57 protein-coding genes and 1 tRNA gene (2 of these 58 only partly in view) are annotated in these 56,570 nt (G+C 51.5%); 36 read left to right on the top strand and 22 right to left on the bottom strand.

Annotated elements, in window-relative coordinates:
• Nucleotides 1-145, bottom strand: the start of a protein-coding gene (ssuE, locus tag OGX83_RS09350; protein ID WP_032942900.1) for an NADPH-dependent FMN reductase. 431 nt of this gene lie to the left of the window's left edge; 145 of the gene's 576 nt are visible here — the first part of the coding sequence; it begins with the start codon at nt 143-145; its stop codon lies beyond the left edge, outside the window.
• Between the two features lie 243 nt (nt 146-388).
• Between ssuE and pyrD the strand changes: the two genes are divergently transcribed.
• Nucleotides 389-1,399 (top strand): quinone-dependent dihydroorotate dehydrogenase, encoded by a 1,011-nt coding sequence (pyrD, locus tag OGX83_RS09345; protein WP_286587857.1) that lies wholly within the window; start codon nt 389-391, stop codon nt 1,397-1,399.
• Between the two features lie 165 nt (nt 1,400-1,564).
• Nucleotides 1,565-2,107 (top strand): cell division protein ZapC, encoded by a 543-nt coding sequence (zapC, locus tag OGX83_RS09340; RefSeq protein ID WP_003035852.1) that lies wholly within the window; start codon nt 1,565-1,567, stop codon nt 2,105-2,107.
• Here zapC and OGX83_RS09335 read toward each other — a convergent pair.
• On the bottom strand, nt 2,104-3,210 hold the full coding sequence (locus OGX83_RS09335; RefSeq protein WP_060682459.1) for a YcbX family protein: 1,107 nt from the start codon (nt 3,208-3,210) through the stop codon (nt 2,104-2,106). The genes zapC and OGX83_RS09335 overlap by 4 nt on opposite strands.
• A 98-nt stretch (nt 3,211-3,308) precedes the next feature.
• On the opposite strand from OGX83_RS09335, the gene rlmKL reads away from it, so the two are divergent.
• From rlmKL to rmf, 6 genes are all read left to right on the top strand, one after another.
• Nucleotides 3,309-5,417 (top strand): bifunctional 23S rRNA (guanine(2069)-N(7))-methyltransferase RlmK/23S rRNA (guanine(2445)-N(2))-methyltransferase RlmL, encoded by a 2,109-nt coding sequence (gene rlmKL, locus OGX83_RS09330; protein ID WP_286587854.1) that lies wholly within the window; start codon nt 3,309-3,311, stop codon nt 5,415-5,417.
• Nucleotides 5,418-5,429: 12 nt separating this feature from the next.
• Complete coding sequence (locus OGX83_RS09325; RefSeq protein ID WP_008784281.1) at nt 5,430-7,337, top strand: ABC transporter ATP-binding protein; 1,908 nt, start codon at nt 5,430-5,432, stop codon at nt 7,335-7,337.
• Between the two features lie 15 nt (nt 7,338-7,352).
• Nucleotides 7,353-8,606 (top strand): membrane integrity-associated transporter subunit PqiA, encoded by a 1,254-nt coding sequence (gene pqiA / locus OGX83_RS09320; RefSeq protein WP_032942902.1) that lies wholly within the window; start codon nt 7,353-7,355, stop codon nt 8,604-8,606.
• 4 nt (nt 8,607-8,610) lie between these two features.
• Nucleotides 8,611-10,251, top strand: a complete 1,641-nt coding sequence (gene pqiB, locus OGX83_RS09315) for an intermembrane transport protein PqiB (RefSeq protein ID WP_137377299.1) — start codon at nt 8,611-8,613, stop codon at nt 10,249-10,251.
• Nucleotides 10,248-10,811, top strand: a complete 564-nt coding sequence (gene pqiC, locus OGX83_RS09310; protein WP_048214507.1) for a membrane integrity-associated transporter subunit PqiC — start codon at nt 10,248-10,250, stop codon at nt 10,809-10,811. Before pqiB ends, pqiC begins: the two co-directional genes overlap by 4 nt.
• 256 nt (nt 10,812-11,067) lie before the next feature.
• The gene (gene rmf, locus OGX83_RS09305; protein WP_003035871.1) at nt 11,068-11,235 is read left to right on the top strand and encodes a ribosome modulation factor; all 168 of its coding nucleotides are present in this window, start codon (nt 11,068-11,070) and stop codon (nt 11,233-11,235) included.
• 107 nt (nt 11,236-11,342) lie between these two features.
• Here the strand turns inward: rmf and fabA are convergent, their stop codons facing one another.
• Together fabA and OGX83_RS09295 are read right to left on the bottom strand one after the other, a co-directional pair.
• A complete protein-coding gene (gene fabA / locus OGX83_RS09300) occupies nt 11,343-11,861 on the bottom strand; it encodes a bifunctional 3-hydroxydecanoyl-ACP dehydratase/trans-2-decenoyl-ACP isomerase (RefSeq protein WP_003035875.1) in 519 nt (172 codons plus the stop codon).
• A 68-nt stretch (nt 11,862-11,929) separates the two neighbouring features.
• Complete coding sequence (locus OGX83_RS09295) at nt 11,930-13,690, bottom strand: AAA family ATPase (protein WP_048227018.1); 1,761 nt, start codon at nt 13,688-13,690, stop codon at nt 11,930-11,932.
• 185 nt (nt 13,691-13,875) lie between these two features.
• Here OGX83_RS09295 and matP point away from each other — a divergent pair, with 185 nt between their 5' ends.
• Nucleotides 13,876-14,328, top strand: a complete 453-nt coding sequence (gene matP, locus OGX83_RS09290; protein WP_032942905.1) for a macrodomain Ter protein MatP — start codon at nt 13,876-13,878, stop codon at nt 14,326-14,328.
• A gap of 88 nt (nt 14,329-14,416) precedes the next feature.
• Here matP and ompA read toward each other — a convergent pair whose 3' ends face one another.
• Nucleotides 14,417-15,475 (bottom strand): porin OmpA, encoded by a 1,059-nt coding sequence (ompA, locus tag OGX83_RS09285; protein ID WP_048235693.1) that lies wholly within the window; start codon nt 15,473-15,475, stop codon nt 14,417-14,419.
• Nucleotides 15,476-15,832: 357 nt separating this feature from the next.
• The gene (sulA, locus tag OGX83_RS09280) at nt 15,833-16,339 is read right to left on the bottom strand and encodes an SOS-induced cell division inhibitor SulA (RefSeq protein ID WP_153687008.1); all 507 of its coding nucleotides are present in this window, start codon (nt 16,337-16,339) and stop codon (nt 15,833-15,835) included.
• Nucleotides 16,340-16,556: 217 nt separating this feature from the next.
• On the opposite strand from sulA, the gene OGX83_RS09275 reads away from it, so the two are divergent.
• Nucleotides 16,557-17,171: a TfoX/Sxy family DNA transformation protein gene (locus OGX83_RS09275; protein WP_003831996.1), complete on the top strand. Its 615-nt coding sequence runs from the start codon at nt 16,557-16,559 to the stop codon at nt 17,169-17,171.
• Here the strand turns inward: OGX83_RS09275 and yccS are convergent.
• Both yccS and OGX83_RS09265 read right to left on the bottom strand, forming a co-directional pair.
• Complete coding sequence (gene yccS / locus OGX83_RS09270; RefSeq protein ID WP_048236463.1) at nt 17,149-19,302, bottom strand: YccS family putative transporter; 2,154 nt, start codon at nt 19,300-19,302, stop codon at nt 17,149-17,151. The two genes, OGX83_RS09275 and yccS, sit on opposite strands and share 23 nt — an antisense overlap.
• Before the next feature lie 18 nt (nt 19,303-19,320).
• Complete coding sequence (locus OGX83_RS09265; RefSeq protein ID WP_003831998.1) at nt 19,321-19,767, bottom strand: YccF domain-containing protein; 447 nt, start codon at nt 19,765-19,767, stop codon at nt 19,321-19,323.
• Nucleotides 19,768-19,892: 125 nt separating this feature from the next.
• On the opposite strand from OGX83_RS09265, the gene helD reads away from it, so the two are divergent.
• A complete protein-coding gene (helD, locus tag OGX83_RS09260; protein ID WP_286587852.1) occupies nt 19,893-21,947 on the top strand; it encodes a DNA helicase IV in 2,055 nt (684 codons plus the stop codon).
• Nucleotides 21,948-21,979: 32 nt separating this feature from the next.
• Here helD and mgsA read toward each other — a convergent pair whose 3' ends face one another.
• Both mgsA and csgI read right to left on the bottom strand, forming a co-directional pair.
• The gene (gene mgsA / locus OGX83_RS09255; protein WP_003035897.1) at nt 21,980-22,438 is read right to left on the bottom strand and encodes a methylglyoxal synthase; all 459 of its coding nucleotides are present in this window, start codon (nt 22,436-22,438) and stop codon (nt 21,980-21,982) included.
• A gap of 93 nt (nt 22,439-22,531) precedes the next feature.
• On the bottom strand, nt 22,532-23,194 hold the full coding sequence (gene csgI, locus OGX83_RS09250) for a curli synthesis inhibitor (RefSeq protein WP_071444981.1): 663 nt from the start codon (nt 23,192-23,194) through the stop codon (nt 22,532-22,534).
• 172 nt (nt 23,195-23,366) lie between these two features.
• Between csgI and OGX83_RS09245 the strand changes: the two genes are divergently transcribed.
• Nucleotides 23,367-23,780, top strand: coding sequence for a CoA-binding protein (locus OGX83_RS09245; protein ID WP_071444980.1), 414 nt, complete (start codon nt 23,367-23,369; stop codon nt 23,778-23,780).
• A gap of 67 nt (nt 23,781-23,847) precedes the next feature.
• Here OGX83_RS09245 and hspQ read toward each other — a convergent pair whose 3' ends face one another.
• Together hspQ and rlmI are read right to left on the bottom strand one after the other, a co-directional pair.
• Nucleotides 23,848-24,165 (bottom strand): heat shock protein HspQ, encoded by a 318-nt coding sequence (hspQ, locus tag OGX83_RS09240; RefSeq protein ID WP_003035905.1) that lies wholly within the window; start codon nt 24,163-24,165, stop codon nt 23,848-23,850.
• Nucleotides 24,166-24,222: 57 nt separating this feature from the next.
• Complete coding sequence (rlmI, locus tag OGX83_RS09235; protein WP_008784294.1) at nt 24,223-25,413, bottom strand: 23S rRNA (cytosine(1962)-C(5))-methyltransferase RlmI; 1,191 nt, start codon at nt 25,411-25,413, stop codon at nt 24,223-24,225.
• A gap of 94 nt (nt 25,414-25,507) precedes the next feature.
• Between rlmI and yccX the strand changes: the two genes are divergently transcribed.
• Nucleotides 25,508-25,789 carry an acylphosphatase gene (gene yccX / locus OGX83_RS09230; RefSeq protein ID WP_020996508.1) on the top strand — a complete coding sequence of 94 codons (282 nt, stop codon included), beginning with the start codon at nt 25,508-25,510 and terminating at the stop codon, nt 25,787-25,789.
• Here yccX and tusE read toward each other — a convergent pair.
• Together tusE and yccA are read right to left on the bottom strand one after the other, a co-directional pair.
• A complete protein-coding gene (tusE, locus tag OGX83_RS09225) occupies nt 25,786-26,115 on the bottom strand; it encodes a sulfurtransferase TusE (RefSeq protein WP_286587849.1) in 330 nt (109 codons plus the stop codon). The two genes, yccX and tusE, sit on opposite strands and share 4 nt — an antisense overlap.
• 88 nt (nt 26,116-26,203) lie before the next feature.
• Nucleotides 26,204-26,863, bottom strand: a complete 660-nt coding sequence (gene yccA / locus OGX83_RS09220; protein WP_008784297.1) for an FtsH protease modulator YccA — start codon at nt 26,861-26,863, stop codon at nt 26,204-26,206.
• A gap of 270 nt (nt 26,864-27,133) precedes the next feature.
• Here yccA and OGX83_RS09215 point away from each other — a divergent pair, with 270 nt between their 5' ends.
• The 6 genes from OGX83_RS09215 (at nt 27,134) to OGX83_RS09190 (ending at nt 32,426) form a co-directional block, all read left to right on the top strand.
• Nucleotides 27,134-28,762, top strand: coding sequence for an ABC transporter substrate-binding protein (locus tag OGX83_RS09215; protein ID WP_286587847.1), 1,629 nt, complete (start codon nt 27,134-27,136; stop codon nt 28,760-28,762).
• A 142-nt stretch (nt 28,763-28,904) separates the two neighbouring features.
• A tRNA-Ser gene (locus tag OGX83_RS09210) sits at nt 28,905-28,992 on the top strand.
• Between the two features lie 78 nt (nt 28,993-29,070).
• On the top strand, nt 29,071-29,430 hold the full coding sequence (locus tag OGX83_RS09205; protein ID WP_286587845.1) for a YcgJ family protein: 360 nt from the start codon (nt 29,071-29,073) through the stop codon (nt 29,428-29,430).
• A 162-nt stretch (nt 29,431-29,592) separates the two neighbouring features.
• Entirely contained in the window at nt 29,593-30,300 is a 708-nt protein-coding gene (deoD, locus tag OGX83_RS09200; RefSeq protein ID WP_032942921.1) for a purine-nucleoside phosphorylase, read from the top strand.
• 38 nt (nt 30,301-30,338) lie between these two features.
• Nucleotides 30,339-31,493 (top strand): MFS transporter TsgA, encoded by a 1,155-nt coding sequence (tsgA, locus tag OGX83_RS09195; RefSeq protein WP_286587843.1) that lies wholly within the window; start codon nt 30,339-30,341, stop codon nt 31,491-31,493.
• Nucleotides 31,494-31,589: 96 nt separating this feature from the next.
• Nucleotides 31,590-32,426 carry a nucleoside-specific channel-forming Tsx family protein gene (locus OGX83_RS09190; protein ID WP_008784309.1) on the top strand — a complete coding sequence of 279 codons (837 nt, stop codon included), beginning with the start codon at nt 31,590-31,592 and terminating at the stop codon, nt 32,424-32,426.
• Nucleotides 32,427-32,473: 47 nt separating this feature from the next.
• Here OGX83_RS09190 and OGX83_RS09185 read toward each other — a convergent pair whose 3' ends face one another.
• The 4 genes from OGX83_RS09185 to dsbA form a co-directional block, all read right to left on the bottom strand.
• Complete coding sequence (locus OGX83_RS09185; RefSeq protein WP_003832031.1) at nt 32,474-33,160, bottom strand: Crp/Fnr family transcriptional regulator; 687 nt, start codon at nt 33,158-33,160, stop codon at nt 32,474-32,476.
• A gap of 121 nt (nt 33,161-33,281) precedes the next feature.
• A complete protein-coding gene (cbpM, locus tag OGX83_RS09180; protein ID WP_186413535.1) occupies nt 33,282-33,575 on the bottom strand; it encodes a chaperone modulator CbpM in 294 nt (97 codons plus the stop codon).
• Nucleotides 33,575-34,495 carry a curved DNA-binding protein gene (gene cbpA, locus OGX83_RS09175; RefSeq protein ID WP_008784311.1) on the bottom strand — a complete coding sequence of 307 codons (921 nt, stop codon included), beginning with the start codon at nt 34,493-34,495 and terminating at the stop codon, nt 33,575-33,577. Before cbpA ends, cbpM begins: the two co-directional genes overlap by 1 nt.
• A 205-nt stretch (nt 34,496-34,700) precedes the next feature.
• Entirely contained in the window at nt 34,701-35,324 is a 624-nt protein-coding gene (dsbA, locus tag OGX83_RS09170; protein ID WP_008784313.1) for a thiol:disulfide interchange protein DsbA, read from the bottom strand.
• Between the two features lie 396 nt (nt 35,325-35,720).
• Between dsbA and OGX83_RS09165 the strand changes: the two genes are divergently transcribed.
• The 8 genes from OGX83_RS09165 (at nt 35,721) to agp (ending at nt 42,599) form a co-directional block, all read left to right on the top strand.
• Nucleotides 35,721-36,125: a VOC family protein gene (locus tag OGX83_RS09165; protein WP_003832040.1), complete on the top strand. Its 405-nt coding sequence runs from the start codon at nt 35,721-35,723 to the stop codon at nt 36,123-36,125.
• 70 nt (nt 36,126-36,195) lie between these two features.
• A complete protein-coding gene (locus tag OGX83_RS09160; RefSeq protein WP_008784315.1) occupies nt 36,196-36,558 on the top strand; it encodes a hypothetical protein in 363 nt (120 codons plus the stop codon).
• Between the two features lie 48 nt (nt 36,559-36,606).
• Nucleotides 36,607-38,487 carry a cytochrome c biogenesis protein CcdA gene (locus tag OGX83_RS09155; protein ID WP_008784316.1) on the top strand — a complete coding sequence of 627 codons (1,881 nt, stop codon included), beginning with the start codon at nt 36,607-36,609 and terminating at the stop codon, nt 38,485-38,487.
• Entirely contained in the window at nt 38,484-39,107 is a 624-nt protein-coding gene (locus tag OGX83_RS09150; RefSeq protein WP_008784317.1) for a DsbA family protein, read from the top strand. Before OGX83_RS09155 ends, OGX83_RS09150 begins: the two co-directional genes overlap by 4 nt.
• Nucleotides 39,097-39,603, top strand: a complete 507-nt coding sequence (locus OGX83_RS09145) for a protein disulfide oxidoreductase (protein WP_008784318.1) — start codon at nt 39,097-39,099, stop codon at nt 39,601-39,603. Before OGX83_RS09150 ends, OGX83_RS09145 begins: the two co-directional genes overlap by 11 nt.
• Before the next feature lie 134 nt (nt 39,604-39,737).
• Nucleotides 39,738-40,493, top strand: a complete 756-nt coding sequence (locus OGX83_RS09140; protein ID WP_008784319.1) for a sulfite exporter TauE/SafE family protein — start codon at nt 39,738-39,740, stop codon at nt 40,491-40,493.
• A 69-nt stretch (nt 40,494-40,562) separates the two neighbouring features.
• Nucleotides 40,563-41,270, top strand: a complete 708-nt coding sequence (locus tag OGX83_RS09135) for an ArsR/SmtB family transcription factor (RefSeq protein ID WP_008784320.1) — start codon at nt 40,563-40,565, stop codon at nt 41,268-41,270.
• 87 nt (nt 41,271-41,357) lie between these two features.
• Entirely contained in the window at nt 41,358-42,599 is a 1,242-nt protein-coding gene (gene agp / locus OGX83_RS09130; protein WP_235124326.1) for a bifunctional glucose-1-phosphatase/inositol phosphatase, read from the top strand.
• A 37-nt stretch (nt 42,600-42,636) separates the two neighbouring features.
• Here agp and OGX83_RS09125 read toward each other — a convergent pair whose 3' ends face one another.
• Together OGX83_RS09125 and wrbA are read right to left on the bottom strand one after the other, a co-directional pair.
• The gene (locus OGX83_RS09125; RefSeq protein ID WP_003036015.1) at nt 42,637-42,864 is read right to left on the bottom strand and encodes a YccJ family protein; all 228 of its coding nucleotides are present in this window, start codon (nt 42,862-42,864) and stop codon (nt 42,637-42,639) included.
• 20 nt (nt 42,865-42,884) lie between these two features.
• On the bottom strand, nt 42,885-43,481 hold the full coding sequence (gene wrbA, locus OGX83_RS09120; RefSeq protein ID WP_003832057.1) for an NAD(P)H:quinone oxidoreductase: 597 nt from the start codon (nt 43,479-43,481) through the stop codon (nt 42,885-42,887).
• Nucleotides 43,482-43,867: 386 nt separating this feature from the next.
• Between wrbA and OGX83_RS09115 the strand changes: the two genes are divergently transcribed.
• The 3 genes from OGX83_RS09115 to rutR all read left to right on the top strand — a co-directional run bounded on the left by OGX83_RS09115 (nt 43,868) and on the right by rutR (nt 45,814).
• On the top strand, nt 43,868-44,041 hold the full coding sequence (locus tag OGX83_RS09115; protein WP_003036022.1) for a con-10 family general stress protein: 174 nt from the start codon (nt 43,868-43,870) through the stop codon (nt 44,039-44,041).
• Between the two features lie 161 nt (nt 44,042-44,202).
• Complete coding sequence (locus OGX83_RS09110) at nt 44,203-45,117, top strand: DMT family transporter (RefSeq protein WP_003832060.1); 915 nt, start codon at nt 44,203-44,205, stop codon at nt 45,115-45,117.
• Between the two features lie 58 nt (nt 45,118-45,175).
• Nucleotides 45,176-45,814, top strand: coding sequence for an HTH-type transcriptional regulator RutR (gene rutR, locus OGX83_RS09105; protein ID WP_103285002.1), 639 nt, complete (start codon nt 45,176-45,178; stop codon nt 45,812-45,814).
• Here rutR and OGX83_RS09100 read toward each other — a convergent pair.
• Both OGX83_RS09100 and putA read right to left on the bottom strand, forming a co-directional pair.
• The gene (locus OGX83_RS09100) at nt 45,811-46,206 is read right to left on the bottom strand and encodes a lysozyme inhibitor LprI family protein (RefSeq protein WP_032936250.1); all 396 of its coding nucleotides are present in this window, start codon (nt 46,204-46,206) and stop codon (nt 45,811-45,813) included. The two genes, rutR and OGX83_RS09100, sit on opposite strands and share 4 nt — an antisense overlap.
• Before the next feature lie 59 nt (nt 46,207-46,265).
• Nucleotides 46,266-50,228, bottom strand: a complete 3,963-nt coding sequence (putA, locus tag OGX83_RS09095) for a trifunctional transcriptional regulator/proline dehydrogenase/L-glutamate gamma-semialdehyde dehydrogenase (RefSeq protein ID WP_286587838.1) — start codon at nt 50,226-50,228, stop codon at nt 46,266-46,268.
• 422 nt (nt 50,229-50,650) lie between these two features.
• Between putA and putP the strand changes: the two genes are divergently transcribed.
• The 6 genes from putP to phoH all read left to right on the top strand — a co-directional run.
• The gene (gene putP, locus OGX83_RS09090; RefSeq protein ID WP_032942939.1) at nt 50,651-52,159 is read left to right on the top strand and encodes a sodium/proline symporter PutP; all 1,509 of its coding nucleotides are present in this window, start codon (nt 50,651-50,653) and stop codon (nt 52,157-52,159) included.
• A 213-nt stretch (nt 52,160-52,372) separates the two neighbouring features.
• Complete coding sequence (gene efeU, locus OGX83_RS09085) at nt 52,373-53,206, top strand: iron uptake transporter permease EfeU (RefSeq protein ID WP_003036041.1); 834 nt, start codon at nt 52,373-52,375, stop codon at nt 53,204-53,206.
• Nucleotides 53,207-53,264: 58 nt separating this feature from the next.
• Entirely contained in the window at nt 53,265-54,392 is a 1,128-nt protein-coding gene (gene efeO, locus OGX83_RS09080; RefSeq protein ID WP_219988356.1) for an iron uptake system protein EfeO, read from the top strand.
• 5 nt (nt 54,393-54,397) lie between these two features.
• A complete protein-coding gene (gene efeB, locus OGX83_RS09075; protein WP_008784328.1) occupies nt 54,398-55,681 on the top strand; it encodes an iron uptake transporter deferrochelatase/peroxidase subunit in 1,284 nt (427 codons plus the stop codon).
• Between the two features lie 247 nt (nt 55,682-55,928).
• Entirely contained in the window at nt 55,929-56,225 is a 297-nt protein-coding gene (locus OGX83_RS09070; RefSeq protein WP_172111178.1) for a hypothetical protein, read from the top strand.
• Nucleotides 56,204-56,570, top strand: partial view of a phosphate starvation-inducible protein PhoH gene (gene phoH / locus OGX83_RS09065; RefSeq protein ID WP_003832078.1) — the 5' end (the start) only. Its footprint extends 422 nt past the window's final position; 367 of the gene's 789 nt are visible here — the first part of the coding sequence; the start codon lies at nt 56,204-56,206; the stop codon falls past the right edge of the window. The genes OGX83_RS09070 and phoH overlap by 22 nt, the downstream gene beginning before the upstream one ends.

Genomic DNA, 56,570 nt, shown 5'->3' with positions numbered 1-56,570 from the left:
AGATCAGGTCTTCCGGGGCAAAATTGTGCAGGTTCCAGTGAAAGATTTCGACATCCTGACCGTGAAGTTTTTCTCGGGCATATTCCAGTAACGCACTGGATCGAGAGGGAAAGCGAGGGCTCCCCGCCAGAGTGATGACGCGCATAATTTCATTCTCCCCTTATAACTAATTGTTTGCTTTTGGTTAACATTGATAACAATTTGAGCAGTCTGGCAGAGAGATTTTGTTTATCGAAATGATTTATACGGCATAGAAAAGTTGGAAATTGAATAAAAAGGCAGAGGCGAGGAAAACGATTGCTATTTATTGCCGCAGGTCAATTCCCTTTTTGCTCGCGATCGCACATAATACGCCCCCGGTTTGCACACCGGGAATCCAGGAGAGTTCATGTACTACCCCTTCGTTCGTAAAGCCCTTTTTCAGCTCGATCCAGAGCGCGCTCATGAATTGACATTCCAGCAATTACGTCGCATTACCGGCACACCGCTTGAAGCGCTTGTACGCCAGAAAGTACCGGCAAAACCGGTTACCTGTATGGGGTTGACGTTTAAAAATCCGCTCGGGCTTGCTGCCGGACTGGATAAAGACGGGGAGTGCATTGATGCGCTCGGCGCGATGGGATTTGGTTCCATTGAGATTGGTACCGTGACGCCACGCCCTCAGCCGGGTAACGATAAACCGCGTCTGTTCCGTCTGGTCGATGCAGAAGGTTTGATCAACCGCATGGGGTTTAATAACCACGGGGTTGATAACCTGGTTGAGAACGTTAAAAAATCGCATTTCGACGGTATTCTGGGTATTAATATTGGTAAGAACAAAGATACCCCAGTAGAGAACGGCAAAGATGACTATCTGATTTGTATGGAAAAAGTCTATGCTTATGCTGGTTATATCGCGATTAATATCTCTTCGCCGAATACGCCGGGATTACGTACGCTACAATACGGCGAGGCGCTGGACGATCTCCTGACGGAAATTAAAAATAAGCAAAACGATCTGCAAGCGATCCACCATAAATATGTTCCGGTGGCGGTAAAGATCGCGCCGGATCTTTCTGTGGAAGAACTGATCCAGGTCGCCGATAGTTTAGTTCGTCATAATATTGATGGCGTAATTGCGACTAACACCACCCTCGATCGTTCTCTTGTTCAGGGAATGAAAAATTGCGATCAAATGGGTGGTCTGAGCGGTCGACCGTTGCAATTAAAAAGTACAGAAATTATTCGCCAGTTGTCTCAGGAATTAAAAGGTCAGCTGCCGATTATTGGTGTTGGTGGTATCGACTCGGTGATTGCTGCACGTGAGAAAATAGCTGCTGGTGCAACCCTCGTACAGATTTATTCGGGCTTTATTTTTAAAGGTCCGCCGTTGATAAAAGAAATCGTCAGCAATATCTGAATGCTACCTTAATCACAAACCAGGGCTTTATTTCTAGCCCTGGTTGTTTTATATTCCTTTACTGTTGCTTATTTAAACATTCTGAGCTTTTATTATTAGGGCAATAAACGAAGCGGCAAAAGGATACTGTCGTAACGGTGATGATTAAGGAAAGGAGAGAAACTGATGCGAATTAAACCCGACGATAACTGGCGCTGGTATTATGATGAAGAGCACGATCGTATGATGCTCGATTTAGCCAATGGTATGTTATTCCGTTCGCGTTTTGCTCGTAAAATGCTCACTCCTGATGCATTTTCTCCGTCTGGTTTTTGTGTTGATGACGCCGCGCTTTATTTTTCCTTTGAAGAAAAATGTCGCTACCTGGATTTAGCCAAAGAACAAAAAGCGGAGCTGGTGCTTAATGCGCTGGTGGCGATTCGTTATCTCAAACCGCAAATGCCAAAAAGCTGGCACTTTGTCGCACACGGTATTAACTGGTCGCCGGTCGTGGGTGACGCAGCCTGTGTTGATTTAAGCGATACCGATGAACAGGTAAACCTGTTAGTGGTTGAGCCGGGTGAAAACGCCGCGCTTTGCCTGCTTGCGCAACCTGGTGTGGTTATCGCCGGGCGTACGATGCAGCTTGGCGATGCGATTAAAATAATGAATGACAGACTGAAACCGCAGGCCGTTGTTGACAGTTTCAGCCTTGAGCAGGCGGTTTAGCTCTCCAGCCTGATTGCCGTTTTGGGAACACAGCTGCAGCACAGAATTGTTCCGTCGTCCCCCATCGCTGATTTCTTCAACGGGCTAACTTCACCTTCTACCAGTCGAATTCGACAGCATCCGCAAATGCCTGCCCGGCATGAATAGGGAACCCGGATACCCTGGTTTTCCAACTGCTCAAGCAATACCTGCTGATTATTTCCGCGAAAGGTCTGTCCCTGCCAGTCAATAAGCACCGTGGCATCAGGTTGTTGTTCGGGCGTAGTTTCGTCTGATTCAGCCGCGCCGTACGCTCTGGCGGGGCCGGTTGCCAAAATTTCTACCTCATCGCCGACGCGAATAACGCCACTGTTACGCGCGATAAGATTCTGACCGAAATCGACATCGCCGTTATCTACCGCAGTACGGAAGGTTTGCAATGTGGCAAGCGGTTCACCGGATGGATGTTTCTGGCCTTTTTCCGGGCTAACTGTCGTGAAAATACAGCGGCTACAGGGTTTTGCTACATCAAAAATGACGTCGCCAATACGAATCACTTTCCAGGTATCTTCTTCCCAGGCACCAGCTCCCGAAACCACTATATTGGGGCGAAACTGTTCCATTTTGACGCTTGCCGGACAGCGCTGTTGCAGATCGCGCAGGGATGCTTCGTTGGCCAGCAGATAGGGATAACCATCAGCGAAGGATAAAGGAACATCAACATGGCGTTTTACACGGCGCGTCAGCTGCGGGCCGACCCAGCGTAACTGTACTTCACGGGAGAAAAAGCCGCTAAGCCACTGGTTGATAGCCGCTGGTGCAATACGCGCGGTAAAATGGTTTCCCCATACTTCCGTCGGCGCATCTTGGCTAGCGAAATCGGCAAATCGCACGAGCGCGCTGCTGCCATCTGGAGCTGTAAGATGCAGCCCATCGTGGAATGGGGAAGGCGTAAAACGGACCATTTGTGGGAACTGGCGGGCGGTTATGAACGTTCCGTCAGGTTCAGTGATCATAAATATGCGATCAAAGGCGAGACCGCTAATATCTGCCAGGGCATGCGTAAGCCCGATGCCGCGCATTGATTTAACCGGATGAATAAAAAGTCGGGTTAACGTGACCACTGTACAGCCCCTCGAATGAAAATAAGCCTTCAACTTTATGACATACAGCCCATATTAGCTATAATGCGCAGCAATTTTCTCGGAGTAAAAGTGACATTATGAATTCTCTGTTTGCCAGTACGGCCCGCGGGCTGGAAGAGCTGTTAAAAACTGAACTGGAAAACCTCGGCGCGCTGGAGTGTCAGGTCGTTCAGGGTGGGGTCCATTTTAAGGGCGACACACGGCTTGTTTACCAGAGCCTGATGTGGAGCCGCCTGGCCTCGCGCATTATCCTGCCGATGGGAGAGTGCAAGGTCTACAGCGATCTTGATCTGTACCTCGGTGTTCAGGCAATCGACTGGACAGAGATGTTTAACCCTGGTGCTACGTTTGCCGTCCATTTTAGCGGACTGAACGAGACCATTCGTAACAGCCAGTACGGCGCGCTGAAGGTCAAGGATGCGATTGTCGATGCCTTTACCCGCAAAAATATGCCGCGTCCGAATGTGGATCGTGAATCTCCGGATCTGCGCATCAACGTCTGGTTGAACAAAGATACTGCCAGCATTGCGCTCGATCTGAGCGGTGACGGTTTGCATCAGCGTGGCTATCGCGATCGCGCGGGTCAGGCACCGATTAAAGAGACGCTGGCCGCGGCAATTGTTATGCGTTCTGGCTGGCAGCCAGGAACCCCGTTACTCGATCCGATGTGTGGTTCCGGCACGCTGCTGATTGAAGCGGCAATGTGGGCGACCGATCGCGCGCCGGGTCTGCACCGTGGATACTGGGGCTTCAGCGGTTGGGCGCAACACGACGAAGCCGTCTGGCAAGAAGTGAAAGCCGAAGCGCAGGTGCGTGCGCGTAAGGGACTGGCTGACTATACCTCGCATTTTTATGGATCCGATAGCGATGCGCGCGTGATTGAAAAAGCGCGTAGTAATGCTCGCCGCGCCGGTATCGCCGATCTGATGACGTTTGACGTTAAAGATGTCGCCAAACTGAGCAATCCGCTGCCGAAAGGACCGTATGGGACAGTTATCAGTAACCCGCCTTACGGCGAACGTCTGGATAGCGAACCGGCGCTGATTGCCCTGCACAGCCTGCTGGGCCGTACGATGAAAAACCAGTTTGGCGGCTGGAATTTGTCGCTGTTCAGCGCCTCGCCGGATTTGCTCAGCAGCCTGCAATTACGTGCCGACAAGCAGTTCAAAGCGAAAAACGGTCCGCTGGATTGTGTGCAGAAGAATTATCACGTTGCAGAGACCACTGCGGACAGCAAGCCTGCCACGGTAGCGGAAGATTATGCCAACCGCCTGCGCAAGAATATTAAGAAGCTGGAAAAATGGGCGCGTCAGGAAGGCATTGAATGCTATCGCCTGTATGACGCTGACCTGCCGGAATACAACGTTGCAGTAGATCGTTACGGTGATTGGGTCGTGGTTCAGGAATACGCACCGCCGAAGACGGTCGATGCGCAAAAAGCACGTCAACGCTTGTTCGACATCATTGCCGCCACGCTGTCAGTACTGGAAATCGCGCCAAACAAACTGGTGCTGAAAACCCGTGAGCGTCAGAAAGGCAAGAATCAGTATCAGAAGATGAATGAGAAGGGTGAATTCATTGAGGTAAGCGAGTACAACGCGCGCCTGTGGGTTAACCTGACTGACTACCTTGATACGGGTTTATTCCTCGATCACCGTATTGCGCGCCGCATGTTGGGGCAGATGAGTAAAGGTAAGGACTTCCTCAACCTGTTTTCCTACACCGGTAGCGCCAGCGTACATGCAGGATTGGGCGGTGCGCGTAGCACCACGACGGTCGATATGTCGCGTACCTATCTGGAATGGGCGGAACGTAACCTGCGCCTGAACGGATTGAGCGGTCGCGCTCACCGTTTAATTCAGGCCGATTGCCTGGGCTGGCTGCGTGATGCGAATGAACAGTTTGATCTGATTTTCATCGATCCGCCGACGTTCTCTAACTCAAAACGTATGGAAGATTCGTTTGATGTGCAGCGCGATCATCTGGCGCTGATGAAAGATCTGAAACGTCTGCTGCGTAAAGACGGCACGATCATGTTCTCCAACAACAAACGTGGGTTCCGTATGGATCTCGACGGTTTGGCTGAACTGGGATTGAAAGCACAAGAAATTACCCAAAAAACGCTTTCCCAGGATTTTGCCCGTAACCGTCAGATCCACAATTGCTGGCTGATTACCGCAGCCTGAAAGGATAAATAAATGTCATTGATCAGTATGCATGGTGCATGGCTGTCGTTCAGCGATGCGCCGCTTCTTGATAATGCAGAACTGCATATCGAAGATAACGAACGCGTCTGTCTGGTTGGCCGTAACGGCGCAGGTAAATCGACGCTGATGAAGATCCTGAACCGTGAGCAGGGGCTTGACGACGGGCGTATCATTTATGAGCAGGATCTGGTTGTGGCGCGTCTGCAACAGGATCCGCCGCGTAATGTTGAAGGCAGCGTGTATGATTTCGTTGCCGAGGGTATCGAAGAGCAGGCCGAGTATCTCAAACGTTATCACGATATTTCGCGTCTGGTGATGACTGATCCGAGCGACAGAAATCTGAATGAGATGGCGCGGGTTCAGGAAATGCTCGATCATCACAATCTGTGGCAGCTCGAAAGCCGTATTAATGAAGTGCTGGAGCAGTTGGGGCTGGATCCAAACGCCGCACTTTCTTCGCTTTCAGGCGGTTGGCTGCGTAAAGCGGCGCTGGGCCGCGCGTTAGTGAGCAATCCGCGTGTACTGCTGCTGGATGAACCAACAAACCACCTGGATATTGAAACCATCGACTGGCTGGAAGGGTTCCTGAAATCCTTCAATGGGACAATCATCTTCATTTCCCATGACCGTTCATTTATACGAAATATGGCGACGCGTATCGTCGACCTCGATCGTGGCAAGCTGGTGACTTATCCGGGGAATTACGATCAGTATCTGCTGGAAAAAGAAGAAGCGCTGCGCGTAGAAGAGTTACAAAATGCAGAGTTTGACCGCAAGCTGGCGCAGGAAGAGGTCTGGATCCGTCAGGGGATCAAAGCGCGCCGTACCCGTAATGAAGGCCGCGTGCGCGCACTGAAAGCCATGCGTCGCGAGCGTGGCGAACGCCGCGAAGTGATGGGCACGGCGAAGATGCAGGTCGAAGAGGCGAGCCGTTCAGGCAAGATTGTTTTCGAAATGGAGAACGTGGATTACCAGGTTGATGGAAAGCAGCTGGTAAAAGATTTCTCAGCACAGGTACAGCGCAGCGACAAAATTGCGCTAATCGGACCGAACGGCTGCGGCAAAACAACGCTGCTGAAGCTGATGTTAGGCCAGCTTCAGGCTGACAGTGGACGCATTCACGTCGGCACCAAGCTGGAAGTGGCCTATTTCGATCAGCACCGCGCCGAACTGGATCCCGATAAAACCGTGATGGACAACCTGGCTGAAGGTAAGCAAGAGGTGATGGTTAACGGTAAACCTCGCCATGTGCTGGGTTATCTGCAGGACTTCCTGTTCCATCCGAAACGCGCGATGACGCCAGTGCGAGCGCTCTCTGGTGGGGAACGAAATCGCCTGCTGTTGGCGCGTCTTTTTCTGAAACCCAGCAATCTTTTGATTCTCGATGAACCAACGAACGATCTTGACGTCGAAACGCTGGAACTGCTTGAAGAACTAATTGATAGCTATCAGGGGACTGTACTGCTGGTAAGCCACGACCGTCAGTTTGTGGATAATACTGTAACTGAGTGCTGGATCTTCGAGGGCGGTGGTAAAATTGGTCGTTATGTCGGTGGTTATCATGACGCGCGCAGCCAGCAATCTCAGTATGTGGCGTTTAAACAACCGGTCGCGAAAAAAACAGAGGAAGCTGTTGCTCCTAAAGCAGAAATTGTCAAACGTGGCACGAGCAAACTAAGCTATAAACTGCAGCGCGAACTGGAGCAGCTCCCCGCTCAGCTTGAAGAACTGGAAGCTAAACTGGAAAGACTACAAGCTCAGGTTGCTGACGCCGCTTTTTTCAGTCAGCCACATGAGCAAACACAGCAGGTATTAGCTAATCTGAACGAAGCGGAACAAGAACTTGAGCAAGCCTTTGAGCGCTGGGAGTATCTTGAGTCTTTGAAGAACGGCGCATAATTTAAAGGAGCACATATGTGCGAACATCACCATGCCGCGAAGCATATTTTGTGCTCGCAGTGTGACATGCTGGTGGCGTTACCTCGCCTTGAGCATGGTCAGAAAGCGGCATGTCCACGATGTGGCACTACGTTAACGGTTGAGTGGGACGCGCCGCGGCAGCGTCCTACCGCCTATGTTTTAGCAGCATTGTTCATGCTGCTTCTGTCAAATCTCTTCCCCTTTGTGAATATGAACGTTGCAGGGGTGAGCAGCGAAGTGACGTTGCTGGAGATCCCCAGCGTTCTCTTTTCTGAAGACTACGCCAGTCTCGGCACCTTCTTTTTATTATTCGTGCAGTTGGTCCCCGCGTTTTGCCTGCTGACTATCCTGCTGCTGGTGAATCGGGTGCAGATGCCCGCCAGACTTAAGGCGGGTCTTGCACGCGTCCTGTTCCAGTTAAAAAGCTGGGGGATGGCGGAAATCTTCCTTGCCGGCGTGCTGGTCAGCTTCGTTAAGCTTATGGCTTACGGCGATATCGGCGTGGGCAGCAGCTTTATTCCGTGGTGCTTCTTTTGCGTTTTGCAACTGCGCGCATTCCAGTGCGTTGACCGTCGCTGGCTGTGGGATGATATTGCGCCAATGCCAGTGATTAAGCAGGAGTTAAAACCTGGCGTGCCCGGCATTCGACAGGGACTGCGTTCCTGCTCTTGCTGCACCGCGATTCTTCCCGCTGATGAGCGGGTGTGTCCGCGCTGCCAGACGAAAGGCTATGTGCGGCGTAAAAACAGTCTGCAATGGACGTTGGCATTACTGTTTACGTCAATCATGCTTTATCTTCCTGCCAATATTTTGCCGATTATGATTACCGATCTGCTCGGGTCAAAGCTGCCATCAACGATACTTGAGGGGGTGGTTTTAATCTGGAGCGAAGGCTCGTATCCGGTGGCTGCGGTTATTTTTATCGCCAGTATTATGGTGCCGACGTTGAAAATGATCGCCATTGCCTGGTTATGTTGGGATGCCAAAGGCCACGGCAAACGTGACAGCGAACGTATGCACCTGATTTATGAAGTTGTGGAATTTGTCGGTCGCTGGTCAATGATCGACGTCTTTGTGATTGCGGTACTCTCTGCGCTGGTGCGCATGGGAGGGTTAATGAACATTTATCCTGCAATGGGTGCTTTGATGTTTGCTTTAGTCGTCATTATGACAATGTTTTCTGCGATGACATTTGATCCGCGTCTGTCGTGGGACCGTGAACCAGAACCAGGCCATGAGGAGTCCTGACAGCATGGAATCTAAAAGTGGGGAAGCCAAAGTGCAAAAGGTAAAAAACTGGTCGCCCGTGTGGATATTCCCTATCGTCACTGCACTCATTGGCGCGTGGGTTCTGTTTTATCACTACAGTCATCAGGGGCCGGAAGTCACGCTGATTACCACCAATGCCGAAGGTATTGAAGGGGGCAAAACGACGATTAAGAGCCGCAGTGTGGATGTCGGTATCGTCGAGAGCGCAACCCTGACTGATGATTTGACCCATGTGGAGATTAAAGCGCGTCTTAACTCCGGAATGGAAAAGCTGCTGCATAAAGATTCTGTCTTTTGGGTGGTGAAGCCGCAGGTTGGACGTGAAGGTATCAGTGGGCTCGGCACACTATTGTCCGGGGCTTATATTGAACTGCAGCCTGGCAATAAAGGCAGTAAGCTGGAAAATTACCAACTGCTGGATTCACCGCCGCTGGCCCCGCCAGATGCAAAAGGGATCCGTGTGATTCTGGACAGCAAAAAAGCTGGTCAGTTGAGCCCTGGCGATCCGGTGCTTTTCCGCGGCTATCGTGTGGGCTCGGTTGAAACCAGCACGTTTGATGCGCAAAAGCGTACGATCAGCTATCAGCTTTTCATCAATGCGCCTAACGATCGTCTGGTGACCAGCAATGTACGTTTCTGGAAAGACAGCGGTATCGCCGTAGATCTTACCTCAGCAGGTATGCGCGTAGAAATGGGATCGCTCTCCACGCTGTTTGGCGGTGGTGTAAGTTTTGATGTGCCCGAAGGGCTGGAACAAGGTCAACCGGTTGAGCAGCAGGCCTCATTTAACCTCTATGACGATCAAAAAAGTATTCAGGATTCCCTGTATACCGATCATATTGATTACCTGATGTTCTTTAAAGACTCGATTCGTGGCCTACAGCCTGGTGCACCGCTGGAATTCCGTGGCATCCGCTTGGGTACGGTGAGTAAAGTACCTTTCTTCTCACCGAATATGCGTCAGGTATTTAACAATGATTACCGCATTCCGGTGCTGGTGCGTATTGAACCTGAACGTCTGAAGGCACAGCTGGGAGAAGATACCGATGTTGGCGCTCATCTGGCGGAATTGCTTAAACGCGGATTACGGGCATCGCTGAAAACCGGGAACCTGGTGACCGGCGCGCTGTATGTCGATCTCGACTTCTACCCGAAAGAGCCGCCGATTACCGGTGTGCGCGAATTTAATGGTTATCAAATTATTCCGACCGTGAGCGGTGGTCTGGCGCAGATCCAACAGCGTCTGATGGAAGCGTTGGATAAGATTAACAATCTGCCGCTGAACCCGATGATTGAGCAGGCAACCAATACGCTGTCGGAAAGCCAGCGCACAATGAAACATCTGCAAACCACGCTGGATAACATGAACAAGATCACGTCCAGCCAGTCGATGCAGGATCTGCCGGCGGATATGCAGAACACGCTGCGTGAACTGAATCGTAGTATGCAGGGCTTCCAGCCTGGTTCCGCGGCCTACAACAAGATGGTGGCGGATATGCAGCGTCTTGATCAGGTACTGCGTGAACTGCAACCGGTACTGAAAACGTTGAACGATAAGAGTAATGCGCTGGTATTTGAAGCGAAGGACAAAAAAGATCCAGAGCCGAAGAGGGCGAAACAATGAAAAAGTGGCTAGTGGTGATGATGGCGGTCTGGCTGACGTCATGCAGCTCCAGCGGAGAAAATAAAAGCTATTATCAGCTCCCTATCGCACAAGGCGGAGTGCAGAGCTCCGCCAATCAGGGAAACCGTCTGCTGTGGGTTGAACAGATTGCGGTACCTGATTATCTGGCCGGTAATGGGGTGGTTTACCAGACCAGCGATGTGCAATATGTGATAGCCAATAATAATCTCTGGGCCAGCCCATTAGATCAGCAATTGCGTAATACTCTGGTTGCGAACCTCAGTATGCAGTTGCCTGGCTGGGTTGTCGCTTCACAGCCGCTGGGAAGCACTCAGGATACGCTGAACGTGACCGTAACCGGCTTCCACGGTCGGTACGATGGTAAGGTTATTGTGAGCGGTGAATGGTTGCTGAATCATCAGGGACAATTGATCAAACGCCCGTTCCACATCGAAGTTGTGCAGACGAAAGACGGCTACGATGAGATGGTGAAGGTTCTTGCCAACGCCTGGAGTCAGGAAGCAACGGCCATTGCTCAAGAGCTGAAACGCATCCCTTAAGCTTAAATAATTGTAAATTATGCCGCCCCTGGTTCATTGCCCGGGGCGGTTTTTTTTATTTTTTTAGCCGTGGAGATAGCTGTTCTGACTGACTATTTTTGTACAAATGATTTAGAGGCTAGCTCACAAATATGACACTGGCGTGAATTTTGCGCATTGACGAGCCTGATGTTTAGGGGTATTCGTTTAGTGTGATTGCACACTTAGTAATCACTGTTTTCTTTTCCACCAGACCCAAAAATGAGGGAAACGAGGCATGAAGAGACAAAAACGAGATCGCCTGGAACGGGCACATCAACGTGGATATCAGGCCGGCATTGCCGGACGCTCAAAAGAAATGTGTCCCTATCAGACGCTGAATCAGAGGTCATACTGGCTGGGAGGCTGGCGAGAAGCCATGGGGGATAGGGTTTTAATGGCCTGATTCTGTCTCTTTAGATAAAAGAAACCTCCGCAGAGCGGAGGTTTCGCCTTTTTGCATGCCAGATAAGACGTAGAAACGTTAATGTCTGGCTGCTACGCAGTCCTGGATTAGAATGCGGAAGTGTCCTGGAAAAGACCCACTTTCAGATCGTTTGCGGTGTAGATCAGACGACCATCAACCAGCACTTCACCATCTGCCAGGCCCATGATCAGGCGACGGTTAACGATGCGTTTGAAGTGAATGCGGTAAGTGACTTTCTTCGCGGTCGGCAGAACCTGGCCGGTGAATTTGACTTCGCCTACGCCCAGCGCACGGCCTTTACCTTCGCCGCCCAGCCAGCCGAGATAGAATCCAACCAGTTGCCACATGGCGTCGAGACCCAGGCAGCCCGGCATCACCGGATCGCCGATAAAGTGACAACCGAAGAACCACAGGTCCGGGTTGATATCCAGTTCAGCTTCAACATAACCTTTGTCAAAGTTGCCACCGGTTTCGGTCATCTTGATGACACGGTCCATCATCAGCATGCTTGGTGCTGGCAGTTGTGGCCCTTTAGCGCCAAACAGCTCACCGCGACCAGAGGCAAGAAGGTCTTCTTTCGTATAGGATTCGCGTTTATCTACCATGTTCTCTGTAAGCCTTATTTTATTGAAGCACGCAGGATAGCTAACACGTGTACGCTGAACAAGTCCGATCAGTTCGGAATAATCCAGTTCAGCCAACGTAGCGGCCATGGGAAACGGTGACGACCTTCCTGTTGCGTTGCCGTGGCAATACGCTCCTGAATGGTTTGCATCAGCGTTGTCTGGCCTTCGCCATCCCACACCAGATTTAACAACAGTGGCAGCGCATCGGTCACGTCGTCCACCGCCCAGATAGTGAATTTTTCTTCTTCTATGGCCTGTAGCAGCGCAGGCTGCAGGCTGAGGTGTCTGACGTTAGCCGAAGGAATGATGACGCCCTGTGTGCCTGTCAGCTCGCGCTGCTGGCAGATGGCGAAGAAACCTTCAATTTTCTCATTCAGACCACCGACAGGTTGTGCCCGACCAAACTGATCGACAGAACCTGTAATGGCGATACTTTGATTAACAGGAACGTCGGCGAGGGCGCTAATCAATGCGCACAGTTCTGCCATAGACGCGCTGTCACCGTCCACTTCACTGTAAGATTGCTCAAAGGTCAGCGAGGCAGAGAAGGGGATTTGTTGCTCCAACTGGAGTTCCGACATCAGGAACGCCTGCATAATCATCATACCCTTGGCATGAATATTTCCGCCAAGCTCGGCTTTGCGCTCAATATCCGTAAACTCGCCGTCGCCAATATGCACGACGCAACTGATACGAGAAGGCTCGCCAAATGCGCGTGGGTGGCCTGGAAACTCAATCACCGACAAGGCGTTGATCTGGCCAATACGCTCGCCTTCTGTCTCGATAAGGATCTGCTCTTGCAGAATTTCATCCTGCATGCGTTCAGCCAGGAATCCCTCACGCCATTCGCGCTGAGCCAGCATCAGGCTGAACTGTTCAGCGTTACAGGTTTCGTCCTCGCATAACGGAGCCACCTCTTTGAACTGTCGGGTGATCCACAGCGGGTTAAGCGGCAATGTATCCTGTTCACCGGTATAGCGAACGGCTTCACGGATCAGAACCTGCCAGGCATCGGGAGCGGGGTAAGGCAAATTATTGCGCATGGCAGTATGCGTGACCCATTGACACCACTGTGTCATGGTTTCGGCATCGACTATCTGCAGGTTGTCTTCAAATTCGCTGTAAATGGCCTGCTCAGCCAGTTCTGGCTCCATGTCCTGAAAATCCGCCAGTGATTCGCGTTCACCGACTAAAATCACTTTCAGTTTAAGCGGCATAGGCGGAACGGAGACAGGCAGCGGGCGAGACTCATCAAAAGCCACCCAATCAAAACGCTCGTGGCTGACAATGGCTTTCAGGCGCATCCACAACAGGGGTTGGGCCAACAGCGTGCGCAATGAGATAACCAGCACCCCCCCATTGGCCAGATGTACCAGACCTGGCTGCAGCGTAATTTCGCCATTGAACTGACGCAGACAGCCAAACAGTTGTTCGGCTTCGGCCCAGTCAGCGCTGACCACCTGCGTCAACGTTGCAAAATTGTCTTCCGCTTTCTCAGCTGTACGATAACGAATAGTGTGACCGGAGATGTCGTAATGACCGCCAGTCAGGCTTCCTGCATCCGTGTGCAAGGGACGTGCAGCCTTTGCAATAAGGTTGAGATACTCAAGCTCTTCCGGTGCTTTTACCAACATGAACGAGGATGTTGTCCAGTGCTGAAGAAGCTGCTCTAGCGCGAATTGTAAACGTGGCTGAGTATCACTAAGTAAGGTGTCGGTGTCGTCAGTGACGTGCGGCTGTGCAAATACTTCCTGATAACTGTCGGTATCAGGAACCAGATCACGCCATGCAAGTTTCGTAATGGTCAAAGTTGATGTTTTTTAGTCTGTTGTAAAAAACGAGATTATACCGTAACCCTCACCACTAAACACCTGGAAAGCGCCGCGAAACGCTTGTGATGACGCGCGGCAGTTCACAGGCTGGATATTCTTTTCTTCAGATGCCGAAAAAGCTGATATTCTGATAAGAGTTACACGGTAACATTGAGATCGCAATGAAATATCAACAACTTGAAAACCTTGAAAGCGGCTGGAAATGGAAGTATCTGGTGAAGAAGCATCGTGAGGGGGAATTAATCACCCGTTACGTCGAGGCCAGCGCTGCCAAAGAAGCCGTTGATTTATTGCTAACCCTCGAAAATGAACCGGTTCGGGTCAATAGCTGGATTGAAGAACACATGAATCCTGCGCTGCTTAATCGTATGAAACAAACCATACGTGCCAGGCGCAAGCGGCACTTTAATGCTGAGCATCAGCATACCCGGAAGAAATCCATCGATCTGGAATTTATGGTCTGGCAGCGTCTGGCTGGTCTTGCGCAGCGGCGCGGAAAAACGCTTTCTGAAACTATTGTGCAGCTAATTGAAGACGCAGAGCATAAAGAGAAGTACGCGAACAAAATGTCGACATTGAAACAGGATTTACAGGCGTTGCTGGGGAAAGAGTAGCGGTCGGCTGGTTTAATGCGTGGCTTACATTGGATGAAAACAGATGAAAAAAAACCCCGCATAGCGGGGTTTTTTATAAGACGATAACTTAAGCCTGAGGCTGAGTTACAACGTCTTTGATGCCTTTAACTTCGATCTCAACACGACGATCCGGAGCCAGGCAGTCGATCAGTGCAGCGCGAGCTTTCACGTTGTCACAGGTGTTGCCAGTAACTGGGTTGGATTCACCCATGCCACGTGCAGAGATTTTGTCAGAAGGAATACCTTTAGAGATCAGGTAATCAACAACGGACTGAGCACGTTTCTCGGACAGAGCCTGGTTGTAAGCGTCAGAACCGATACGGTCAGTGAAGCCCAGAACTACTACGGAACCGTCTTTCGGATCCAGGTTGCTCAGCTGGCTGTACATCTGATCCAGAGCCTGCTGGCCTTCTGGTTTCAGAGTTGCTTTGTTGAAGTTGAACAGAACGTCAGACTTCAGAGTGAAGTGCTTGGTCTGTACTTCTGGAGCCGGAGCCGGAGCAACAACTACTGGAGCTGCTTCTTCCTGCTGACCGAAACGGTAAGAAACACCAACGCTCAACAGGCCGTTATCCGGACGACCACCAACGGTGTTCGCGTCACCGATGTTGTTGGTCCACTGGTATTCCAGACGGGTAGCGATTTCAGGAGTAATTGCATACTCTACGCCACCAGCGAATACTGGGGATACACCAGTATCGTGGTCTTTGAAGCCTTCGTTGTTTTTAGCGTCTGCACGCCAAACCATACCACCCAGACGAGTATAAACGTCCAGATCGTCAGTGATTGGGTAACCCAGTTTAGCGGTCAGCTGAACGCCCTGAGCTTTGAAAGCGCCGTTTTGATGAGTCGAGTCGGTGTAGCCTTTGTACGGCATACGGCCCAACCAGTCGTAACCCATTTCAAAACCAACGTACGGGTTAACCTGATAACCACCAAACGCACCAGCACCCAGTTGGCTTTCGTGGGTAGGACCGGCGTTGTTGATCTGGTTGTTGCCAATATCATGGTACTGAGACCAGCCCATTTTAGCACCAGCGTACCAGGTGTTATCTTTCGGAGCGGCCTGCGCCACGGTAGCGAAACCAGCCAGTGCCACTGCAATTGCGATAGCTGTCTTTTTCATTTTTTGCGCCTCGTTATCATCCAAAATTCGCCATGAATATCTCCGAAGAGAGATAACACGGTTAAATCCTTCACCCGGGGACCAGTTCAATAGTTACTCTACCGATATCTGCGGCTTACGCCGAGCACCCCTGGCGATGTAAAGTCTACAACGTAGTTGAAAACTTACAAGTGTGAAGTCCGTCAGGCATATGAAAAAAAAAAGCTTGTATACACAATATTTAACATTTATGGCTGAATAAATGTACTGAGGATATCCTGAAAACCGCTTCAGACAAGCGTTCAGACGAAAAACACATTACAGCTCAAAGACAAATTGAGAGATGAAAAAAAATTCCAGGATAAATCCTAATTTTACTCAGTGATACAAATTCGAGTGAATTTTTAGCCCGGAATGCTGTCTCCCCGCAAGTGTCTGGGCGCGAACCGGACGCATGATAAAACCCATCGCATTACCTTCATCAGCCGCTTTGACCAGTTCGGCATGTTCATCTTCCGTTAATTCTTCCGCCAGCCAGCCAATAACGACGCTGTAATTACCCGTGCGCAGCGCACGAATCATCGATTCCAGCGTATTGCAGGGGGAGAGCTGACTAATTTGCATGACTTTCGTCAATGGAAGTCCAGCTGACTGCACCCACTCCCGGCTTAATTTTTGCTGAGGCGTCAGCCACAGCTGCCAGCGTGATTGTTGCCCTAACTGTTGCAGCAGGGGAAGCAGCAGTTGTGTCATCATGGGCTGGTCCTCGCGATAGACAACTTCACTGATAAGCCCAGCGGTTGCGTTCTCTGATGAAACGCGCGCAATGTTGCTTGATGTGGAAGAGAACGACGATGAACGATTTGCATAGCCTGAAGTGTACATAATCAATCCAGCCCTGTGAGTTACTGTATGGATATACAGTAACTCTGCCATCAACAAAGATCAACCTTATTTTCGGAAACAGGTTCGCATTTTTTAGTCGTCGTCACGGGAAAAATAAAATTCATCTTGCCCCATACGCATAAGTTGCCTATTTTCGTCATTAACGGATCCGCTACTGAAAATCATTTGCTTATGTTATGATTTAAAAAGGATTTTTATGAAAGAGCTTTCTTATGCAAGGATCTATAAATCGCAGGAATATCTGGCTTCTCTGGGGACAATTCACTATCGCTCACTGTTTGGTGGCTACAGTCTGACGGTTGGCGATACGGTCTTTGCCATGGTCGCTAATGGTGAGCTGTATCTTCGCGCCTGTGAGCAGAGCGCCCAGTATTGTGTACAAAATTCTCCTGTCTGGCTGACATTTATTAAGCGCGGACGTCCTCTTGTACTTAATTATTACCAGGTGAACGATGCCCTGTGGCAAAACCAGCAGCAGCTGGTGTCGCTATCGCGATATTCGTTGGATGCAGCGGTTAAGGAGAAACAAAGTCGCTTTGCCCAGCATCGTCTGCGGGAATTGCCGAATATGACGTTTCATCTGGAGACTCTGTTGAATGAAGCTGGAATTAAAGATGAGGGGACCATGCGATCGTTGGGAGCACAAATGTGCTGGCTGAAACTTCGGCAAAATAACCCGGCTCTGACGGTAAAAGTACTCTATGCCCTTGAAGGCGCGGTAGGGGGGATACATGAAGCCGCGCTCCCGGCGACGCGTCGCCAGGAGCTGGTTGAGTGGGTAAGTTCTCTTACGCCGGAGCCGGGGTATTAGACGGCAGCACGTCAATTTGCTGCTGTAATCGCCGGATCTCTGGGAGCAGGGCGATCAATAGCCCAACTTGCTGAACGACCAGCGGCTCTTTACTGTCCGGGCGGGGTTCCAGGTGCTGAATTCGCTGCTTCAGCCCTTCTAACGCCTGATATACACGCTGCTCGTCAGCGGGTTGATGGTGAAGGGCATCATCAACATAGCAAACAGCGTCATCCAGCAATGCCAAAACGTCTGGATTGGTCAGCTGTTCGCGATGTGCGCCCAGCGCAGAAATATAGCTGGTAAACGTATGGTTGAGACACAGTAAACGGAACGCCGTTTCGCGGGTTTGGGCCGTGACATCCGGCTCGCTTGACATGTTTGATACCACGGAGGCGAGTTCAGCATCACGATTATGCGCATCACGGCGAGCGATACGGTAGGCCAGACGATTATCACGGCCCTGATGATATTGCTCGAGAATAGCATCAAGGTAGCGGCAGTTAGCGTCAGTCGCCCGTTCAATTACCCGTGGTAGGTTACGAAAACGCCAGTCTGGCCAGATGAAACTGACAGCAGCCCAGGCGATAGCACAGCCAATTAGCGTATCGATGACACGCGGCAGCGCAACCTCAAAGCCTTCGCCGAGCAGGTTAAAGCACAGTAACACCAGCAGCGTGATAAACATGGTGGCGTGAGCATACTGGACGTTGCGAAAGGCAAAAAACAGTACACCAGTGATCACCAGGAGTATCAGCTGCCCTTCGAGAGAGGGCACAAACCACAGGATCGGTAAACCAATGGCAATCCCAACCAACGTGCCGATAATCCTGAGCGCCAGGCGATGTCGGGTGGCGTTGTAGTTTGGCTGACAGACAAACAGGCTGGTCAGCAAGATCCAGTATCCGTGATTCATGCCGGTTATCTGGATAATGGCGTAACCAACACAGAGCACTAACGACATGCGAACGGCATGGCGAAACAGAGCAGACTCAGGGGTGAAATTACGGCTCAGACGTAACCAGATATCACTGAATCCATGGGGACTGTCATCGGCAAGCTGATTTTCAGACTCATTGCGCGAGAGTACCTGAGCCTGTTCAGACTCTATGGTAGCAAGCTGCGCGTCGATTGCCCGTAGGTTTGACAGTAAAAAACCCAGCGTATTGAGCAGGTCGGCAGGTTCACCACTGGCACGCATGCGCTCAAGTGCGGCATCTATATGGGTGAAGGCGCGCTCAAAGTGCGGATCGTGCTGGTAAGGTGTGCGCAATAAAATACAGCGAGATAATTGTGAACAGGCTTGCCCTTGCATCGACATCAACCGCTGGAAACGGAACATCACATCGCTGTGACGGAAATGATCGCGTAGCGTTTGATACTGAATATGTGAAGAGCTTGCGCGTTCATGAATATCCTGCGCCACAAAATAGTAATGTAGCGTGCGACGTGTTCCCCGTTGTCCACGGTCACCGCGCAGGCGGGTCAGCAGCGACACTTTAGTCTGATTCAGCGTTGCCATCAGTTGGCCATTCGCGAGAGCTAAATCATACAACGGTGCCTGGCTTTCATCTTCTATGTCGGGGTCAAAAAGACGCGATTTCAGTTCCAGGTAGTGCGCTAACTGTTCGTAGCTGCGTGCCAGATTGTCCTGTAAGGGGCGGATGGGGAACAGAAGATGTCCGGTGAGCGTCAGCAGGTTATACCAGATAGCGCCAGCGAGCAGCAGGATGGGTTGTTGATACCACTGATCGTAAAGCGAGGTGCCCAGCATCGTGTAAATGGCGATCAGCAATGCACCAAAAGCAATAGTTGCATAGCGCTGGCCTAATCCCCCCAGCAGAATAAAGCCGCTGGTGGAAAGCGTTAAACCAATAGCAAACAGCCATGGCCATGGGAAGAGCAGTTCAACGGAGGCTGAGGCAATAAAAAAGCACACCAGTGTGATGATTAAATTGCGCAATCGGCCTGCGAGACGATCGTCCAGATCGGTAAGTGCGGCAGCGACCATACCTAGCGTGAGTGGGATAGTCAGCTTGACGTCACCCAGCCACCAGGGTAGCGCCGTTGTGCCGCATAGCGCGATAAAAATCCGCACGTAGTACAGCCATGTGCTGTTCCAGGTATAGCGTTTGAGCAGAGGACTTAACATAAAGGCCATCGGTCCTGATTATTCAAAACGACGACGTGCATTGGCTTCACGCGCTGCACGGGCAACTTCTACTGAAACCACCCGGCGACCCACCGGCCAGAGCGCAATGGCAGCGATTTTAAAGTTCGCAATGCCAACCGGAATACCAATAATCGTTATGCACTGGGCAATACCAGAGATGATGTGCATCAGACACAACCACCAGCCGAAGAAAATCAGCCAGAAAATATTGAGCACGGTGCCGCCGGTATTTAACAGGACGCTTTTACCGGCCGGATTCAGTTCATCGACATGAATCGCTTCGTTACCATAGGGAAACAGCGAAAGTCGGGTTATCTCCCAACATGAACGGGTCAAGGGTAAAGTAAAAATAAGCACGACACTGACCAGCGTTGCCAGTAACCAGGCCAGGGTGGTGGCGAACCCCCCAAGCACAAAATTTAAAATATTCAGAACAGTACGCATAAACCCTCGGTTAACTCTGGTTTTCTGTGAATTCGGCAATTGTAACGTTTTTTTGGGCTGGAGCACGTTTTCTCTGGCGGTTACACTGATAAGCAAACCTCTTCGTGTGGATCCGCTTGAGTCTTATGGAACTGAAAGCAACTTCTCTTGGAAAACGTCTGGCACAACACCCTTACGATCGGGCCGTTATTCTCAATGCCGGGATTAAAGTTTCCGGCGATCGTCACGAGTATCTTATTCCCTTCAATCAGTTACTGGCTATTCATTGCAAACGCGGCCTGGTATGGGGCGAGCTGGAGTTTGTACTCCCGGATGAGAAGGTGGTTCGTCTTCACGGTACAGAGTGGGCGGAAACCCAGCGCTTCCATCATCATTTGAATGCGCTCTGGCAACAGTGGAGCCAGGAAATGAGTGACGTTGCTGCGGGGGTTTTACAGCAGCAGTTGGATGCGATAGCGGCGCGTACTAGTGAAAGTAAATGGCTGACGCGCGAACAAACGTCAGGGCTGCAGCAGCAGATTCGCCGTGCCTTTGCCGCGTTACCGCTCCCGGTTAATCGGCTGGAGGAATTTGAAAATTGCCGGGAGGCGTTACGTCAATGCCAGGCATGGTTGAAAGACATTGAAGCCTGTCGCTTACAGCACAATCAGGCGTACACCGATGCAATGCTGGAAGAGTATGCCGAGTTTTTCCAGCATATTGAATCTTCGCCGTTGAACCCTGCTCAGGCGCGCGCGGTGGTGAATGGTGAGCAATCATTGTTGGTACTTGCAGGTGCTGGAAGCGGTAAAACATCTGTGTTAGTTGCCCGGGCTGGTTGGTTGCTTGCACGAGGAGAAGCTGCACCAGAACAGATCCTGTTGCTGGCGTTTGGACGCAAAGCAGCCCAGGAGATGGATGACCGCATCCGTGAGCGTCTGCATACGGATGAGGTCACCGCACGGACGTTCCATTCACTCGCGTTGCACATTATTTCGCAAGGCAGCAAAAAAGTCCCAACGGTGAGCAAGCTTGAAAATGATGCTATCGCGCGCAACAAACTCTTTATAACAACCTGGCATCAGCAGTGCAGTGAGAAAAAGGCTCAGGCTAAAGGCTGGCGACAATGGTTAGAAGAAGAAATGCAGTGGTCTGTACCCGAAGGTAACTTCTGGGATGACGAAAAATTACAGCGCCGTCTGGCTTCCCGGTTGGATCGCTGGGTTAGTTTGATGCGTATGCATGGCGGAGCACAGGCGGAGATGATTGCTAATGCTCCGGAGGAGATCCGTGATCTGTTCAGTAAACGCATAAAGCTAATGGCGCCGCTGCTCAAGGCCTGGAAGAGTGCCCTGAAGGATGAGAATGCCGTCGATTTCTCCGGGTTGATCCATCAGGCTATTGTCATTCTGGAGAAGGGGCGGTTTATCAGTCCGTGGAAACATATTCTGGTCGATGAATTTCAGGATATTTCCCCTCAGCGCGCCGCCCTGTTAGCCGCCTTGCGTAAGCAAAACTCGCAGACCACGCTGTTTGCCGTGGGAGATGACTGGCAGGCAATTTACCGGTTCAGTGGGGCACAGCTTTCTCTGACAACCGCATTCCAGCAAAACTTCGGCGAGGGCGATAGCTGTAATCTGGATACGACTTACCGTTTTAATAGCCGTATCGGCGAAGTCGCAAACCAGTTTATCCAGCAAAACCCACACCAGCTCACAAAACCGCTGAACAGTCTGGCGACCGGTGATAAAAAAGCCGTCACGTTGCTCGACGAAAGCCAGTTAGATCTGTTGCTGGATAAGCTGTCGGGTTTTGTGAAAGCCGAAGAGAGAATTCTGGTGCTGGCGCGATACCATCATCTCAAACCTGCCAGCCTGGACAAAGCGGCCACCCGCTGGCCTAAGCTGCAGTTGGATTTTATGACTATTCATGCCAGCAAAGGGCAGCAGGCGGATTACGTCATTGTGATGGGGCTTCACGAAGGGAATGACGGTTTCCCGGCTCCGGCTCGTGAGTCGATTATGGAAGAGGCGTTACTCCCGGCTGTTGAAGATTTTCCTGATGCAGAAGAGAGACGGTTGCTGTATGTGGCGCTAACGCGTGCGCGGCATCGGGTATGGCTACTGTTTAGCAAAGACGCGCCATCATGCTTTGTTGATGAGCTTAAGCAATTAGACGTTCCGGTGACCCGGAAACCCTGAAAAGCAGGCGGCAATTACCGCCTGCTTAGCGTTTATTTGAGGCGTTCTGCCAGATAACGGGCGTAATCCGGGATCAAGATATCCGTTGCGTCGTTGAAGTTTGGCGACTGGATAATAAAATCAGCCGTTGACACGTTGGTGGCGACTGGAATGTTCCAGACTGTGGCCAGACGTAGCAGGGCTTTAACATCAGGATCGTGGGGAACGGCGTTGAGCGGATCCCAGAAGAAAATCAGCACATCAATTTTCCCTTCTGAAATCAGCGCACCCACCTGCTGGTCACCCCCCATCGGGCCGCTCAGCATGGCGTTGACGTCCATTCCTGTCGCGCGTTGAATTAAGTTTCCTGTTGTTCCTGTAGCATACAGAACGTGTTTTTCCAGTAATGGCTGGTGGCGTTCAACCCAGCTCATCAACATCTTTTTGCAGTGATCGTGTGCGACCAACGCAATATGTTTCTGCGCTGGCAATGTGCGAGTCGTTAATTCCATAGTACAGCTCCCAAGTTAACCTTGTTACAGAGTACTGGAAGCACTTGACGCTGCAAGAGAAAGACAAAAAAAATGCGTATACGAACATAAATGTCACGATGGGGGTTGTTTCTCCGCCCATTGTAAGAAGTTACTTCGCGTTTGTGCGTCAGCCTGTTGAAACCAATATTTTAAGCGCTGTTCGGTCAGTGTTTGCGACTGAGGCGGCACGCGATCCAGTTCAGACACCCCGGAAAGCAGCGAACTGTCATCGGCCATCATTGTGGCAAATTGCGGTAAAGACGCATGCTTAGCCGCTTTGTTATAGCGCTCTGTTTCCATTTCATAATCTACGATTGTTGCGGTGGATGTGATTGACAGAATATCCAGCTTAACCGGTATAGGCATGGAGTCCCCATCCAGCAGTTCTACTCGCGGGGCATCATCAAAATGCGTTGCATCCCGCTCGTTGCTCAGACGTGGGAGGTGGAAATTAACCTGACTGACGAGTTGGGTATCAAAGCTGATGACCAACGGAGGCGAAATATACAGACGTTCTTCGTGGCTGGACAGGCGAATGGTTTTTTCTACGCGAAACACGAGCTGGTGCCGACCATTTTCCAGCTCAATACTGTCGGCACCACGCAGTAATGAGCTGGAGACTTTTTTTCCGTCCAGTACCAGAAGGTCAATATCATTAGACAGACGTAAAGAGGTAGCAAAAACGGTTACCGGCAAACATAGGGCAATCAAGGCTGTCACAATGCCGGCTTTCATAGGTTTCTCCTGTCCAGAAAATATCTCTATAAGATGTATCTAAATTTTTCGATAATCATGTTTACTAACATATAGACATATTTTTGAGTTTAGCTCTCATGCGCCAGTATGGGATGAATGGTTGCTGGGGCAGGTTTGTCGTACACTTTGCTAAACAGCCTGGAGGAAAACGATGAAAGAGACCGATATTGCTGGCATTTTGACAACGACCCATACGATTGCGCTGGTGGGGGCAAGCGATAAACCCGATCGTCCAAGCTATCGGGTGATGAAATATTTACTCGATCAGGGCTATCACGTTATTCCTGTTTCACCGAAGGTTGCCGGAAAAACGCTGCTGGGGCAGCAGGGCTATGCGACGCTGGCAGATGTACCAGAGAAAGTGGATATGGTAGATGTCTTCCGTAATTCTGAAGCGGCGTGGGGTGTTGCTCAGGAGGCAATTGCCATCGGAGCGAAGACCCTATGGATGCAGCTCGGCGTGATTAACGAGCAGGCAGCCGTGCTGGCTCGCGATGCAGGGATGACGGTGGTGATGGATCGCTGCCCGGCGATTGAGATCCCGCGGCTGGGACTGGCGAAGTAAGGCTGATCTGTAGCCGAACAAAACGCACAGGCCCGATTAGCGAATCGCCATCGGGCCTGTGTTAGCATCAATTGCGCAGGCGCGGGGCCTGAAGCTGTTTTCGAATTGTTCGCGCCAGTTCATCCATCGACGGTTGCTCCGGATGTTCTTCCTGTAGCTCACTACTCAGCTGTGCTTCGGCCAGATACGTATGCACTGGCAGACCATTATCGTCTTCCATCACCACGTGATACCAGGGAGCGGCGCGAAGTTCGTCGTTAACCGCCAACTCATCGGCTGACGGTTGATCAAGCGAATATTCCGGGTCGATATCCACGACCACTCCGAGGTAACCTAACAGGGAATGGCGGACCTGCTGGCCGATACCGAATTTGCTGGCAATCATAGTCACCTCCCGGGAAATAGATACCCTTTATGTAAGGGTAATATTCCACTTTTCAAGTTACATGATGCGACAGGCAAACCCTTTCAGATACAGCCCTTCCGGGTAGGTAGCGATCACCGGGTGATCGGCGGCCTGACGGAACTGCTCTATAAATTGTACATCACGACCAGCATCTATTGCGGCATCAGCGATGATTTTCTGAAATAAATCGGTGGTCATTAGCCCAGAGCAGGAAAATGTCAGCAGCACACCGCCCGGATTGAGCAACTGAATAGCCAGCATATTGATGTCCTTATAGCCGCGGCAGGCGCCCATCAACTGGCTTTTGTTTTCGACAAATTTCGGCGGATCCATCACGATGACGTCGAATTTCTCACCACGATCGCGATAAGCACGCAGAAGTTTGAACACATCATCACGCACGAACTCAGCTTTGCTCAGATCCAGCTTGTTCAATTCTACGTTCTGGCGGGCAATATCGAGCGCTTCCTGAGATGTGTCAACGCTGACAACCTGACGGCATCCGCCCATTAATGCTGAGACCGCAAAGCCGCCGGTATAAGAGAAACAGTTCAGCACACGCTGATTTTCCACATAACGACGCGTGGCCAGGCGGCTGTCGCGTTGATCGAGGTAATAGCCGGTTTTGTGACCATGCTGAATATCAACCAGCAGCTTCATTCCGTGCTCTTCAATTGGCAGCAGGGCTGGCGGAAGCTCACCCGTTACTGGCCCTTGAGTCAGCTCCATACCTTCTTTTTTACGTACGGCCACATCGCTACGGTCATAAATGGCGCAGTCCGGGAAAACAATTTGCAGAGCGCTAATCAGCGCGGCGCGTTGGTATTCAGCCCCCGCACTGAGCAACTGCAACACCAGGAAGTTGCCGAAGCGGTCAATGGTGATGCCCGGCAGGCCATCGGATTCTCCGGCGATCAGACGGTAACTGTCCAGACCGTCTTTTTTCGCCAACCAGTCACGCCATGTCTGCGCCTGCTGCAGACGACGGGTGAAGAAATCAATATCGATGGACTCAGACTTGTCGAATGTCCAGACGCGTGCACGGATCTGCGACGCGGGTGAGTACGCGCCGCGTGCTAACCATTTACCCTGATGGTCAACAATATCGATGGTTTCACCGAGGTTGGCTTTACCTTCCATACGTGCGACAGCACCGGAAAATACCCACGGATGGCGGCGCAGTAATGATTTTTCGCGCCCTTTGGCTAACACTAAACGTACACTCATAATTTACTATTCTGTCAATTCAAAGAAATGGGCGTCATTGTCCTGAGTTTTACGCATATTTGCAACGCGCGCTGTGATGATAAGGAGAACCGCAATGTCGAAAGTCTGCATAATCGCCTGGGTCTATGGCCGGGTTCAGGGGGTAGGATTTCGCTACACCACCCAGCATGAAGCACAACGGCTGGGGTTGACCGGCTACGCGAAGAATATGGATGACGGCAGCGTAGAGGTTGTCGCCTGTGGTGAAAGCGACCGGGTAGAACAACTGATGAAGTGGTTGAAAGCCGGGGGGCCGAGCAGCGCCAGGGTTGACCGGGTTCTCAGTGAACCCCATCGTCCTGGCGACGAGTTAAAGGGATTTAGTATCCGCTATTAAATACATTTCACCGGTTTCGGCAGGCCGGCAATTTTAGTCGCCTGCTTGGCCGGACCTTTCGGGAACAGGCGGTAGAGATAACGGCTGTTGCCTTTCTCTTCGCCAAACTTGTTGGCCATCGCTTTTACCAGCATGCGGATAGCGGGGGAGGTATTAAACTCGAGATAAAACTCGCGTACGAAACGCACCACTTCCCAGTGTTCCACGGAGAGCGTAATGCCTTCGTTTTCGGCGATTTTCTCCGCCAGCGGCTCGCTCCACAGCGTGGTATCTTTCAGATAGCCTTCGCTATCGGTACTGATTTCTTTACCTTCAAAGATCAACATAATTCGTCACTGCGTTAGTCAAACTGGCGGCAGTTTACCAAAAAAGAAAGCCCCGCATAAGCGGGGCTGGATTATGCGTGTGGACATCTTAATCGCGGCTGGCGAAGCCCAGAATACTCAGCAGGCTGACGAAGATGTTGTACAGCGAAACATACAGGCTAACGGTGGCACGAATATAGTTGGTTTCACCGCCGCGGATGATATTGCTGGTTTCAAACAGGATTGCGCCTGAAGAAATCAGAATGAACACCGCGCTGATTGCCAGATGTAATGCTGGCAGTTGCAGGAAGATATTGGCAACCATACCAATCAACACCACTACAACACCCGCCATCAGCATACCGCCGAGGAAGGACATATCTTTACGCGTGGTCAGCACATAGGCTGAGCAGCTGAAGAAGACCAGCGCCGTACCGCCCAGCGCCATGGCGATAACATCACCCATGCCTGCGGACAGGTATGTATTCAGCATCGGTCCCAAGATGTAGCCCAGGAAGCCAGTGAAGGCGAACGCTGACAAAATACCAACCGGTTTATCTGCCGTTTTATAGGTCAGGAACATCAGACCATACATACCCACCAGCGTCAGGATAAGTCCCGGAGAAGGTAACATCAGTACGGTACTGGCGGTTGCGGTGATCGCTGAAAACGCCAGCGTCAGGCTGAGCAGGAAATAGGTATTGCGCAGCACCTTATGCGTGCTGAGTAGCGATGTACGCTCGCGCGAAGAACTAATAATACGATCCATGAGTCACTCTCTTATGACAGATGTAATTAATGATGGAGGATAATGAAATCAAGGGGAATGACACAGCGGTTTTACCCATCTTTACGCATTTTAGCCCGCCAGACTTAAGCATATTATTTCAACAAAAGTTCCCGAACTAGATGTTAGCACTGTATGTGCAAAAATGTCAGATCGCTATCTACCAGGTAACTGAAAAATATTGCGTTATTCCTGAATCTCTCTGACAGTGACATCGGTGTCTACATAAAACAGAGCAATAAGGTAAAGGGAATGATTCAACATAAATCGAAGATATTGACGTTTACGCTGTTGGCTGTCTGTTTGATGTCTATAAACGGCGCGGCGAGGGCGGCAAATGTTCCCGCAGGAACACTACTTGCAGAAAAACAGGAGCTGGTCAGAAACAACGGCAGTGAGCCGGCATCGTTGGATCCGCATAAAGTTGAAAGCAACGTTGAGTTTAATTTAATCAGCGATATGTTCGACGGTCTGGTTGCTGTCAAGCAGGATGGGTCTATCGAACCCCGTCTAGCCTCGTCCTGGGAGAATAAAGGCAACACTGTCTGGACCTTCCATTTACGCCCGGGCATAACCTGGTCAGATGGATCTGCTATTACCGCACAGAATGTCGTCTGGAGCTGGCAGCGTCTGGTTTCGCCGCAAACGGCTTCACCTTATGCTTCGTATCTGGGCAACATGCACGTTGCGAACGCGGTTGATATTGCCCAAGGGAAAAAAGATCCCGCCACGCTGGGAGTCAAAGCCCTGGATGATACCACCCTGGAAATTACCCTGACGCAACCGACTGCGGCGTTTCTGGCGATGCTGGCTCATCCATCTCTGGTCCCGCTGGATAAAGTGCTGATAGGTCGTTTTGGCGATAAGTGGACCCGGCCAGAGCATTTTGTCAGCAGCGGACCGTACAAATTATCGCAGTGGGTGGTTAATGAGCGCATCGTTGCCGAGCGTAATCCACATTACTGGGACGATCGGCATACGGTTATTAATAAAGTTACTTATTTGCCCATTAGCTCAGAGTCGGCTGACGTAAATCGCTATAAGGCCGGTGAAATCGACATAGTGTATAGCGTACCGGTTAATCAGTTCGCGCAACTGAAAAAAACGATGGGGGATGAACTGCATGTCTCGCCTCAGCTTTCAACGTATTACTATCAGTTCAATACAACCCGCGCGCCGTTTAATGATCCGCGCGTGCGCCGGGCGCTGAATATGGCGTTGGATAAAGACATTATTGCGCAAAAGGTGATGGGGCAGGGGCAGCGAGCAGCGTGGGTTATCAGCCAGCCGGAAATAGGTGGGGTGAAACTGCATGCGCCGGAGTATGCGTCATGGCCGCTCGAAAAACGTATTGCTGAAGCCAAAAAACTGCTGGCTGAAGCCGGTTTTGGTCCTGAGCATCCGCTTAGCTTGAATCTGCTCTACAACACCTTCGAAACGCACCAGCGTATTGCGATTGCCGCATCGTCGATGTGGAAGAAAAACCTTGGCGTCGAGGCGAAGCTGCAAAACCAGGAATGGAAAACCATGCTGGACACTATGCACACCGGTAATTTTGACGTCGTGCGCTATGCGTGGATAGCCGACTATGATGATGCCTCAAGTTTCCTCAATATCTTCCGGACCGGTGATAGCGAGAACACCACCAAGTACAGTAACCCCGCCTTTGATGAAGCGATGCGTAATGCGGCAAAAGCAAGTTCACTGGAAGAACGCGGCAAATACTATCAGCAGGCTGAAGACCTTTTAGGTGAGGATGTGCCCGCGATTCCGGTTTACCACTATGTCCGCACGCATCTGGTGAAGCCGTGGGTGGGGGGATTTGCGCCGGATAACCGGGGAAATTACTACACCAAAGATATGTACATCAAAAAACATTAAGCGCTATAGCCGGTATTCGTGCTGAATAAATGGTCAATTTGTTGTTATTTCAGTCGATTAACAACATTTTGGCTGTTTTTCAGGCAAACGAACACATTGATGCTTTACAGGTCCGTTCGGGATGTTTATAGTGCGCCTCATTGGAAGCGTGGCCGAGCGGTTGAAGGCACCGGTCTTGAAAACCGGCGACCCGAAAGGGTTCTAGAGTTCGAATCTCTACGCTTCCGCCAAACATGAAGAGGGGTTACCGAAAGGTAACCCCTTTTTGCTTTATACTTTTGGCGCAAGTCAGCTGATATAAGGAGATTATGATGATAAAAGTTGGCACCTTGCTGGCGCTAAGCATTCTGTCATTGTCGGCGTACGCAGCAACGACTGGGCTAAACACTCCAGCGCCGGGCGTATTGTGCGATAAAACCATCTGTGCCGATGAACACGGTTTGTCGGTGGCGTTGACCACGAAATATCTTGGCAAGCAGCAGGGCGAAAAACTGGCAGCTGCCGGACAGTTCGATACCTCGGCTTTTACATTCCGCGGTGGCCTGTTTTGCGATACCAACGAACGTTTGTGTCGGGATGACCGCTATTTCGGCACCGACGGTAAGCGCAGCGGTAAAATAAACACCCATTACACCGCGTTACTGTTCGGAAAGGTCGACAAGCCCTGACAATCTCTGACGTGTCCCCAGCCTGTATTGCGGGGGCACTACACCACTAACTCTCAAAAATGAGAGGCCGATCCTCTGAGCAGGACTTTTGTCCTCAATCACCTCACAAACGTCTGGTTACAATCCCTGCATATCTTCAATACCCATAATTCAGGAATTGTTATGACTGCACATATTAATGCCAAGCCAGGTGATTTCGCGCCAACCGTTATTATGCCGGGCGATCCGCTCCGCGCTAAATTTATTGCCGAAAATTATCTAATGGATTACCGCGAAGTCACCAATGTACGTAATATGCTGGGTTATACCGGTTTATATTTTGGGCAACCTGTTTCGGTGATGGGACATGGAATGGGCATTCCTTCAATGACGCTTTATGCCCATGAACTGGTACATGATTTTGGTGTGCAAAGAATTATTCGCGTCGGCAGTTTAGGGGCAACACAACATCATGTCAAAATGCGCGATATTATCCTGGCCGTCGCCGCCGGAACGGATTCAGTCACAAATTTAAAACGTAGCGCAGGCTATGCGATGGCAACATCCGCCTATTTCCCATTATTGCAGCAGGCGTGGACGCTGGCACAGAAGGCCGGTATCGATATTAAAGTCGGCAATGTTTTCAGCGGCGATCTTTATTACGATCCTGACGAAAATTTAATACCGGCACTGGAAAAATTCGGTGTGCTCGGTGTGGATATGGAAGTAGCAGGCTTATACGCTTTAGCGCATCAGTTTAATATTGAAGCGCTGGCTATTTTAACTGTCTCCGATCATTGCCTGACAGGTGAAGAAACAACCGCAGAAGAACGACAATTGACCTTTAACAACATGATTGAGCTGGCGCTAAATACTGCTGTTACCGCTTAGTTCCGGCTTTTAATTGAACGAATCAGAGATGGCATTATATGAAGAATAAAATAGCACTTACGCTGATTAGTTTTCTGGCAAATTTTATTATGGCAGGGTTTGCCAGTCAGTTCGGTATGCTAATCGAACCGATTGCAGTACGCTACGGTGCCGATGTGAATACCGTTGCTTCGATATTTTCGTTGCTCAATGGTGGAGCATTAGCCGGCACTATCGCCGCCTTTTTCCTGATTGAGAAAATCGGTGTGAAGCGTATGACGCTCATTATCTATTCGATAGTGTTCCTTTGCGCTCTGGTAATGCATTTAAGCCCTGGCTTATGGCCTGTGATGGTCGCCATGACCCTGGTGGGTTTTTGCGGTGGGATCGGTCTGTGCGTGGCGGGAACGATTGTGGTATCGGTCTGGCAGGATCGTATTCAAAGTACGATGCTGGTGGTGCAGGACGCCACTTTCAACGTTGCGGGCGTGGTTTTTCCGCTGATCACGACCTTCGCCCTGACGCACAATATGTCGTGGAGTTACAGCTATCTGAGCGTGGGTATGGTGGCCTTACTCACGCTGGGCGTTGTGGCGCTCACCCGCTTTACTGCCTGCGAGACGGCGCCCACGGCAGATCGGACAGATAAGGTAAAATCGGAGTGGAATTCAGGGATCATCAGCGGAGGCATTGGCCTGTTCTTAGGTATGCTGGCGCTGTACACCTTCCTGACCTGGGCACCATTATTTGTGAAGAACAAATTTGGCATTCCCTTTGAAGAAGCAGGAAATATTATTACGCAATACTGGGGCGCTGCGCTGGTCGGGGCATTAGTATCAACCGTCATTGTTTCTCGGGTGAAGATACATTATTTCCTGCTAAGTATTATTCTGCTGGCTAGCATTATTACCACAATTATCGTCACGAAGGATAATATCTCCGGGCTTGATTATCTGGCCTACAGTTACGGGTTTGTCTGTGCTGCGCTGTATAACTCATTTATTGCCTACGGTGTTTCTTTCGTGAAGCGTGCGAGCAGTCAGAACGTTTCTTATATTTTAATTAGCGGCAGTGCCGGGGCCATGTTTAGTCCGGCGATCAGCGCGCTCATGGAAAAAACAATGGGGTTGCAGAAAATTATGTACGCGATACCGGTGTTGTATTTAATTATCTTTGTCATGTTGATGGTGACATTAAAACTCAAACGTAATTAAAAGCACTGATAACACTTACCTCTTTAATTAAATAGCCAGTCGCCACACCATTTATATGGTGGGGCGATACTCAACCTTACTCAAAGGAATTGAAAAATGCTGAAGAACAATAAGTTAATGATTAAAAAAACAATCCTGGGTGCAGTAGTGGCAATGAGCTGTATGCAAGCATTCGCGGCTGACTATACTGATGGCAACATCCGTAAAAATGATTTTAACTGGATGCAGATGAACTTAATGCAAAGTGTGGACGCGAAAGTGCCATATGGTATTCGCAATGACACCTATCTGGAACTGGAGTTTGGTGCACGCTCTGGCATTATCGATCTGTACGGTTATGTGGATTTTTTTGATATTTTGGATCGCGAGCAGGACGATCGTCACGGCGGTGATAACTTCTTTGCCAAGATATCTCCGCGTTTTTCCCTGGACGCCATTTTTAATAAAGATTTATCCGTTGGGCCGTTTAACGAATTCTATATTGCAACGGTAAATAACATTGGCGACCGGGAATTATTTGAACATTACGTTGGCCTGGGTACAGATGTGAAGGTCCCGTGGTTTGGTCTGGTGGGAATGAACATCTATGCGCATTATGTTCGTGAAAACTACGGTGCGGATAACGAAGGAAAGTGGGATGGCTATATGTTCTCGACTAACTGGTCGACGCCATTCTATACCTTTGCCAACGGCAGTTATCTGAACTATCAGGGGTACTTTGACTACCAGTTCGCCGCGAATAAGATTGCTAATCAACCGTTATACAGCAATAACGCGATTGAATGGTATAACGGTATCTACTGGCATTCAGAGCATTATGCAGTCGGTTATGGCCTGAAGTATTTCCGTAACATGGCATTGATGGAAAACCACGGCGGAGCAGGGCGTACCACCGGGCTCGGTCACTATTTCAGCCTCACCTATAAGTTCTGATTGCGCCAAAATGACACACCGATGCTCTGTTAACGAGCGTTGGTGTGTCAATCAATGATGTCATTGCCGAGAAATTTACGCAGCCCATCCAGATCCTTAATTTCCAGTCCTTGCTTCGTTCGCGTTACCAGCCCGGCATCCGTCAGCGCTTTAACCGCCCGCCGATAGACCCGGTCGGTAGTACCGAATCGCTCAGCTTCCTGGTATTTTTTATGGAAACCATCCATCGGCTGCTTGTTCTGATGCTGGCGATACAGGTCATACGCCACGTTATGTACGATAGGGTAGAGCATCCGGTGCAGGAAGATTTCCAGCATATCCTGATAATCAATCGCCATTGCACTGGCAAAAAATATCGCCAGTCTGGGGTGCTGATTTAGCGCTTCTTCCAGACGGTCACAGCTGCACACCGCTACGGTCAGTGGTTCTTCCGCGACGATATCAAGCTGGCAGCGATACCCGGTAAAAAACTCCATTTCACCAAACAGCTGCTCGTCGCATTCCATGGCGCCCAACTGGAATCGGCGACCATTCTCCGCGCTGTAACGCAGTGAAATTCTTCCGGATTGCACCATGATCAGTCGATCGACAACCTGTCCCTGGCGGTATAGATACTCATCTTCCTGGATAATCTGCGTTTCAGAGAGCAGTTCCTGAAATATCTTCTCAATCAAGGCATCATCCTGCTGCCAGATGTTGTGAAAACGACCTTTCGTGAGGGGTTTAAGCTGCATGACTCAACGTCTTATTGTTTAAGATAATTCTCATCTCAGACTGTATGTCATCTGCTGGGCAATGTCATTAAGAGCGCGGGGCGGATAATAAAAGGACCAGCACCATGCTGGTCCTGACATACTAAGGATGGCTGATAAAGCGAGACAGGCGCTGGCGCAGCAGGCGGTTTTCCTGGCGTAACTGAGCGTTCTCCTCCAGCAACGTCAGCGCAACGGCAATCCCTGGCCAGTCAAGTTCCAGCTCCTGACGCAGACGCACCGCGCGACGCATTACTGTCAGCGCATGATCGTCAAACGTATCGTCTTCATGGGGTTCTATCACCCCTAAGCCGACAATCTCATGCAGTTCTTCTTCTGACACACCGGTGTACAGACAAAATTCGGTAATGGTAAAAGTGACGGTAACGTTAGCCATTATGCTTTCCCCCACTCTTTGCGCGGATCAAAGGTCTTTTGTGCATCCGCCAGTTGTTGCCACAGGGTGGCACTGGCGTCGTCAGGTTTCGGTGGCATGACGATCTTTATCACCGCATACAAATCGCCGGTATGTTTTTTACTTACCAGACCCTTGCCCTTAATGCGTAGCCGCTGACCGGCCTGACTGCCTGCAGGAATGGTCAGCAGGATGCTCTCTTTCAGCGTCGGAACGGTTACTTTCGCACCCAGCGCAGCTTCCCACGGCGCGAGGGGAACGACAACCTCCAGATCCTGATTAACAATATCGAACAGCGGATGCGGCGCAATATGAATCACCAGCCACAAATCACCGTTCGGCCCACCGTTTTCGCCGGGGGTTCCCTGGCCTTTCAGACGGATACGCTGACCGTTACCGACGCCAGCCGGAATTTTCACATTCAGCGTTTTAGGAATTTCTCGTTCTACCATGCCAAACGCATTATAGACTGGCAGGTTGTAACTGATAGTGCGGCTATGCTCAGTAAGCGTTTCTTCGAGGAATACGGCAACTTCAATTTCAATGTCGTGCCCGCGGCTGGCAGGGCGCTGGCGCGACTGGTGCGCACGCTGACCAAAAATGGAGGAGAAGATATCGTCGAAATCTTCGGCGCTGTAGCTTTGATTCTCTCCTTGCTGGAATTGACGACTGAACTGTGGGTCGTTGCGGTGCTGCCACAGCTGGTCGTACTCGGCGCGTCGCTGCTCATCACTCAATACTTCCCAGGCTTCTGCAACCTCTTTAAACCGGGCCTCTGCGTCAGTCTCTTTGCTGACATCAGGATGATATTTACGGGCGAGTCGACGATAGGCGGTCTTGATTGTCTTGAGATCGTCTGTCGGTTTCACGCCCATAATGGCGTAATAATCCTTTAATTCCATAGCGTTCTCTCGTGTAAATCAACACTTGCAGAAGGTGAACCCTGACAACAGGTATCACCGCTAAGTTTAGGGTAATCCTGATAACGGCGAATGCCAACCGGGAAGGGAGGATATTGCGATAAACGATGCAGGCATTGCACCACCAACAGCGCAGTTGAGGTTACGGCATCTGTTGTGTGGTGCGAAAAATGAGATTAGCTAAAAATCAGGATTTGCTTATCAGGAAGCGGACCGTATCAGCATAGTTTTGCACGAATGCATTAAGGTCATCTGACTTCAGTCCTTTTGGATTGATCATATATTTTCCGTTGATAAAAATGGCGGGCACACCGGTTAGATCAACTGCCTTCGCCATTTCTTGCTGCTTAGCGGTCAGTGATTTCACGGCAAAGCTATTCCATGCCGCATCATAATCACTGGCGCTGACGCCCGCGCTGATAAATACGTTACGAATATCGTCCGCTGTTTTAACGGTTTGTTTTTTCTGAACGGCATCAAAAAGCAACGGCTTAACTTTATCTTGTACGTTCAACAGCATGGCGACGGACCAGGCGTGGGTCATGTCTTGCCCCAGCGGACCTAAAAAGTCGACGTGGTATTCGGTGAGTTTGACATCTGCAGGCAATACTTTTTTCACGTTATCAGTGATTTCAAAAACTTCATCGTACTGATAACAGGAAGGGCAATAGAATGAGAAAAACTTCAGTGCGGCTGGAGCGGAAGCGACAGGTTTTTCCAGTGAGATATACTCTTTGCCGTCGGTAAATGATGCTGCCTGAGCGCTAACTGTAAAAAGTAACCCAATCAGGGGTAATAAATATTTTTTCATTTCCATATACTCTAAATAACATTTAATAAACAAATTATCTGCTAATGAATACGTTATTCATTGCGTCTGAATATAATAAGGAAATTCTCTGGAAATGCGCTGACCCTTACTTTCATTTACGCATCAGTACGTGGTGGGCATTATCTGTGTGCTGTCATGGAAATATCTTTCGGCATTCTTCGTAAATAGTGAATGATAACTTGTGTGATATTTTTATGGGTGTTTTTAGCAATGTTATAGTGTAATAAATAAAGACGGGAATATGATTAATTATCATTTCGTTTTTAAAGCGTAAATTGCAGGTTGTTGCGTTAAGTTCTGCAAATAACTCCGTAGATTTTCTTTTTCTTGTCGTGCGTGAATGAATAGGGTAAGTGTCAGAGATGAGCAACCCAAATGGATATCGCTATGATCGACCACCTGGATCACCTGGTACTAACCACCAATCATGAAGAGGCTTGCGTTCGTTTCTATGTCGAGCTTTTAGGTATGAGGCTGGAAACCTTCGCGCAAGGTCGGAAAGCCTTCGTCTTTGGCAATCAGAAAATCAATCTCCACATTCGGGGAAAAGAGTTTGAACCCAAAGCCTACGCGCCAACGCCGGGGGCGCTGGATTTATGTTTTATCACCACGCGTACGCTGGAAGAGGTGATGGAGACGTTTCAAACCCACGGAGTCGAGATTATTGAAGGGCCCGTTGCACGTACAGGTGCGACAGGACCTATTCGTTCGGTGTATGTCAGGGATCCCGATCTTAATCTGATTGAAATCGCGGTATATCCAGCAGATAGCAGGACATAACTTTACAGCGGAAAGGTTGCCAAAACCTGGCGAGTGGTTAAGATAACTCGCATCAATGAGTGAGGGTATAATGGCGAAACGTCAACGGATGGGATGGTGGTTCCTCTGTCTGGCATGTGTTGTGGTGATGGTTTGCACCGCACAACGCATGGCGGGCCTGCACGCGTTGCAGATGGATACCGCCGTTACAAGCGTTGTCGCCAGCGCACAAGTGCAGACCGATGAGGCCTCACCCGTTACCCCTTGTGAACTGAGTGCGAAATCATTACTGGCTGCGCCACCCGTATTGTTTGAAGGTGCTATTCTGGTGCTGTGCCTGCTGCTGTCATTGCTGGCGCCAGTACGGGCGTTTCGTCTACCTTTTTTCCCACCGCGAGCCATCTCGCCGCCCACTCTCCGGGTGCATCTCCGATTTTGCGTCTTCCGTGAATGACAGAACAGCCGTTGCTGACTGTTAGATAATTATTCACGGAGAAAAACTATGATGACTGTTTTCAGACAGGCGCTGCTCTGTCTGTTATTGCTATGGCTGCCCGTATCCTGGGCGGCTGAACCCGGCTGGCTGCGTTCACCCGATAACGATCACGCCAGTGTGCGGTTACGCGCTGATACGTCCGCAGGCGGAGAAACCCGTCTGTTGCTGGATGTCAAACTGGAGGACGGCTGGAAAACCTACTGGCGTTCTCCGGGCGAGGGAGGCGTTGCACCTGCAATCGCCTGGAAAGGGGAAATGCCCGCGGTCGACTGGTTCTGGCCAACCCCTGCTCGTTTTGAGGTCGCCAATATCACTACTCAGGGGTATCACGATAAGGTGACGTTCCCGATGGTGGTGCGCGGTAGAGCGCCCGCCACGCTCAGCGGCGTTTTGACGCTATCCACCTGTAGCAACGTTTGCCTGTTGACGGATTTTCCTTTTTCCGTGACGCCCACAGCCCAGGACCCGACTTTTGCACATGACTATGCTCAGGCGATGGGACAGATCCCACTTGCCAGCGGCCTGACCGATGCTCTGAGCGCTGGCGCACGGGCGGGAGAGTTAGTCGTCGAGGCTCGCCGTGCGGGAGGCTGGACTGAACCAGGGCTGTATCTGGATGCTGTTGATGATGCGGATTTTGGCATGCCGCAAATTCATGTTGAGGGGGATACGTTACGCGCTACGGTACCTGTACATGACGGTTGGGGAGAAGGCGCGCCGGATCTGCGTGGTAAGTCAGTCACGCTGGTGCTGGCAGATAACGGTGTTGCCCAGGAGAGTCGTCTTGCGATTGGCGAAGCCCCGGTTGTTGAGAACGCCTCACTCCCACTGTGGCAAGTGGTGCTCATGGCACTGTTGGGTGGTTTGATCCTCAATCTGATGCCTTGTGTGTTACCGGTTCTGGGCATGAAGCTGGGCTCTATTTTGCTGGTCGAGGAAAAAAGTCGTCGCCAGATCCGTCGTCAGTTCCTCGCATCGGTAGCCGGAATACTGGTCTCGTTTATGGCTCTGGCGCTATTGATGACGGTGCTGCGTTTAACCAATCAGGCCCTTGGCTGGGGGATCCAGTTTCAGAATCCGTGGTTCATTGGCGTCATGGTGCTAGTGATGCTGACGTTCAGCGCCAGCCTGTTCGGGTGGTTTGAATTCCGACTCCCTTCTGCTATGACCACCACGCTGGCGACTCACGGCGGCAACGGACTGTCGGGACATTTCTGGCAAGGTGCATTTGCGACACTGCTTGCCACGCCGTGCAGTGCCCCGTTTCTGGGAACGGCGGTGGCGGTAGCATTGACTGCTTCGCTGCCGACGTTGTGGGGATTGTTTATCGCACTTGGGCTGGGGATGAGCTTACCGTGGCTGCTGGTGGCCCTGCGTCCCGGTCTGGCGCTGCGTTTGCCGCGGCCAGGGCGGTGGATGAATATTTTGCGGCGTCTGCTTGGCGTGATGATGCTGGGTTCGGCTATCTGGCTTGCGACGTTGCTGCTCCCACACTTAGGGTTTAGCGGACAAAGTAGCGCTAAAGAAAGCGTGAACTGGCAACCGCTAAGCGAGCAGGCGATTGAGGATGCGCTGGCGCAACATAAGCGCGTGTTCATTGACGTCACAGCCGACTGGTGCATCACCTGTAAGGTAAACAAATACAACGTGTTGCATAAAGAAGACGTACAGGCCGCATTGCAACAGCCGGATGTGGTGGCGCTTCGCGGCGACTGGACACTCCCTTCTGAAGCTATTACCGAATTTCTAAAAAAACGCGGCCAGGTTGCTGTGCCGTATAACCAAATTTATGGCCCCGGTCTGCCGGATGGCCAGGCGTTACCCACGTTGTTAACCCGCGATGCGGTACTGCAAACGTTGAATGATGCCAAAGGAGTAACCCCATGAAAATGATGATTGTTCTGCTGTTAACCCTGTTTTCTGCCGTCAGTATCGCGAAAGAGCCTGCGCCGTTTACCCCGGAACAGGAAAAGCAAATTGAAGCATTAATTCAGGAAGCCTTGTTTAACGATCCCAACAGCCCGCGGATTGGCGCGAAGCAGGCGAAACTGACCCTGATAAACTTCACAGATTACAACTGCCCATACTGCAAGCAGTTGGATCCAATGCTGGAAAAAATTGTGCAGAAATATCCTGACGTGGCGGTGGTGATTAAACCGCTGCCGTTTAAAGGTGAAAGTTCGGAACTGGCGGCGCGGACCGTGCTGACGACATGGCATGAGCATCCGCAACAGTCCCTGGCATTACATGAAAAATTGATGCAGAAGAAGGGCTATCATACCGACGTCAGTATCAAACAGGCGCAGGAAAAAGCGGGGGCCAGTCCGGTGACGCTGGACGCCCAAAGTGCTGAAACGCTGAGCACTAACCTGCAACTGGCGCGACTGGTGGGGGTGCAGGGAACCCCGGCAACGATTATTGGTGATGAACTTATTCCCGGCGCGGTGCCGTGGGAAACCCTTGAGGAAGTGGTAAAAGAAAAACTGGCGGCGGCCAATGCTCAGTAAACTGCGCCGCTGGTTGCGCGAAGGGCTGATCTTACTGGCACTGTTGGCGGGGGCAATGCTCTTGATGGATGCCTGGCGCGCGCCGCATCTCCCTGCCTCCTTTGACAGCACGCCTTTACAAACACTGGATGGTGAAACCGTCACGCTGGCGGCGCTCAGCAAAGACGAGCCGGTGTTGCTTTATTTCTGGGCGAGCTGGTGCGGCGTATGCCGCTTCACGACGCCGGAGGTCGCCAGGCTGCGTTCGGAAGGGGAAAATGTGATGACCATTGCGTTACGTTCCGGAAATGAAGCTGAGGTATCTCGCTGGCTGTCGCGTAAAGGCGTGGACTTTCCGGTCATCAATGATGCGAACGGAGCCATTTCCCGCAGTTGGGCAATCAGCGTCACGCCCACGCTGGTGGTGATGTCACAAGGTCGGGTAGTATCAACCACCAGCGGCTGGACCAGCTACTGGGGCATGAAATTTCGGTTGTGGTGGGCGAAAACGTTCTGATAAATGTGCCGGGGAAACCCGGCATTTTTTATGGCGTCGCCCTCCCCAGGAAGGCATATTTCGTTGCCTGACGAAGCAAACACGGTGATTAACGTCCAGAATCAGTCATCTTCTCTTTTCCAGGAAAGTGCAACATGACGAGTTCTTTAGCGTTTGGACCCGCTCTGGTGGTGATGATTGCCGCCACATTTGTCCTCGCCGGGATGGTGAAAGGCGTTACGGGTATGGGGTTACCCACCGTGGCTATGGGGATCCTCGGATCGCTTATTTCGCCAGTTGCCGCGGCGGCCATGCTGTTATTGCCTTCGCTGATAAGCAATTTGTTCCAGTTTGGCGGCGGTGGAAATACACGCCAATTACTCAAACGACTGTGGCCAATGCTGCTGACAGTAGTGGTGGCGACACTGCTTGCCAGCGCCTGGATTACCGGTGGTGACACCACCCGAACTCAGTTTGCACTCGGCGTAGCGCTGGTGGCCTACGCTATCTGGACGCTGGCGGGAAAGAAAATTGCGGTGGCCCCGCAGCGTGAAAAACCGTACTCCCTCGTTATTGGATTTGTGACCGGCTTATTGACCGGCGGAACCGGGGTGTTTGTGATGCCCGCCGTGCCCTGGATCCAGTCCCTCGGCTTTGAGAAAGATGAACTGGTGCAGGCGCTCGGGATCTCTTTTACCTTTTCGACCCTGGCATTGGCGCTGGGTCTGTGGTGGCACAACGCGCTGCCCATACAATCGCTAAGTTTGTCGGCTTTGGCCATTTTTCCTGCGCTGATTGGCCAATGGATAGGTACCCGTGTGCGAAGGGTTATTTCTCCGCTCGTGTTTAAACGCTGTTTTCTGTTTTGTCTGGTCGGGTTGGGTACAGAGATGATGCTACGTGCTGTGTGACCGGTGCGGTGACTTTGCGCGACTTTCATGGCATCGTTAATTCAGATATTCAGGGCCAATGAGGTCGTTATGGCATCCGTGATGTTACATGAAGAAGAGGGCGATCTGGAGTCAAAAATGGCACTCACTGCGGCAGTGATGGCCGATAAATCGCGCTCGCGTATGTTGTGCGCCCTAATGGATGGCTGCGCCTGGACTGCAACTGAGCTCAGCGCGGTGGCGGATATATCCGCGTCGACCGCCAGCGCGCATCTGGCGCGTCTGTGCGAACAACGTTTTGTTGTCGCGTTGGCGCAGGGCAGACATCGTTATTTTCGCCTTGCAGGTTCCGATATCGCTGAACTGCTGGAACGCCTGATGGGCGTTGCGTGGGCGACATCAACGCCCCGCAGAATCACTACACCGCCAGGTTTGCGGCATGCCCGCACCTGCTACGACCATCTCGCCGGAGAGGTCGCGGTGAGGTTGTTCGATACGCTAGTTTCCCGTCAGTGGTTAACGCCGGATGGTGAAACGCTGACTCCTCTTGGCCAGGAAAAGCTGGCACAGATGGGGATTATCCTGGCGGCTGGCTCATCCCGGCGGAAGTTAACCTGTGGTTGTCTGGACTGGAGCGAACGACGTTATCATCCTGGTGGTATGCTTGGCGCAACGCTGCTGCGCTGGTTCAGTGAACAGCGATGGATAAAAACCGAACAGGGCAGCCGCCATGTCATCTTCACACCTCTTGGCATTCGTAAACTCGAAACCGAGTTTGGTGTTAAAACGACAGGCTAGATGGTCTGTTTTGCGAAAGCGTTCCCGGAAATATGTCATATTTCTGTCACACTCTGTTGTGATTGATAACAACAAGAGGTCGTAGGGATGAATAAATCGTTAATCGCCACAGCCGTGGCAGGGGCTGTCTTATTGTCAACCGCCGCGCAGGCGCAGACCGCGCCGGAAGGCTATCAGCTTCAGCAAGTATTGATGATGAGTCGGCATAACTTACGCGCACCTTTAGCCAATAATGGCAGCGTTCTTGAACAGTCCACCCCCAAACAATGGCCAGAATGGGATGTCCCCGGTGGGCAACTCACTACCAAGGGCGGTGTGCTGGAAATCTATATGGGCCACTACATGCGAGAGTGGCTGGCAGAGCAGGGGATGGTGAAATCGGGCGAATGCCCGGCACCGAACACGGTCTATACCTATGCTAACAGCCTGCAGCGTACGGTCGCCACGGCGCAGTTCTTTGTTACCGGTGCTTTCCCTGGTTGCGATGTTCCGGTCCATCATCAGGAAAAAATGGGCACCATGGATCCCACCTTTAACCCGGTGATCACCGATGATTCCGCCGCCTTCAGCCAGCAGGCCGTTCAGGCCATGGAGAAAGAGCGCAGCAAAATGCAGCTCAACGATAGCTATCAGTTGCTTGAACAAATGACCGACTACAAAGACTCTCCGTCCTGCAAAGAAAAACAGCAGTGTTCCCTGACCGATGCCAAAGATACGTTTAGCGCGAAGTACCAGCAGGAGCCAGGCGTTTCGGGGCCGCTGAAGGTGGGAAATTCGCTGGTTGATGCCTTCACGCTGCAATTTTACGAAGGCTTCCCGATGGACAAGGTTGCCTGGGGCGAGATTAAATCGGATCAGCAGTGGAAGGTTCTGTCGAAGTTGAAAAACGGCTATCAGGATAGCCTGTTCACCTCCCCGGAAGTGGCGCAGAACGTCGCCAAACCACTGGTGAAATATATTGATAATGCGCTGGTTACTGAACGCGCGAAAGCACCGAAAATAACCGTGCTGGTGGGGCATGATTCAAATATCGCTTCGTTGCTCACCGCGCTGGATTTTAAACCGTACCAGCTTCACGCTCAGAACGAGCGTACGCCGATTGGCGGGAAGATTGTCTTCCAGCGCTGGCATGACAGCAATGCAAATCGTGATCTGATGAAAATCGAGTATGTGTATCAGAGCTCGCAGCAGTTGCGTAATGCAGACGTTCTGACGCTGAAATCCCCGGCGCAGCGCGTAACGCTGGAGCTGAAAGGATGTCCGATAGATGCGGATGGTTTTTGCCCGATAGATAAGTTCGATAGCGTGCTGAATGAGGCGGCTAAGTAAAAGAAAACTCCCCCGTGTTCGCGGGGGAGTCAGCGCGCTAGACGTTTTTGCGTTCGATAGTCTGTTCACCCCAAAAGAGCGAATCTTTGTCTGTTTTTTCAAAGGCTTTGATGAGTACCTCATCGCTACCTTCTTCCCAAATTTTTTCCGCCAGTTTCTCGTCATAATGTGCGACTTCAAAAATGGCTTCGGCTATTTCCGGCGATGTATTGCGCAGACTTGCCCATTCGCCGACGCGATGGGCTTTCGCTTCTTGAGTTGGCATTCGAATCCTCCTGTTGAAGATTAGCCGTTGAGTTTTACTGCCAGACCTGCGACATATTCACCCTGATAGCGGGCGATAGATAACTCTTCCTGACTTGGCTGGCGGGAGCCGTCGCCTCCGGCAATGGTGGTTGCACCGTAAGGGGTACCGCCGCGAACTTGAGAGACATCAAACAGCTCTTGCGCCGCGTAACCGATAGGTACAATCACCATCCCATGGTGGGCAAGCGTAGTCCAGGTTGATGTAATGGTTTGTTCCTGACCGCCGCCGGTTCCCGTTGAGCTGAATACGCTGGCGAGTTTGCCGTACAGGCCGCCAGAGGCCCACAGCCCGCCAGTCTGGTCGAGGAAGGTACGCATCTGACCGGACATATTGCCAAAGCGCGTGGGGGTACCAAAAATGATGGCGTCGTAATCAGCCAGTTCTTGCGGGGTTGCGACTGGTGCGTTTTGTGTTTTGCCGCCAGCCTTAAGGAAAATCTCGGGCTGCATGGTCTCTGGTACACGCTTAATAATCACTTCCGCGCCATCTACCTTATTTGCGCCTTCTGCGACTGCGTGGGCCATAGTTTCAATGTGTCCGTACATGGAATAATAAAGCACCAGAACTTTTGCCATTTTACACTACTCCTCGAGTTAACCGTGTCCGTAGCGATTCGCTACCTACCTTTAAAGATATGACGTACTGTCAGGAGTGCAAATTTCACAATCACTTCTTTGATTTATAACAATTTTTATAACAACCTTCTTTGTAGCAAAATGATACATATTTAACCGGGTAGAATTCGGTAGTCATAAGAAAGACTTATTGATTTCTTATGGTGATTATTTATTTGTCACTCCTGATCCTGTTGCAGGATATTACAGTTAGCGTCTGCCCTGGCCACACTTCACTATGCTTATTCCCACGCAGTTATTTTCAGGGCCTCGCCCGTAACGCTGCGTGAGGTATCACTCCTCAGTACCTATGCAATATGATGTCTAATCAATGACGGAGGTCAGTAATGGCAAACCATCGGGGCGGTTCCGGCAACTTTGCGGAAGACCGCGAAAGAGCATCAGAAGCAGGTCGAAAAGGTGGCCAGCACAGCGGGGGCAACTTCAAGAATGACCCGCAACGCGCTTCAGAGGCAGGCAAAAAAGGGGGCAAAAATAGTCACGGCAACAACAAATCGTAATTGTCGGGCTATCTGTCAGATATGTCGTGACGGCTGAGAGTCAGAGACAGACGTTACGTAGCCACCGCCGCCGGGTCTTTCCGGCGGTTTTTTTTGTCTGCAAGGTTGAACTGTAACAAAACGCAACGCAGACTAATGACATTCAGTTAATCGGGTGTCTCATGTCATTACTTTCTCGTTATTCCTTCTCTGTTAAACCTCAGGAAGCGATCCTCATTGTGATCACCATGTTCTGGGGTGGCACGTTTTTGGCGGTGCAATATGCCGTTACCCTGAGCGGCCCTTTTTTCTTTGTCGGTGTGCGTTTTGCCACTGCCGCGCTGGCGGTCGCGCTTTTGTCGTTACACACATTGCACAAGCTGACGTGGCTGGAAGTTAAAGCAGGGGTTGCAATCGGTATCGCAATTGCGCTGGGTTATAGTCTGCAAACCTGGGGGTTACAGTTTATTCCCAGCAGTAAATCGGCGTTTATTACCGCGATGTACGTACCGTTGGTGCCGCTTTTACAATGGTTGTGTCTGGGACGCATGCCAGGTCTGATGCCGTGCGTCGGCATTGTGCTGGCCTTTATCGGATTGATTTTTCTGGCCGGACCGGGAGGCAATTTACTGGCTTTAGGCGAAGGCGAGTGGATCACGCTCGCCGGTGCGGTGGCGATTGCGGCAGAAATTATCCTGATTAGCGCGTGGGCAGGAAAAGTGGATGTTCGTCGGGTAACGGTAGTGCAACTGGCAACCGCTTCGATAGTGGCGTTTATGGCGATGGGACCGGCCGGAGAGACCGTACCACCAATGTCTACCGGATTGCTGGTGGTGGCGCTGGGGCTGGGTATTTTTAGCGCGATTATTCAGGTCACCATGAACTGGGCGCAGCGCAGCGTTTCGCCGACGCGCGCGACGGTTATTTATACCGGTGAACCGGTGTGGGCGGGGATCTTTGGCCGTCTGGCGGGTGAACGCTTACCGCTACTTGCATTGCTTGGTGCGGCATTCATTATTGTTGGCGTACTGGTCAGCGAGCTGAAGTTCAAAAAGAAAAAAGCGCTTGGACAAGAGGCGCCGCCGGAATCGCTTTAATTTAACCATTCACCGCGTGATTTGGTATGCTGACGCCCTCACAAGAAGGAGAGGGCGCATGGTCCAACGCGCAGAGAAAAAAACAGGTAAGCGCTCGCAGGCCGTCAGTGCAAAACGCGAGGCCATCTTAACCGCGGCATTAAATATCTTCTCCCAATATGGGATCCACGGCACGCGCCTGGAGCAGGTGGCAGAGCAGGCGGGCGTGTCAAAAACCAATCTACTTTATTACTACCCGTCAAAAGAGGTGCTTTATATTGCCGTTTTACGGCAGATCCTCGACATCTGGCTGGCTCCATTGAAAGCTTTTCGCGAAGACTTTGCGCCGCTGGTGGCCATTAAAGAATACATTCGCCTTAAGCTGGAAGTGTCGCGCGATTACCCTCAGGCCTCACGGCTGTTTTGTATGGAGATGCTGGCCGGAGCGCCTTTATTGATGGCAGAACTGGAGGGGGATCTTAAAACGCTAATTGATGAGAAATCCGCGCTGATTGCCGGTTGGATCAAAAGCGGAAAACTGGCTCCGGTCGATCCGCATCATCTGATTTTTATGATTTGGGCTTCAACTCAGCACTACGCCGATTTTGCCCCACAGGTAGAGGCGGTGACGGGCGCAACGCTGCGTGATGAAGCCTTTTTTAACCAAACGGTGGAGAGCGTACAGCGGATGATTATTGAAGGGATCCGCGTGCGTTAACTGGCCGGTGGTAACGGGCAGCTTAAATCGCCTTCTTCACACTGCAAAAGTGAGGCGAGAAACGCTTCGCGCTCGTTGGTCTTATCCGTCAGGCACTGGCTGGAAATCATCGCCTGAACGCTACCGCCTTCAGTGCCAGAACTGATTAACGCACAGTCAGCATCGCGCAAAGTTATCCAGGATATTTGCGCTTTTTTCAGTAAATCGCGCTGGGTTGGGGCGGCGCGCTTCAGCGCATTCTGATAAGTTTCATTAAGTTTGGCGTCGGCCGCCTTATACTGCTCTGCCGCACAGGTGTTCATCTCAATCTGCGTGTTCGCGTTGGCGCAGTCATCCGCCAGCGCCTGGCCGCTAAGCAGCAGCGCTGCACATGTCAGTACGATTCGTTTCATGCTTCCCTCTGGCTTAATAAAAAAAGGCCCCGTTACCGGAGCCTTAATTAACCACAACCTTAGCCGATTGTCATCAGGCTGGCGTTCCCCCCAGCTGCGGCGGTATTGACGCTCAGGGAGCGCTCAATATACAACCTTTCCAGCAGGATATTGCTTTCGCCGCGGGCAAAGCCCTGGACCGACACAATCGCCCCTTCGCGGGCCGCCACCGCTTCACACAGTGCGCGAAGCTGATCGGAATCACCGTGGAATATAACCGCATCAAACGGCTGCGTAGCGATGTTGTCCGCTTTGGCAAACTGGATGCGCCCGGAAACTACTGCTGGCAGGCGTTTTGCCAGGTCGCGATGGAATGTATCATCCGGCCACAGAATTAAGCTACCAACGGAAGTTACAGCGGCAACCTGTACCAGCGCATCCTGTTCATCATCGGCGATACACAGCACGCGTTCGCGCGGCAACAGCGTCCAGGTATTGCGCTCGCCGGTGGGTCCTGGCAGCAGGCGTTGCGTTCCGGCCTGCGCCAGTTCACCAAACTGTTGGCAGAGCGCACGCAGTGCTGGACGATCGGTTGCCCATTCGCTAAGCGCTTCCAGCGGCTGAACGAGCGCCGTTTTAAGCTGTGCATCGACCGGGTATTCGGCATCCTGACGGGCAAGCGTAATGCCTAACGCATTTTCCGGACGGTTTGCCAGCAGGCGGTACAGATACAGCGGTCCACCCGCTTTTGGCCCGGTTCCTGACAAGCCTTCGCCACCGAATGGCTGCACTCCGACGACGGCGCCGACCATATTGCGGTTAACGTACAGGTTACCCACATGTGCCGAACCCGTGACCTGGGCGATGGTTTCATCGATACGGGTGTGCACGCCCAGCGTCAGGCCGTAGCCGGAGGCATTAATTTGCTCAATCAGGCTGCCCAGATTGTTGCGGGTGTAACGCACAACGTGCAGTACCGGACCGAACACCTCTTTTTGCAATTCGTCGAAGCTTTCCAGCTCGATAAGCGTCGGCGCGATAAAGGTACCGCTTTGCCATTCACGCGCATCGTCGCTGTTTTCGCGCGCGGCCTGGAACACCGGACGCCCTTTGGCGCGCATGGCCTGAATATGGCGCTCAATATTGGCTTTGGCTTCTTCATCGATTACCGGTCCAATATCGGTGGTCAGGCGGCCCGGGTTACCCATGCGGCATTCCGCCATTGCGCCACGCAGCATTTTCAGCGTATGGTCGGCGACATCGTCCTGCAGACACAGGACGCGAAGCGCGGAGCAGCGCTGTCCGGCGCTGTCAAAGGCAGAAGCCAGAACGTCGACCACGACTTGTTCCGTTAACGCAGAAGAGTCGACGATCATGGCGTTCATCCCGCCGGTTTCGGCGATAAGCGGGATTGGACGCCCCTGAGCATCAAGGCGGGTCGCGATATTACGTTGCAACAGCGTGGCGACTTCCGTTGAGCCGGTAAACATGACGCCGCGTACGCGCTCATCGGAAGTGAGTTGCGCCCCCACCGTTTCGCCCTGGCCAGGCAACAGTTGCACCACGCCTGGCGGCACACCTGCTTCGAGTAAAATGGCAATACCCTGGGCGGCAATCAGCGGAGTTTGTTCCGCGGGTTTTGCCAACACGCTGTTGCCCGCCGCCAGCGCAGCGGCAATCTGCCCGGTGAAAATGGCCAGCGGGAAGTTCCAGGGGCTGATACAGACCACCGGCCCTAACGGACGATGGGTTTCATTATCGAAGTCATCGCGGACCTGACCGGCATAATAGTGCAGGAAGTCTACCGCTTCGCGCACTTCCGCAATGGCGTTGCTGAAGGTTTTGCCCGCTTCGCGCACCAGAATGCCAATTAACTGCTGCATCTGGCCTTCCATCAGAACGGCGGCGCGATGCAAAATAGCGGCGCGCTCTTGTGGCGGTGTGGCGAACCAGATCGGCGCGTTATTTACCGCGTTCTGCAATGCCTGTTCCACTTCGCTGTGAGTCGCTTCACGCACATAACCGACAATGTCTTTCGGTTCGGCCGGGTTGACGACTGGGGTCATTTCACCGTCAGCAACCGGATGTTCGAGCATCGGTTTAGCGTGCCATTTTTGCAGCGCGCTGTTGAGCAGGGCGGAGGACAGTGAGGCCAGACGATGTTCGTTCGCTAAATCCAGCCCGCCTGAGTTTTCGCGGCCTTTACCGTACAGGTCACGCGGCAGGGCAATCTTCGGATGTGGCAGACCAGCCTGGCCTTCCTGCTGCGCCAGTTTTTCAACGGCTTCGACCGGATCGGCGACCAGTTCATCCAGCGGCAGGGTAGTGTCTGCAATGCGGTTGACGAACGAGGTGTTGGCGCCGTTTTCCAGCAGACGACGCACCAGATACGCAAGCAGCGTTTCATGCGTGCCGACTGGCGCATAAATACGGCATGGACGGTTCAGTTTGCCATCGGCAACTTTACCTGTGACCTGCTCGTACAGCGGTTCGCCCATACCGTGCAGGCACTGGAACTCGTACTGACCCGGATAGTAGTTTTGACCGGCCAACTGATAAATCGCCGCCAGCGTATGGGCGTTGTGGGTGGCGAACTGCGGGTAGATCAGATTCGGTACCGCAAGCAGTTTTTTCGCGCAGGCCAGATAGGAAACGTCAGTGTAGACCTTACGGGTATAGACCGGATAACCTTCCAGACCGTCCATTTGCGCACGTTTGATTTCGCTATCCCAGTAGGCGCCCTTAACCAGACGGATCATCAGGCGACGGCGGCTGCGCGTGGCGAGGTCAATCAGGTAGTCGATAACATACGGGCAGCGCTTCTGGTAGGCCTGAATAACAAAGCCGATACCGTTCCAGCCCGCAAGTTCAGGTTCAAAGCACAGTTTTTCCAGCAGATCGAGGGAGATCTCCAGTCGGTCGGCCTCTTCAGCATCGATATTGATACCGATGTCGTACTGGCGGGCCAGCAGAGTAAGCGACTTCAGACGCGGATAGAGTTCATCCATCACGCGGTCATACTGCGCGCGGCTATAACGCGGATGCAGCGCTGACAGCTTGATAGAAATGCCCGGCCCTTCATAGATGCCGCGACCATTTGAGGCTTTACCAATGGCGTGGATTGCCTGTTGGTACGAAACCATATAAGCCTGGGCATCGGCGGCAGTCAGAGCCGCTTCACCCAGCATGTCGTAAGAGTAGCGGAAACCTTTTTCTTCCAGTTTACGGGCGTTAGCCAGCGCTTCGGCGATAGTCTCTCCGGTGACGAACTGCTCGCCCATCAGGCGCATTGCCATGTCGACGCCTTTACGCACCAGTGGTTCACCGCTTTTACCGATAATACGGTTGAGTGAGCGTGAGAGGCTGGCTTCATTATGCGTAGAAACCAGACGACCGGTAAACAACAGCCCCCAGGTCGCCGCGTTGACGAACAGGGACGGGCTACGTCCAATGTGCGACTGCCAGTTGCCGTTGCTGATTTTGTCGCGGATTAACGCATCGCGGGTTGCCTTATCTGGAATACGCAGCAGGGCTTCGGCCAGGCACATCAGCGCGACCCCTTCCTGCGAAGAAAGTGAGAATTCCTGCAATAAACCCTGTACCATCCCGGCGCGGCCGCTGGCGGTCTTTTGGTTACGCAGTTTGTCAGCCAGATCGTACGCCAGCTTGTGCGCTTGCTCCGCAATGGGTTGCGGCAGACGAGCCTGTTCCATCAGCATCGGCACAGCATCGGTTTCGGCTCGGCGGTACGCGGCGGTGATTGCTGCGCGGGAAACTGACTGCGGCAGGATCTGTTCGGCAAATTCCAGGAAAGGCTGATGCGCTTCATTCTGCGGCGTGGTTGACTCCTCACCCTCATTCGCGGCACCCGCCAGCAGGGCCGGCAGTTCAGGAAGCGCGTCGTCATTTTCCAGTCTTTCGAGATAATTAAAGATGGCTTGCTTGATCAGCCAATGTGGCGTGCGATCGATTCGTGATGCTGCTGTTTTAATACGCTCGCGAGTGGCGTCATCCAGTTTAACCCCCATCGTGGTGGTTCCCATGCCGTTTACTCCTGTTGTACTGAAATACGGGTCTGATAGTTACCGAGAAATATCCACTATGTTGCAACTTTGTGCAACCGTGTTAAATGTGACTTGGTTTGCAAGCTTGGAAATGAATGAGATGTTAATAAATATGAGTCTTATGATGTGGGCTGTATAAATTACAGAATCTTTTTCTCTGCGGTAGTTAACACTTTTAAAAGGTGCAACCGAAAAAAATGTGAGAGAGTGCAACCTACAGGAAAATGCTATCTACTCTGGATCAAATTTGATGTAAATGGTGTGTTAAATCGATTGTGAATAACCATCGCTTCCGGCAGGATACGGTCGCCCTGGTCAACATAGATATCTTTGCCACGTTCCGGCAGGGTAATAAAACGGCAAGCCACGGCATTGCTGATACATAATTTTGGAGAGTTTTGATGGCTATTAGCACACCGATGTTAGTGACATTCTGTGTCTATATTTTCGGCATGATATTGATAGGGTTTATTGCATGGCGTTCAACCAAAAACTTTGACGATTACATTCTGGGTGGACGCAGTCTGGGTCCATTCGTGACCGCGTTATCCGCCGGGGCATCTGACATGAGCGGCTGGTTGCTGATGGGTCTGCCTGGCGCGATTTTCCTGTCGGGGATTTCAGAAAGCTGGATCGCAATCGGCCTTATTTTGGGCGCCTGGATCAACTGGAAGCTGGTGGCCGGACGTTTACGCGTACACACCGAATACAATAACAATGCGCTGACGTTACCGGATTACTTTACCGGTCGCTTTGAAGATAAAAGCCGAATTCTGCGTATTATCTCCGCGCTGGTTATTCTGCTGTTTTTCACCATCTATTGTGCTTCCGGTATTGTGGCAGGGGCTCGTCTGTTTGAAAGCACCTTTGGCATGAGCTACGAAACAGCACTGTGGGCGGGCGCGGCCGCGACGATCATTTATACCTTTATTGGTGGTTTCCTGGCGGTTAGCTGGACCGATACCGTCCAGGCCAGCCTGATGATCTTTGCTTTGATCCTGACGCCGGTGATGGTAGTCATTGGCGTGGGTGGATTCGACGATTCGCTGGAAGTGATTAAACAAAAGAGCATTGAGAACGTGGACATGTTCAAAGGGCTGAATTTTGTTGCCATCATTTCCCTGATGGGCTGGGGTCTGGGCTACTTTGGTCAGCCGCATATTCTGGCGCGCTTTATGGCTGCAGATTCCCACCATAGCATCGTTCATGCTCGCCGCATTAGCATGGCCTGGATGATTCTGTGTCTGGCAGGTGCTGTGGCCGTGGGCTTCTTTGGTATTGCTTACTTTAACAACAACCCACAGCTTGCCGGTGCCGTTAACCAGAACGCCGAGCGTGTGTTTATTGAACTGGCGCAAATCCTGTTCAACCCGTGGATTGCCGGTATCCTGCTGTCTGCGATCCTCGCTGCGGTTATGTCGACCCTGAGCTGCCAGCTGCTGGTGTGCTCCAGCGCAATCACCGAAGATTTGTACAAAGCGTTCCTGCGTAAAAATGCCAGCCAGAAAGAGTTGGTGTGGATTGGCCGCATCATGGTGTTGGTCGTGGCGCTGGTGTCTATCGCGCTGGCGGCGAACCCGGAGAACCGTGTACTTGGTCTGGTAAGCTACGCCTGGGCGGGCTTCGGCGCTGCGTTTGGTCCGGTAGTCCTGTTCTCCGTAATGTGGTCGCGTATGACCCGCAACGGCGCGCTGGCAGGGATGATCATCGGTGCGGTGACGGTAATCGTCTGGAAACAGTTTGCCTGGCTGGGTCTGTATGAAATCATCCCGGGCTTTGTTTTCGGCAGCATCGGTATTGTGGTCTTCAGCCTGTTGGGTAAAGCGCCTTCAACTGCTATGCAGCAACGTTTTGCCGAGGCTGATGCGCATTATCACTCAGCTCCGCCATCGCGTTTACAGGCAGAATAATCTGCCTCTGTCTTCAAGCCCGCCGCGTGCGGGCTTTTTTATTGCTTCCGTTGTAAACCTGCTATAACCATTACCCGCCTGGCTTTTTACATTCAGTCATCATTCTCAAAACATTCTGCTTGAGTTTTTCTTTGCTGTAATGATAATCACTATCACTGTAATTTACTTTTCTTTTCATCAATTGACTGAGAATAACGTTTAAGGGTTCTTCGCATGTTTGTTCCATTTCTAATTATGTTGCGCGAAGGGTTAGAGGCCGCGCTGATTGTCAGCCTGATTGCCAGCTACCTGAAACGGACTCAGCGTGGTCGATGGATTGGTGTGATGTGGATTGGTGTTCTGCTGGCGGCGGCGTTATGCCTGGCGTTAGGGATTTTCATCAACGAAACCACCGGTGAATTTCCGCAAAAGGAACAGGAGCTGTTTGAAGGCATCGTGGCGGTCATTGCCGTGGTGATCCTCACCTGGATGGTGTTCTGGATGCGTAAAGTTTCGCGCAACGTCAAAGTCCAGCTTGAACAGGCTGTCGATAACGCGTTGCAACGCGGCAACCATCACGGCTGGGCGCTGGTGATGATGGTCTTTTTTGCTGTTGCCCGTGAAGGGCTGGAATCGGTGTTCTTCCTGCTGGCAGCATTCCAGCAGGATGTAGGTATCTGGCCGCCGTTAGGCGCGATGCTCGGGCTGGCTACCGCGGTGGTACTGGGTTACCTGATTTACCTCGGCGGTATTCGCCTCAACCTCGGGGCATTCTTTAAATGGACCAGCCTGTTCATTTTGCTGGTGGCTGCCGGTCTTGCCGCTGGGGCAATCCGCGCTTTCCACGAAGCCGGGTTGTGGAATCATTTTCAGGATGTGGCGTTTGACCTGAGCAGCGTGCTGTCGACGCATTCACTGTTTGGCACATTGATGGAAGGCATTTTCGGCTATCAGGAAGCGCCAAGCGTTAGTGAAGTCGCTGTCTGGTTTATCTACCTGATTCCGGCGTTGATTATGTTTGCGTTACCGCCGCGTTCAGGCACTACGGCATCGCGTACCGCACCTTGATAAAAACGCGATGCAGAATACTTTTTAGTTACAACATACTTATTTATAGGGATAGGTTATGACGTTTAATTTTCGCCGTAGTGCGCTGCAGTTAGGTATCGCCGCGCTGTTTGTTTCCGCTTTTAATGCACAAGCTGCCGATATTCCGCAGGTGAAAGTCACGGTTAACGACAAACAATGTGAACCGATGACTATCACGGTTAATGCCGGGAAAACGCAGTTCATCATCCAGAACCATAGCCAGAAAGCGCTGGAGTGGGAAATCCTCAAAGGCGTTATGGTGGTTGAAGAGCGCGAAAACATTGCACCAGGCTTTAGCCAGAAAATGACCGCTAACCTCCAGCCTGGCGAATATGATATGACCTGCGGTCTGTTGACTAACCCGAAAGGCAAACTGATCGTAAAAGGTAGCGCAACGGCGGATGCCGCGCAAAGCGAGGCTCTGCTGAGTCTGAGCGGCGCGATTACCGAATACAAAGCCTATGTGACAGCCGAAACCGCGCAGTTGGTTGCGGGCACTAAAGCCTTTACCGATGCGATTAAAGCAGGCGATCTGGAAAAAGCGAAATCGCTGTATGCGCCAACCCGTCAGCATTATGAGCGTATTGAACCGATTGCTGAACTGTTCTCCGATCTCGACGGCAGCATCGATGCGCGGGAAGATGATTATGAGCAAAAAGCCGCCGATCCTAAATTCACCGGCTTCCACCGCCTGGAGAAAGCGCTGTTTGGCGACAATACCACCAAAGGTATGGATAAGTACGCCGACCAATTAAACAGCGATGTTCTTGACCTGCAAACGCGTATTAGCGAGCTGGCTTTCCCACCGTCTAAAGTTGTTGGCGGGGCAGCGGGACTGATTGAAGAAGTTGCTGCCAGCAAAATCAGTGGGGAAGAAGATCGCTATAGCCATACCGATCTGTGGGATTTCCAGGCCAACGTCGATGGTGCGCAGAAAATTGTCGATCTCCTGCGTCCTCAGTTGCAAAAATCCAATGCTGAACTGCTTGCGAAGGTGGATGCGAACTTCAAAAAGGTCGATACCATTCTGAGCAAGTACCGTACCAAAGATGGCTTTGAAACCTATGACAAACTGACTGATGCCGATCGTAATGCGCTGAAAGGGCCAATCACGACGCTGGCGGAAGATTTGTCGCAATTACGCGGTGTTCTGGGTCTGGATTAAGCACTATGCAGCAAGATAATGAAAACGGCGTGAGCGAACCGTCACGCCGACGTTTACTGAAAGGGATGGGCGCCCTGGGTGGGGCGCTGGCGCTGGCGGGTGGGTGTCCGGTTGCCCACGCGCAAAAACCACAAAGCGCGCCGGGCACGTTGTCTCCGGATGCACGTAGTGAAGCGCAGCCGTTTTATGGTCAGCATCAGGCGGGGATCCTGACGCCGCAGCAGGCATCAATGATGCTGGTGGCATTCGATGTTCTCGCCAGCGACAAGGCCGATCTTGAGCGTTTATTCCGGTTGCTGACCAGCCGGTTTGCGTTTCTGACCACCGGTGGACCGGCGCCGGATACGCCGAATCCGCGTCTCCCCCCTATGGATTCCGGTATCCTCGGCGCATACATTGCGCCAGACAACCTGACGATGACGTTGTCAGTCGGCTCCTCGCTGTTCGATGAACGCTATGGCCTGAAATCGCAGATGCCGAAAAAGCTGCAAAAAATGACCCGTTTCCCGAATGATTCACTGGATGCGGCGCTGTGTCATGGCGATGTGCTGCTGCAGATTTGTGCCAACACCCAGGACACTGTCATCCACGCGTTGCGCGATATCATTAAACATACGCCCGATCTCCTTAGCGTGCGCTGGAAACGTGAAGGTTTTATTTCCGACCACGCCGCACGTAGTAAAGGCAAAGAGACCCCGGTCAATTTGCTTGGCTTTAAAGACGGCACCGCGAATCCGGACGCTACGGATGCGAAGTTGATGCAAGACGTGGTGTGGGTTACGGACGGGCAGGGCGAGCCTGCCTGGGCACAAGGCGGAAGCTATCAGGCCGTCAGGCTCATTCAGTTTCGCGTTGAGTTCTGGGATCGTACGCCGCTGAAAGAGCAGCAAACGATTTTTGGTCGCGATAAACACACCGGCGCACCGCTGGGTATGCAGCATGAGCATGATGTGCCTGACTATGCCAGCGATCCTGAAGGCGAGGTGATTGCGCTCGACAGCCATATCCGTCTCGCAAATCCGCGTACGAAAGAGACCGACTCCAGCCTGATGATGCGTCGTGGCTACAGTTATTCGCTCGGTGTGACTAATTCCGGTCAGCTGGATATGGGGCTGTTGTTTGTCTGCTATCAACACGATCTGGAAAAAGGTTTTTTGACAGTGCAGAAACGTCTGAACGGTGAAGCGCTGGAAGAATATGTCAAACCGATTGGTGGGGGATATTTCTTTGCTTTGCCGGGTGTTAAAACTGCAGATAATTATCTGGGACAGTCTCTGCTTGAAGCCTGATGATTATGCCCCGCAGTACAGCGGGGTTTTTCCTGACATCTTGATGAAGGAACAAACTATTTTTTATGATCGGTATGCGACTGAAATAATTCTGTCATCTTTCTGCAAGAGACTGTCTCTGGTGATAAGATAGAATTTAAGTTAACAACAAGTAAAAATATTGTTGCATTAGCGAAAGGTTATGATGTACTTATAAGTAATAGCGGTAGTTCCCGGCGGTGATTGTCATTCACTATGGAGATCGCGAATGGAAAAGTCCTGTATTGGACACGTTTTTCACAGTAACAGCAGTACCTTACGCGGACGTTTCTCTTCCGGTAGCCTCCTCGTCACCGCTAAATCTCTCTCTCATTCACTTCTTATCTTCGCAACTGACGCCCTGTACGGTGCGCGTAGCTGTGCGTGGCGTCTTATCCGAAAGCAAGCAATGGCTTACAAGGAAGCCAACCCTCAGATGTTCGTGCGCATAATCGTGCCGCCAACGGCGCGTGTGATGTATACCTACAACTCAAGGTGCTATCCATGGGAAGACAAAAAGCAGTGATCAAAGCTCGTCGTGAAGCAAAACGTGTGCTGAGGCGGGATTCGCGTAGCCATAAGCAACGTGAAGATGAATCGGTCACCTCGCTTGTGCAGATGGGCGGCGTAGAAGCGATTGGTATGGCGCGTGACAGTCGCGACGCCTCGCCAATCACGGCGCGGAATGAAGCTCAGGCGCACTACCTGAATGCTATCGAGAGTAAACAGCTGATCTTCGCCACCGGTGAAGCCGGGTGTGGTAAAACCTGGATCAGCGCGGCAAAAGCAGCAGAGGCCCTGATCCATAAAGATGTGGACAGGATCATTGTAACCCGTCCAGTTCTGCAAGCTGATGAAGACCTCGGCTTCT

The organism is Citrobacter sp. Cpo074 (assembly GCF_030332745.1).
GTDB classification, from domain to species: domain Bacteria; phylum Pseudomonadota; class Gammaproteobacteria; order Enterobacterales; family Enterobacteriaceae; genus Citrobacter; species Citrobacter portucalensis.
The sequence above is the reverse complement of the archived record's forward strand: the minus strand, read 5'-3'. Positions and strand labels throughout refer to the sequence as shown.

Coding starts and splice junctions, on each gene's coding strand:
- OGX83_RS09245 (WP_071444980.1), top strand. CDS start 23,367: ATGAAAGAGACCGATATTGCTGGCATTTTGACAACGACCCATACGATT.
- helD (WP_286587852.1), top strand. CDS start 19,893: ATGGAACTGAAAGCAACTTCTCTTGGAAAACGTCTGGCACAACACCCT.
- rutR (WP_103285002.1), top strand. CDS start 45,176: ATGGTCCAACGCGCAGAGAAAAAAACAGGTAAGCGCTCGCAGGCCGTC.
- tsgA (WP_286587843.1), top strand. CDS start 30,339: ATGAAGAATAAAATAGCACTTACGCTGATTAGTTTTCTGGCAAATTTT.
- efeU (WP_003036041.1), top strand. CDS start 52,373: ATGTTTGTTCCATTTCTAATTATGTTGCGCGAAGGGTTAGAGGCCGCG.
- OGX83_RS09275 (WP_003831996.1), top strand. CDS start 16,557: ATGAAAGAGCTTTCTTATGCAAGGATCTATAAATCGCAGGAATATCTG.
- pyrD (WP_286587857.1), top strand. CDS start 389: ATGTACTACCCCTTCGTTCGTAAAGCCCTTTTTCAGCTCGATCCAGAG.
- cbpM (WP_186413535.1), bottom strand. CDS start 33,575: ATGGCTAACGTTACCGTCACTTTTACCATTACCGAATTTTGTCTGTAC.
- ompA (WP_048235693.1), bottom strand. CDS start 15,475: ATGAAAAAGACAGCTATCGCAATTGCAGTGGCACTGGCTGGTTTCGCT.
- pqiA (WP_032942902.1), top strand. CDS start 7,353: ATGTGCGAACATCACCATGCCGCGAAGCATATTTTGTGCTCGCAGTGT.
- cbpA (WP_008784311.1), bottom strand. CDS start 34,495: ATGGAATTAAAGGATTATTACGCCATTATGGGCGTGAAACCGACAGAC.
- mgsA (WP_003035897.1), bottom strand. CDS start 22,438: ATGGAATTAACGACTCGCACATTGCCAGCGCAGAAACATATTGCGTTG.
- rmf (WP_003035871.1), top strand. CDS start 11,068: ATGAAGAGACAAAAACGAGATCGCCTGGAACGGGCACATCAACGTGGA.
- tusE (WP_286587849.1), bottom strand. CDS start 26,115: ATGTTGATCTTTGAAGGTAAAGAAATCAGTACCGATAGCGAAGGCTAT.
- wrbA (WP_003832057.1), bottom strand. CDS start 43,481: ATGGCAAAAGTTCTGGTGCTTTATTATTCCATGTACGGACACATTGAA.
- rlmI (WP_008784294.1), bottom strand. CDS start 25,413: ATGAGTGTACGTTTAGTGTTAGCCAAAGGGCGCGAAAAATCATTACTG.
- yccX (WP_020996508.1), top strand. CDS start 25,508: ATGTCGAAAGTCTGCATAATCGCCTGGGTCTATGGCCGGGTTCAGGGG.
- OGX83_RS09325 (WP_008784281.1), top strand. CDS start 5,430: ATGTCATTGATCAGTATGCATGGTGCATGGCTGTCGTTCAGCGATGCG.
- rlmKL (WP_286587854.1), top strand. CDS start 3,309: ATGAATTCTCTGTTTGCCAGTACGGCCCGCGGGCTGGAAGAGCTGTTA.
- OGX83_RS09160 (WP_008784315.1), top strand. CDS start 36,196: ATGGCGAAACGTCAACGGATGGGATGGTGGTTCCTCTGTCTGGCATGT.
- putA (WP_286587838.1), bottom strand. CDS start 50,228: ATGGGAACCACCACGATGGGGGTTAAACTGGATGACGCCACTCGCGAG.
- fabA (WP_003035875.1), bottom strand. CDS start 11,861: ATGGTAGATAAACGCGAATCCTATACGAAAGAAGACCTTCTTGCCTCT.
- deoD (WP_032942921.1), top strand. CDS start 29,593: ATGACTGCACATATTAATGCCAAGCCAGGTGATTTCGCGCCAACCGTT.
- yccA (WP_008784297.1), bottom strand. CDS start 26,863: ATGGATCGTATTATTAGTTCTTCGCGCGAGCGTACATCGCTACTCAGC.
- zapC (WP_003035852.1), top strand. CDS start 1,565: ATGCGAATTAAACCCGACGATAACTGGCGCTGGTATTATGATGAAGAG.
- dsbA (WP_008784313.1), bottom strand. CDS start 35,324: ATGAAAAAATATTTATTACCCCTGATTGGGTTACTTTTTACAGTTAGC.
- efeB (WP_008784328.1), top strand. CDS start 54,398: ATGCAGCAAGATAATGAAAACGGCGTGAGCGAACCGTCACGCCGACGT.
- pqiB (WP_137377299.1), top strand. CDS start 8,611: ATGGAATCTAAAAGTGGGGAAGCCAAAGTGCAAAAGGTAAAAAACTGG.
- OGX83_RS09150 (WP_008784317.1), top strand. CDS start 38,484: ATGAAAATGATGATTGTTCTGCTGTTAACCCTGTTTTCTGCCGTCAGT.
- OGX83_RS09110 (WP_003832060.1), top strand. CDS start 44,203: ATGTCATTACTTTCTCGTTATTCCTTCTCTGTTAAACCTCAGGAAGCG.
- putP (WP_032942939.1), top strand. CDS start 50,651: ATGGCTATTAGCACACCGATGTTAGTGACATTCTGTGTCTATATTTTC.
- OGX83_RS09140 (WP_008784319.1), top strand. CDS start 39,738: ATGACGAGTTCTTTAGCGTTTGGACCCGCTCTGGTGGTGATGATTGCC.
- agp (WP_235124326.1), top strand. CDS start 41,358: ATGAATAAATCGTTAATCGCCACAGCCGTGGCAGGGGCTGTCTTATTG.
- OGX83_RS09100 (WP_032936250.1), bottom strand. CDS start 46,206: ATGAAACGAATCGTACTGACATGTGCAGCGCTGCTGCTTAGCGGCCAG.
- efeO (WP_219988356.1), top strand. CDS start 53,265: ATGACGTTTAATTTTCGCCGTAGTGCGCTGCAGTTAGGTATCGCCGCG.
- OGX83_RS09115 (WP_003036022.1), top strand. CDS start 43,868: ATGGCAAACCATCGGGGCGGTTCCGGCAACTTTGCGGAAGACCGCGAA.
- sulA (WP_153687008.1), bottom strand. CDS start 16,339: ATGTACACTTCAGGCTATGCAAATCGTTCATCGTCGTTCTCTTCCACA.
- hspQ (WP_003035905.1), bottom strand. CDS start 24,165: ATGATTGCCAGCAAATTCGGTATCGGCCAGCAGGTCCGCCATTCCCTG.
- OGX83_RS09145 (WP_008784318.1), top strand. CDS start 39,097: ATGCTCAGTAAACTGCGCCGCTGGTTGCGCGAAGGGCTGATCTTACTG.
- pqiC (WP_048214507.1), top strand. CDS start 10,248: ATGAAAAAGTGGCTAGTGGTGATGATGGCGGTCTGGCTGACGTCATGC.
- OGX83_RS09155 (WP_008784316.1), top strand. CDS start 36,607: ATGATGACTGTTTTCAGACAGGCGCTGCTCTGTCTGTTATTGCTATGG.
- csgI (WP_071444981.1), bottom strand. CDS start 23,194: ATGAAAGCCGGCATTGTGACAGCCTTGATTGCCCTATGTTTGCCGGTA.
- OGX83_RS09265 (WP_003831998.1), bottom strand. CDS start 19,767: ATGCGTACTGTTCTGAATATTTTAAATTTTGTGCTTGGGGGGTTCGCC.
- OGX83_RS09185 (WP_003832031.1), bottom strand. CDS start 33,160: ATGCAGCTTAAACCCCTCACGAAAGGTCGTTTTCACAACATCTGGCAG.
- OGX83_RS09205 (WP_286587845.1), top strand. CDS start 29,071: ATGATGATAAAAGTTGGCACCTTGCTGGCGCTAAGCATTCTGTCATTG.
- matP (WP_032942905.1), top strand. CDS start 13,876: ATGAAATATCAACAACTTGAAAACCTTGAAAGCGGCTGGAAATGGAAG.
- OGX83_RS09135 (WP_008784320.1), top strand. CDS start 40,563: ATGGCATCCGTGATGTTACATGAAGAAGAGGGCGATCTGGAGTCAAAA.
- OGX83_RS09215 (WP_286587847.1), top strand. CDS start 27,134: ATGATTCAACATAAATCGAAGATATTGACGTTTACGCTGTTGGCTGTC.
- OGX83_RS09190 (WP_008784309.1), top strand. CDS start 31,590: ATGCTGAAGAACAATAAGTTAATGATTAAAAAAACAATCCTGGGTGCA.
- OGX83_RS09125 (WP_003036015.1), bottom strand. CDS start 42,864: ATGCCAACTCAAGAAGCGAAAGCCCATCGCGTCGGCGAATGGGCAAGT.
- yccS (WP_048236463.1), bottom strand. CDS start 19,302: ATGTTAAGTCCTCTGCTCAAACGCTATACCTGGAACAGCACATGGCTG.
- OGX83_RS09165 (WP_003832040.1), top strand. CDS start 35,721: ATGGATATCGCTATGATCGACCACCTGGATCACCTGGTACTAACCACC.
- OGX83_RS09070 (WP_172111178.1), top strand. CDS start 55,929: ATGGAAAAGTCCTGTATTGGACACGTTTTTCACAGTAACAGCAGTACC.